This window comes from Balneola sp., from assembly GCA_003712055.1.
Taxonomy (GTDB): Bacteria; Bacteroidota; Rhodothermia; order Balneolales; family Balneolaceae; genus RHLJ01.
Genome location: RHLJ01000004.1, coordinates 346029 through 403699, shown reverse-complemented (window position 1 = coordinate 403699; position 57671 = coordinate 346029). Strand labels below are relative to the sequence as shown.

Here is a 57671-nt window from a genome sequence, read left to right as displayed (position 1 = left end):
TGGAGTACTCATCGTCGTCTTAAGTTCTCTTCTACAGTTCGAATCTACAGTACCTATAACTCTATTCCATATTATGCTTTTCAGTGTTTTAGGGGGCTTTCTATCTATTTCAACTAACTTGAAGAATATTGAGATTGATATAGAAAGTGCAAATAATTATATCCATTTCATTACCGGAATGACGAGAATTATGATCTCTATTATTTCTGGATTCTTAGCCTCTTATGTCATAGAAAGCGGTTTAGTTTTGAAAAGTATAATTAACCCTGAAAATAAGATTGAGCTCGTACTTGTTTTAATTGCTACATCAGGTTTCAGTGAAAGATTAATTCCAAATATTCTTGAAAAATTTGGAAATTCGGTAAATAATTAATTCATTATCTATGTCCCTACCGCTTCCACATAAAGTATATATAATTATGAAAGACGAAGGAAATATTAAGTAATCACAAACAAATGAAAGACGAAAATTAATACCAGCCCGACCAAAAGTCGGGCTGTTTTTATTTAGTGAACCTGAAGCACCCCATCCATTACTTCACGGTAGAAACTCTCATACATTCCAACCACTAAGTCCTGGTTAAATAGCTCAGCTCTCTTTCGGGCATTTGTTGATAGAGTATCATGTAATTCCGGGTTCGTAAGAATATTTACAGCATAATCTGCCATACATTGAGTATCATCAAGATCACATAAATAGCCAGTTTCGCCATCCACATTTACTTCCGGAAGACCACCAATATTGGAGCTAATGACGGGTACTGAACAACTCATTGCTTCCAGAGCAGCTAATCCAAAGGTTTCAGAACCAGAGGGGATTAAAAACAGGTCAGCTATAGATAATACTTCTTCTACTTCGTCCAGTTTTCCTAAAAAACGGGTATGCTCACAAATTCCGAGTTCACGGCACTGCTGCTCAGCTTTCTGTCTATCTGGTCCATCACCAACGAGTAATAGCTTTGCTCCAATACCATGTTCGAGAATTTTAGAGAACACAGTAATTACTTCCGGAACTCTTTTTACCCTTCGGAAATTGGACACATGAACTACTACTTTCTCTCCATCAGGGCAGATAGCTTTTTTAAAATGGCTTTTGTTAGACTTCTTGAATCTGCTTAGATCTATAAAGTTTGGAATTACTCTAATGTCCTGATCAATTTCAAAATTCTTGCACGTCTCTTCTCTCAGATAATCTGAAACTGCCGTTACCCCGTCACTTTTGTCAATAGAAAACTCGACCACATGCTTATAGCTTGGGTCTTTTCCAACCAGGGTAATGTCTGTGCCATGAAGTGTTGTAACAATAGGCACAGTTTTGCCCTTTTCCATCATAATCTGCTTTGCCAGGTAAGCACTTGTTGCATGCGGAAGAGCATAATGGACGTGAAGCAAATCGAGGTTTTCATACTCGATCAAGTTTACCATTTGCGATGCCAGCGCTAGTGCATAGGGCGGGTATTCAAACAATGGATAGGAATTTATAGATACTTCATGATAAGTAATGTTTGTATCCAGGGTCTCAAGTCGGGCGGGGCGTGCATAACTGAGCACATGAATTTTATGCCCTTTCATTGCCAGTACCTTTGCCAATTCTGTGGCAACCACACCGCTTCCCCCAAAAGTAGGATAACAAACTATTCCAATATTCATGTATTAATGCTCCACTAAATATGAGCCAAAAAAATAAAGATTCTTAGGTTTATTATTCTCATTCAAAACATCCTTTAACACCTCAATGAACGTACAAATATTTCGAACCGTGCCTGTATTCTTTATATTTGCCTCCCAAACTGAAATTTATAAGTAAATGCATGGCAGGACATTCCAAATGGGCGAACATTCGCCATAAGAAAGCAAAAGAAGACGCCAAGCGTTCAAAAGTATTTACAAAAATAATTAAGGAGCTCACTATCTCTGCGAGGGAAGGTGGTAGCGACCCATCGGGAAATCCTCGCCTATCCCTTGCTATCGAAAATGCCAAGGCAGCGAATTTACCTAAAGACAACATGGAGCGCGCTATCAAGCGTGGAGCCGGTGAACTGGATGACGGTTCCTCTTATGAAGAGGTAACATTTGAAGGCTATGGCCCGGGAGGAATTGCTTATTATATAGAAGCAGCAACTGATAACAACAACCGAACCGTTGGAGAAATTCGGCACATTTTCACTAAACATGGTGGTAATATGGGTACGAACGGGTCTGTTGGTTTCTTATTTGAGCAAAAAGGAATGATACAAATCCCATCAGAGGGAGTGGATGAAGATGAATTAATGATGGAAGCACTTGAAGTGGGTGCTGAAGATGTAAAAGCTGAAGATGACTATTTCATTGTTTATTCAGAACGAAATGAGCTTTTTAACGTTCGAAACACTCTCGAGCAAAAGGGGTTCAACATTGAATCTGCAGAACTTATTAGAGAAGCAACCACAGAAACAAAAGTAGACACCGAAACTGCTTTATCAAATTTTAAAATGATGGAAAAATTTGAAGAGAATGATGACGTTTCAAATGTGTTTACTAATATGTTAATGGATGACGAAACATTGGCGGTTGCCGAGGAATTATAATAGAACATGAACATCTCTTTTGCTTATATATTAATAGTTCTTCTTTTAGCCGACCCTGGTAACAGTGATGCTAAAAAAGGAAATGATGCATATGAAAAAGGTGATTACGCAAAAGCTGAAGAATTGTACAGGGCATCTATTGAAACAGACCCGGAAAACGCGGAAGTCTATTTTAATCTTGCTAATGCGCTAGCTAAACAAGGGAAAACAGAGGAAGCTATTCAAACTTACATGGAATATCGCTCTATGGCCGATTCTCCTGAAAAGAAAGCGTTGGCAGAATATAACATCGGTTCAGTACTAGCTCAGGGTCAACAATGGAAACCTGCTTCACAACACTTTCGAAATTCACTTAAGCTTAATCCGACCGATCAGGAAGCCAAGCACAATTTTGAAAGAGCTATGATCGAATCGAGTAAGCAGAATGAGCAACAGCAGCAAGAGCAACAACAAAATCAGGATCAGGAACCACCCAGTGAATATGCGAAGGCAATGAAAAAAAGAGCCGAACAATTAGTCGGTGAGCGAAAGTACCAGGAAGCTCTTAAGATCATGCAAGAAGCACTAAATGCTGATCCTACTGTTCAAAACTTTAACGATTTCATCAAGCGTATTAGTGATGTAAGTCAAATTGACTCCTAACGACTATGAAGTATTTACTACTACTTTTTTCCTTTCTAATGATCTCTGTCACTGCCCAGTCGCAAACAGCAGATGATTATTTTCACGGTAGTGCACAATCATTTATTAATTATGACCTCCCGGGAGCAATTGCTCAAGCTCAACAAGGTTTGGCACGATACCCTAATGACCCTAAACTCAATGCCTTGCTAGAAAAACTGGAAGAAGAACAAGAGAAACAACAACAGCAACAGCAAAACCAGGATCAGCAGCAAAACGATCAACAAGAGCAAAATCAGGACCAGCAAGAACAGCAAAACGAAGACCAACAACAGAATGATCAGCAACAAGAAAATGAGCAAGAGGAGCAACCTCAGGAAGAACAGCAACAGCAGCCTCAGGAGCCAAAGGAAATAACGAAAGAAGAGGCTCAAAAAATCTTGCAAGCCTTAGCTCAAAAAGAGAAAGAGTTACTGAAGGAATTCAAAAAGAAAAAGAAGCAGGGAACGGCTACCCATGATAAGGACTGGTAAAAGCACCTTTTTCATATCGTTTTATATTTTTCTCTTCCTGTTGTCAGCCAGAGTTATTGCTCAGGATATAACGATTGATGCATCGCTTACACAAACCAAGATTTTTTCTGGGGAAAATGTTCGGTTAGATATCAAGGTATCCGGACAATCCATCAATTCCATTAACCGACCTACCATCCCCAATATAGATGGCTTGCGTTGGCTAAGTGGAAGCACCAGTACCTCTCAAAATTTTTCTTATGTAAATGGGCGACCTTCTGTGGCTTATACCTATGGCTATCAGTTTATTGCCCAAGCTCCTGGAAATTATACGCTGCCAGCTTTAGAGTTTACTGTGAATGGAGAGAATTATCAAACCAATGAGATTTCATTTGAAGTTCTGGACCCTAAAACGATTGATACCGGCGAAGCAGAACGATCTCCCGAAATTTATCTAAGGCTTGAGCCAAATACTCAGAACCCTGTTGTTGGTGAACAGGTAATCGCTGATATCGTTCTTTATTTTAAATCGGAAGTAGAAGTGTCTTCCTACCAGGCTTCCCCTGGCTGGAAAGCAGAAGGTTTCTGGAAGGAAGAACTCGAAAACAGGCAACAGGCACGTACTACCACTACTATTATTAATGGCGTTCGGTATCAGAGAGCGGTATTACTTCAGTATGCAATCTTTCCAACTAAATCCGGTGAATTAACCCTTAGCCCTTTTGAAGTGGTAGTTCAGGTGCGTCAACGCAACCGGCGTCGGGATATCTTTAGTTTTGGACTTGGCCAGGAGCGTAAAGAACTCCAAACCCTTCCTGTTGATATTGTAGTTCAACAACTTCCCCAACTTAATGATGCTGATTTTTTGGGAGGTGTTGGAAGTTTTTCTATCACAAGAAGTATAAATCCTGGAAAAGCATATGTGGGAGAAAGTGTAGAAGTAGTCACAACTATTACAGGACAAGGTAATATTCCGCTTATCGTAAAACCTGAGTATTCATACCCTGAAACCCTGGAGCTCTACAATCCACAGGAAAATTCTACCATTACACGATCAGGTCAACAAATTGGTGGAACAAAAATATTTACTGATATACTTATTGCGAGAAATGAGGGTTCGTTCAAAATACCTGAAGTAAGGATGGCTTACTTTAATCCTGAGACAAACAGATATAATACGATTAGTTTACCGGAGCTGACTCTTGAAGCAGAACGAGACCCGCGGGCAACAGCTATTTCTACCAATGAACTTCGTTTTAATGTAAATCCAATTACCGGTTTAGCAAACTGGACAAGCATGGAGCAAGCAAGATTGCATACCAAATCCTGGATATGGTTACTTCTTTTTTCTCCTTTTTTATTATTAGGTGGTGCATTTCTGCTTAAGACTTATTCTGAGAAGATGAGCACTGATACTGCTTTTTCCCGATCTCAAAAAGCACGCAAAAAGGCTGTTGAAGAGCTCGATCTGGCGAAAAATAATAGCGATATCAAACAAGGGTACAACCATATACAAAAGGCCCTCAATCAGTTCATAGCTGATAAACTCAACCTTCCTCTCGCCGGACTGTCGATACAAGAATTATGCGATCATATTTCTAAACGGGGAGACTCTGATTCGGCAAACGAAATAAGAAGACTCCTGGAAAAATGTGATACCATAGCTTATGCGCCTAACACCTCACAGGATGATCTTGAATTAGACATTCAAAAAGCAGAAGAACTTATCAAAAAATTAGGCGGGCTATAATGAAGAAGCTGAGTATTCTTCTTTTGAGTTTAATGATAACGGTATTAGGAAAGGCACAGGAAAGTGCCCAATTGCTCTTTGATCAGGCAAATACTCTGCTCGAAGAAAGCGAGTACTACGATGCACTTAATCAATACCGGAATATTGAATCCATGAATATGGTATCCGGTGCATTATTCCTAAATATGGGAATTGCAGCCACGCAAATAGATTCAATTGGTCTTGCTAAATATTACTTCCTAAAAGCTAGCTCTTTTCCAACCACAAAATCTTCTGCCCTTGAAGCATTACAATATGTTGAATCACAATTCAGCAGACAATCTGCAATGCTCCCAAAACTACCATGGGACCGTGCTGTTGACTGGCTAAAGGAAGAACCCACTTCTACAGGTGTTTTTCTAATTGGCTTTATTCTTCTGTTTTGCACACTAATCTTAATCCTTCTTCGGTGGTTTACCACACTAAATCCTAAGAGGTATAGAGCCATTTTGTTATCGATGCTAATACCCGGAGTGTTGCTAGTATTACTCGCATTTTATGTGGACTACGTTGATTACAGATATAGTCAGGCTGTTATTATAGAGAATGAGATCCAGGTTCGGCAGCGGCCTGATGATGCTTCTGAATTAGTAAGCCTGGCTTACGAAGGTTATGAAATAACTGTTGATGAATCATTGAGTTCTGAGCATGATAATTGGCTTTATATTAGATTGGGCAACGGCCAATTTGGATGGATACATACACAAGGAGTCAAAATTTTATAAAGAACAAACTATGAGTACACCTCAAGCATATATCGAAACTAACCAAGATAGATTTTTAGAAGAACTACTAGACCTACTCAGGATTCCCAGTATAAGTACTGATTCAACAAAGAAAGAAGCGATTCAAAAAGCAGCTAATTTCCTTATTGAACAACTCCACTCACTCGAATTGAGTCGGGTCGAACTTTTCGAAACTCCCGGAAACCCTATTGTTTATGGTGAACACTGTCCTTACCCTGACCGACCAACAGTTTTAGTATATGGTCATTACGATGTTCAACCATCTGATCCTGATGAACTTTGGGATACACCAGCATTTGAACCAACCATAAAAAATGGGAATATCTATGCACGTGGTGCAAGTGATGACAAGGGCCAGGCGTTTACTCATGTAAAGGCAATAGAATCCTTTGTAAAATCAGGAAATCCGATACCAGTAAACGTAAAGTTTATCCTGGAAGGAGAAGAAGAAATCGGTTCTCCAAACCTCGTTCCATTTCTCGAAACCCATAAAGAGTTGCTTGCTTGTGATATGGTGCTAATCTCAGATACAGCCATGTTTGGCAAAGATCAGCCATCTATTACTTATGGGCTTCGAGGGCTGGCTTATATGGAGGTAGAAGTGATTGGCCCCAATCGTGATTTGCATTCTGGAGTTTATGGTGGAGCTGTAGAAAATCCTTTGAATGTATTATGTGAGATGGTGTCCAAATTGAAGGACGAAAACGGAGTTATTCAAATTCCTGGTTTCTATGACTCTGTAGTCCCACTAACTCAAGCCGACCGTGATGCTTCTGCCTCTCTTCCCTTTGATGAAGAAGCATATAAAAAATCACTCGATATTGAAGCTGTTCATGGTGAAAGTGGATATACTACCCTGGAAAGAGCTTCAGCACGTCCTACTCTCGATGTAAATGGAATATGGGGAGGATACCAAGGAGAAGGAGCAAAAACAGTACTCCCATCAAAAGCCGGAGCAAAAATCAGCATGCGACTGGTACCTGATCAACATCCAAAAGAGATTGCCCGATTGTTTAAAGAATACTTTGAAAGCATCGCACCTGAAACTGTGAAAGTTACCGTAACAGAGCACCATGGAGGCTTTGCTTCTATAACGAATCTGGATTTTTACGGATTAAAAGCCGGTGCAAAAGCATTCGAAGAGGTATATGAAAAAGAGGTACTATTCTCCAGAGAAGGCGGATCAATCCCTATTGTTGCTGACTTTAAACGAGTATTAGGAGTAGAGTCAATCCTGATGGGTTTTGGGCTTACCAGCAATGCTATACATTCACCTAACGAACATTTCTCAATAGAAGATTTTTACAGAGGGATTAAAACCTCTGCTCGCTTTTTTGAGTTGCTCCCAGAGTTTAGCTCTTAAAAATTCGTCATATATAAGATTGGTAGATCACTTTCGAAATCATACAGCGTAAGTCTTCGAAGGTTGTAGTATCCTTCCCAATAGCTTCTCAGAGATTGAACATAGCTTCTTCTAGAGCTGTCTTTCTGGTTCTGAGCAATAAACAGATCTGTTACATCAATTCTACCGATCAGGTATCGGTTTTTGGCTACATCATATCTCCTAGCTGCGATATCATCAGAGATCCTTGCCAATTCTACCTGATCTCTAAGCTGAGGGAATTCGCGAACCGTACTTTGTACACTTAGCTCAAACCTTAGCTTATCATAAGCAATAGTGTTAGCGGTTTCTTGCTGTAGGTTTCTTGCTGATCGAATCTCGGCCAGGTTCTTTCCCCAATTAAACAAGGGTATCTGAAAGCTAAGCGTAAAAAATTGTCGGTTTTGAGGGTCTTCGTATAATTCTGAAAATTCAGTGGAAGTTTGGTTTAACCCAAAATCAGCTCTCAATGTAGCTGAGAACCCAGTATTTCTTTTGGCTTGCTCATATGCCTGATCAGCGAGCAATTCATTTAACTCAAACTGCAGGGACGCACTATTATTCTCAAGAGCCAGGTTTAATGCTTTATCAACATCTACGTTAACTATTGGTGCAACGGATGGCACAACAATTTCAAGTTCTACATTATCATCAATCCCAAGTAGTGCTTTAAAATTCTCCTCTGCTCTTAGATAACTTAACTGAGCGGTAGTTAATGAAGCAGTTGCATTCCGATACTCAAGCTCACTTTGAAGTAATTCATTTTCTGCAATGTTACCTACCTGAAAGCGCCCTTGTGAAATATTATATATAGAGTCGTTTACTGTAACGTTAAACTCCGAAACTTCTACGTTTATCTTAGCTAGCAACAAATCGAAAAAACTCTGGGTCACTGTAAAAGCGATAGTTTCCATATCCTCGATATACTGCTTTTGAGCTATCTGATATCGAAGTGGCTCGGTTCTGTTATTCCATTTTAATGAGTTAAATTGAAATATAGGTTGACGAAAACTGGCGATAAGCGGTGTACTTTGCCACAAATAAGTATTCTCATCTTGGAAAATTCCAAGACGTGTTATTCCAGATGAAAGAGAGAGATTTCCCCCGGTTGGAAGGATACTTTGATTTATAGATAAGGCCGCTGAAGCTTCGGATTGAGTTCTTGAAGAAAAGGTAATTGTACCATCATCGAGAGTATTAGAAAAGATAGACTTATTATAATTTGGCGCATCTCCGGCTAATGTGAAGCTTGGTAATAAATCAGCCCTGAATGATTTATATCTCCACTTGGCTGACAAAATTGAAAATCGAGCTGCTCGTGAAAGCGGACTATTCTGCTTTGCATACTCAATACTCTGTTCCAGAGTAAGTACCTGCTGCTGAGCGTCAACACTTCTGGTTGGCACTACCAATAAAAGTAAGATTGTGACTAGTAATACAGATTTATTCATGGCGTAATGCGTGTACTGGGTCTTGTTGTGCTGCTCTTTTTGCTGGGAAATAACCAAAAACTACTCCAATGATGAGGGCTACCCCAAAGGAAATTACAATAGACATAGGCGTTACTATTGTTGCTATCTCGGCTGAGAGCTGAATTGCAAAGCTAAAGCCCATACCAAGAATAATACCGAGCACCCCTCCGGTTATACTTATTGCTAGCGCCTCTGTTAAAAACTGAAGTTCGATATCCTTCTTTTGTGCCCCTACTGCCATCCTTACACCAATCTCACGATAACGTTCAACTACCGAGGCAAGCATGATATTCATGATTCCAATCCCGCCTACAATCAGAGATATTGACGCAATGGATGATAACACTATATTGAAAATTCGCTTTGTTCTCTGCTCCTGCTGTAGTAGTTGCTCAGGAACAATGATCTCGAAATCAACCACCTCATTATGACGCCTCTTTAACATTCTGGAGAGTACATCGGCGATAGAAACACTAAATTTTGAATCAGTAACTCGAACAATGAGCTTGTCCAATTGATTATAGTTCACATCTCCTTCTTCCTCTTCCTCATCGGCCCCCCCAAAAATAATTACACGTCCTCCAAAACCGCCCGCACTAGCATCTATATCATCTTTAGTAACCAATGCTCTGTTCTTGAAGCGAAGCAAGAGTGTTGTAGCAGGCATAAATATATCCAGGTTGTAATTCCTGATACCAAGGCTTTCGATGTTTTCAGTTGAAAGCTCTTTTTTTTCGAGAACTCCAATAACAGTAAGCCAGAGGTTTCCAACTTTAATTTTCTTCCCGATGGGCTCTTCTCCTGCAAAAAATTTGGTTCGAACATCACTGCCTATAATAGCAACAGGCTCTGCGTTCTGAATCTGTAAGTCCGAAAAATTGCTGCCGTTCTGAATATCGAAATTGCTGATGAAGAAGTACTCGTCATTTACCCCAACTACTTTACCACTCCTCATTCTGGCATTCCGAATAAAATTTGTCTCAAATATGATTTCAGGACTTACATATTCTACTTCTGGTACATATTCTTTTATACTGTTCAAGTCATGAAGTGAAAGCCCGGGAGAATACCTTTTGATATCGCTCTCTCCCTCATTTGCGTCTGTTAAGGATCCTTCAAATTGCTCCAGCACGGGCTGTACAATAACATTGTTGGTTCCAAGCAACTGCATTTGCGCCAGCACCTCTTGTTGAGCTCCCGTACCTATTGCAAGCATCGCGATTACTGAGGCAACACCAAAAATAATTCCCAATGAAGTGAGAAAAGCGCGCAGTTTATTCCTCTGTATTGCCTCAATGGCGATATCAAAATTGTAGAGTAGTTTTTGTAACACTGAGCGCTAGTTTTGGGTGATTTGTTCGCTCAGCATAAGTCTTTTGATCCCTGAGGTATCACTTGGGACCGTCAAAAATAACTGGTCTTCGGTTGAAACACCCCGATGTATAATCACCGAGTTGTCATTTATAAGCCCAAGCTCCACTTGTTGCATTACTGGAGAAATACCATCTCTTATAAAAACAAAACTTAGTGAATCTACAGCATGTACAGCTTCCAGTGGGACATGTAAGACTTCTTCAATTTGATCGATTAAAATCTTGTTGCTCGTCGTCATGGCGGGGCGAAGCAAGCTGTCGCTTTCGTTAACCTCAATAGTTACTTCGAATACTTTGGAATCATAGTTCTTTCTTTGCTCTCCAATATTGGCAACATCGGTCACAATTCCTGTTAATCGTTTATCAGGAACTGCATCCAGCCCAATTTGCACTATCTGACCAACTTCTACTTTTTGGATATCTACCTCATTTACATAGGTAACTGATTCCATAATAGTGAAGTCAGGAAGTTCAGCTACTACCGGACTCCATGCACTGATTTGTTCTCCCTCTGTGATTTTGGCTCCATTCCAGTTTCTTCTGTAAATCACCATCCCTTTATCCGGAGCAAATACTGTGAATTCACCCATCAACTCACGAATTTTATTAATCTCGTTCTGCTTTTTGGTTAATTCTGTTTCTACTTCTCTAAGTTTGGCCTCGGCCTGCTTAACCTTTGTATCATAGTTTTTAAGTTCCTGAGCCAATTGCCGAGTGGCTTTATCCAAATCAATTTCTGCCTGCCTTTGTACAGCAGGAGATTCATACTTGGACTGATCTACGGCAATTTGCCGCTCTTCCAATGCAAATTCGAGATTTATAAGATTATCTCGTGCTTGAGAAAGTTCCAGGGTACTATCCAATTGAGCCTGTGTAACCTGAGATTGAGCTGATTGAAGATCTAATTGAGCATCCTGTAGCTTTCCCATAATCTCCGAGCGATCGAGTTCGGCAACAAAATCACCTTTTTCAACAATAGTGCCCTCAGGAATGAGGCGCTGTATCCTCATGTTGTTTACTCTGAAATCTCGAACACCCTGGGGCCCTTTAATTTCTGTAGAGTTCTTTGCCCTAAGCTCTCCGGTTGTAGTTACATCTACAACAAATTCACCTACTGTAGGTGTAGCGAACAGCTCTGTATTTTCTGAGTTATCTCTCGATGTCAGAAACCAGGCTGTGGTAACGACTAAAACGATTATAACTGGAATTATAATTTTCTTTTGCATGGATAGAGTAATGAGTTATTAACAGCTTAAGATATGCCGATTTGTAAGAAGACGGCCGACAACCAAAAAAAGTTTTACAACTTTTGGTAACAAAAAGTAAAAACTAAAAATCCAGCAATCCCGTTTCCAGATCATATTTCGTTGCGGGTTGAGAATAATCAAGAATTGATTTAGGGTCATTATTCTCGTCGACAATCACAACTCTTGGCTTGTGCTCCCTTGCTTCTTCCGGAGACATCTCCGCATAACTTATTACAATAATGCGATCATCCACCTGAGTAAGTCTTGCTGCCGCACCATTTAGGCAACATACTCGACTTCCTCTCTCTCCCGGTATCGTATACGTTTCCAGACGGTTACCGTTGGTAATATTTAGTACCTGTACTTTTTCATAAGGAAGAAGATTGGCTGCATCCAACAAGTCCTGGTCGATAGTGATACTACCTTCATACATAAGGTTAGCTTCAGTAACCTTTAATTGGTGCAATTTAGATTTGAACATTGTTAGCTTCATTGCCTAACACTCGAATATTATATTATCAATCAACCTTGTTTTACCCAGATAAACTGCACCAGCAATTAGGTACGTCTCTCCTTTTTTGAGTTGTGAAACAGGAGTAAGTTTATCCATAGAATAAACGCAAAGATAATCATTTTTAAAGCCTAATGCTTCTAGCTCGTTTTGCTGTTGCTCTAACATTAATTTAGGCTCCAACAATCCAGCCTTAATTTCCCTGACTGCTATTTTCATTAATTCGTACATCTTTGGAGCCCTCTCTCTCTCTTGATCCGATAAATAAGCGTTCCTACTACTTAAAGCCAATCCATCCTCAGCTCGCTCGATAGGAGCCATAACAAGCTTTAAATTGTGATTAAACTCTTCAACCATTTGGTTTATAATCAAAAACTGTTGGTAATCTTTTTGGCCAAATACTGAATAATCCGGCTGTACAATATTGAATAACTTATTTACCACCAGCACAATACCTTCAAAATATCCCGGTCTGCTCCCCCCATCCAGGTGATCGTTGAGTCCATCTATTTCGATACTCAGATATTTTTTATCGGCACCATACATGATCTCATCGGAAGGAGTAAATACAATCGACACCCCTTCCTCTTCACAAAAAGTGAGGTCTCGGTCTAACGTTCGGGGATAGCTTCCAAAATCTTCATTAGGTCCAAATTGCTCCGGATTCACATAAATAGAAACGACTACTTCATCTGCATAATCTTTTGCCAACCGAAATAGAGATAAATGACCTTGATGCAAAGCCCCCATAGTAGGAACGAATGCCATTGTCTTGCCTGCCATTTGATACGCTTTTACCAGGCTTCTTACTTCAGATATTTCTTTTACTATATGCATGTTATCAAAAAAAGAGACGTCAGGACGACGTCTCATAATCAATGCTTAGGTTCAGTAATGCTTATACAGAACGTTCCAGGTCAAAGTTTTCAAGTATTTCTTTTACCCGATTTACAAATGCCCCCCCATGGGCGCCGTCAATTATCCTGTGATCGTAACTCATTGACAGAAACATCATCTGACGAATTCCGATTACATCACCTTCACTCGTTTCGATAACTACCGGACGCTTTACAATTGCTCCTGTACCAATGATAGCTACCTGCGGCTGATTTATGATAGGAGTACCCATCAGGTTGCCAACACTTCCATAATTTGTGAGGGTGATGGTACCACCAACCAGATCATCAGGGCTTAATTTTTTACTTCTGGCTTTAGCAGCTACTTCGTTTACTGATTCAGCCAGCCCGACAAGATTTTTCTGCTGTGATTTTTTAATTACCGGAACTATGAGCCCGCCTTCTCCTCCGGTACCTAATGCTACTGCAAGACCAAAGTTAATGTCCTTTTTTAGAAGAATATTGTCACCATCTACTGAGCTGTTCATCATCGGAAATTCCAGCATAGCTTTGATGATGGCTTCTACAAATAGTGGAGTAAACGTAAGTTTGATCCCTGTTTTCTCCAGAAATTTATTTTTGTTGGCGTTTCTCCATTTCACCATGTTGGTAACATCAACTTCGGCAAAAGTAGTAACGTGTGCTGAGGTCTGCTTAGATCGTACCATATGCTCTGCGATCATCTTTCGCATACGATCCATTTTGATTACTTCTACATCACCAGTTGGAGAATGACTTACATTTAGTTCTCCTGCATGGATAGAACCATCAGATGATTTAGTAGCCGTTTTTGGCTGACTTGCTGCTGCTGGCTTAGGCTGGCTGATAGCGCTCCCTCTCGAACTTACATAGGCCAAAATATCTTTTTTCGATACTCTACCTCCCTGCCCTGTTCCTTCAATAGATTCCAATTCCTGAACAGAAATACCTTCTTCTTTTGCAATAGATCTTACAAGAGGTGAGAAAAATTTACCACTACTACTTTCTCTTGGGATATCACCTGCAGGAGTAGCGCCGCCTCCGTTTTCAATTAGGTCTTCCGGTCTCATTTGCGCTACATCTTCTTTAGTTATTGCAGCTTTTGCAGGTTTATTTTCTTGTTTTGGAGCAGGAGCTTTTACTGTGGTAGCTTCTCCTGTAGCAATTACCGCTATTACCTGACCCACTTCAATTGTTTCATCAGCTTCTGCTCTAATCTCTACGAGGGTACCTGCAGCAGGTGAAGGCACCTCACTATCCACTTTATCGGTCGAGATTTCCAGTAAGGTTTCATCTTCTTCGACCAAATCACCAATATTTTTCGACCACTCGATCACTGTAGCCTCTACTACCGATTCTCCCATTTGAGGCATTACTACTTCAATCCGTTCACCACCCGAAATTTCAACAACAGTTTCAGTTTGAACCTCTTCTACTTTCGTCTCTTCCTGAACAGCCACAGCAGCTGGTGCTGCTTCAGGAGCAACGACTTCTTCTTTTACTTCGGGTGCCGGAGTAGCAACAGGCTCGGCAGCACTAGCATCTGTTTCAATAATAGCAATTGGCTTACCAACTTCGATTGTATCTCCTTCTTCTACTAAAATCTCAACTAACACACCTGCTTCGGGAGAAGGCACTTCACTATCCACTTTATCGGTAGCGATTTCCAGCAAGGTCTCATCTACTTCTATTGTATCCCCTACACTTTTTGACCATTCAATAACGGTACCTTCCATTACTGATTCACCCATCTGGGGCATTACTACTTCGACCTTAGCCATAGTTAAATTCTTTTATGCCGGAGCGGCTTTTATTATTGAAAAACAGGAGTGTAAAGTTCTGGATAAAATCGAACAGATCAAAACATTGAAACACCTTCTATCATATCTAAAAAGCGCTTTTAAAAACTTACTAACTAGTCAGTTCAGCGCGAAAATCAGAAAAACTTACTATATAGTAAGTTACCGATTTAACGCCTGATCTAAATCCCCGATTAGATCATCAATATGCTCAAGCCCTACACTAAATCTTATCAAATTTTCCGGAGTAGTTGATGTCTCACTTTCACTTGACCTTCTATGCTCCCAAAGACTTTCTATGCCTCCTAAACTGGTGGCTCTTCTGATTATCTTAGAACTGGCTACCACTTTTAGTGTTTCTTCAAAACTTCCTTTATAGAGGAAAGAAATCATGCCACTAAAGCCTTTCATTTGAGCTTTAGCTATTTCATGATTTGGATGATTCGTTAACCCAGGGTAATTCACTTTCTCGATGCTCCTCTGCGTGACGAGAAACTCAGCCACTTTTAAGGCATTTTCATTATGCACTCTCATCCTAACTGGAAAGCTCTTAATGCTTCGACTTAATAACCAGCAATCTCTTGGTGAAGGTACTGCGCCCTGGCTTTTTTGAATAGCTCTTATTCCGTCAAAGAAGTCATCTGGCTTCCTGGTGACGATAGCTCCGCCCAAAATATCGGAATGACCACCCAGGTATTTACTAGTAGAATGCATAACCAGGTCGGCGCCATATTCGATAGGATTTGTATTGTAAGGAGTGGCAAAGGTATTGTCTGCACAAACTAGTGCTCCTTTACTATGTGCTACTCTGATTGCTTTTTCCAAATCAGTAACTAAGAGTAATGGATTTGAAGGGGTTTCAAGAATAACAAGTTGAGTATTTTCCTTAAATGCAGATGCATAGGCTTCCAAATCGGTAGTATCTACAGCTGAATATGTAACCTCCCAACGCTCGCTATACAATTCGAGAAGGTTCCTTGAACCATGATAAAGGTCCTCTGGAATAAGTACATGCCCTCCTTTATCAACACTCATTAAAACTGCATTCATTGCAGCAATACCAGAAGAGAATACAGCACAATCTTCCCCTTTCTCCAGAGCCGCTAATAGCTGCTCCAGTTGATTTCTATTTGGATTACTATGCCTTGAATATGAAAAATCTCCTTCTTGATAGCCTTTTACATCATGCTCAAAGGTAGTGGAAGACTCTAAGGGTGGTGCTATCGCCCGAGATGCAGATCCATGCTTGGTTCCAACATGAATTGCGAGTGTTTCTATCTTCTTTTTAGTTCCCATGTAAACGCCTTATCGCTTCTATTCTTAATAAAATCGGTGGGTGAGAGTAATTCAAAAAAACATAAAAAGGATGGGGAGTCAAATTAGATAAATTGTCTTTTGATAATTTCTTTAATGCCGAAATCATACTGTCTGTTCTTCCTGTGGTAGTTACCGCATATTCATCTGCTTCGTATTCATGTTTTCTGGAAGACATTTGCATAAAAATGGATAAGATCATTTCTACCGGAGCATAAAGCATTCCAAAGAAAATAAGTCCGGCATACACCGACATATTCTGCATGAAGAATGCCTCAAAAAGGCCCTCCGAATTTAGAAAAATGGATAGCAAGAAGAAAAGCACTCCGGTATGGACTACCCCTATAATCATCGATTTTAAAATGTGTTTCTTTTTGTAATGACCTACTTCATGAGCTAGTACTGATACAAGTTCATCGGTAGTATGATTTTCAATAAGAGTATCATATAAAGCAATTCGTTTATTTTTACCAAAACCTGTAAAAAAAGCGTTTGACTTGCTTGAGCGCTTAGAACCATCGATTACAAAAGTACCTTTCATTGGAAAGTCAACCTCAGTGGCATAATCATCAATTGCTGTTTTCAGATCGCCTTCATCCAGAGGTGTAAACTTATTGAAAAGCGGCATAATCCAGGTTGGAGCCACATATTGGAGGATCAAAGTAAATAGTGTCACTGCAATCCAGGCATATAACCAGGCCCATTCTCCGGAGTACATAAAAAAAGCAAGGATACCTGCTAACAAAGGGATACCTAACAAGGCACTAAGAAGTAAAGATTTTAATAGATCAAGAAGGAACGTCTTTGGGGTTGTTTTGTTGAACCCAAATCTCTCTTCAATAACAAAAGTAGAATAGGCACTAAAAGGAATGGATAGCATTGATTTTGCAACTACAATAAGTCCTATATAACAAAGGCCTGTAACCAGTTCTGAAAATCCCCACTCTCTTACAACTTCATCTAACCAGTTAAACCCTCCTGAAAACCAAAAAGCAAGTAAGAGCAGCAAATCGAATAAAGTAACCTTCAGTCCAAAACTTGTTGTGACCCTGGTATAGTCCTGAGAGTTTTTATACGTTTCTGAATCATAGACTCCTTCAAACTCATTTGGAAGTTGTTCAGAAAGCGCCTTCAGGTTCAAGATTTTTGCTACAAGATCAAGCAAATAATCTACCAGCAGTGCTGCCAGTATAATTATCGTGAAAACATTCATATGCAGTTATTTTAAATCACGGGTGTGATAAAATAACAACATTTTCAATCTTTATGCTCAGTATGAAATGCCTGTTGATATAACTTTTTAAAATTGGAATATAAATCAAACCCACGTTGCTCTTTATCAGCCACTCTTGTGAGCTTCATTTTATAATGACGGTAACAGGTCAAGCATAAATCCATCTTAGACCCTTTGTATTCAAGTTGATGTAGCTCAACTATGTACTTACCTATGGGTCTTAATTGACCCTCTTCCACTCCGCAGCTTTCGCACTTGCACATTTTTTGTCCCCAATACCCGATTGTTAATATTATAAAAGCGCTACCAATAACAATAAAAAAAAAGCCAAATTCATCTCTTTTTCGGAAATAAGTTAATTCTAATCGTTCGAACCAATTCGGGTGATAGATTATTTCAAATAGTTTAATGTTAAACTATTTATTATTCTTTGGCCGCAAAAAAAGGAGATTATTATGAAACACAATAAAGGATTACATCACATTACCGTACTTGCGGGAGATCCCCAATCAAATTTTGATTTCTATACTAAGGGATTGGGGATGAGAATGGTTAAGAAATCAGTAAACCAGGATGACCCAAGTACCTATCATTTATTTTATGGAAATGAAGCTGCGTCACCGGGATCCAGTTTAACATTCTTCCCTTGGCCCAGAGCTCATAAAGGAACTACGGGAGTTGGTGAATCGGTAAATGTCGCGTTTAGGGTTCCGAAAGACTCCGTTGGTTTCTGGATTGAGCACTTAAATTATCTTGATATTAAGCATTCAGATTTCTTTGAATTATTTGGAAAGAAGACTATTCGTTTTGAGGATCCGGACGGGTTAGAATTGAATATGGTTTTTGACGGCGGGGCAAAAGAACAGGTAAGCTCCTATGACAGCCCGGTACCAAATGAGTATGCTATCCAGGGTTTTGATTCTACACGTTTGAAAGTTGCCAACCCCGAAGGCACCGTTGATGTATTAACTAATGTACTGGGTTTTGGAGAGGAATCATCAAGCGGAGAACTTACTCTCTTCCAAACTGATGCAAATATCGGTAGCTCGGTTATTATAGAAGAGGAAAATGGCACTCAGGGTCATGGAGGACGAGGTATCGTGCATCATGTAGCCTTTCGCGCGAAAGATCTTGATGATCTTAAGGATCTTCGTGAGAAGGTACTTAGCAAAGGACTTCATCCTACTGAAGTAATCGATCGGCATTGGTTTAGATCTATTTATTTCAGAGAACCAGGTGGGGTTTTATTCGAAATAGCAACGGATGATCCGGGATACGATGTAGATGAGGATTTCGAACATTTAGGAGAAAAGCTAATCTTAACTCCCTGGCTAGAACCTCGCAGAGAATTAATAGAAAGTATTTTACCAAACCTGGAGGGTTAAAATGGTAATGAATAGCCCACACAAAGGAATGCCGGTTATAAAGGCTGGTGCTGAATTAGAAGAAGCTAAAGCAGTCATGATTATGATTCATGGCCGTGGAGCTTCCGCTCAAAGTGTTTTACCGCTGGCCAATGAAATAGATCAACGCCATGAAATTACTTTTTTGGCCCCACAAGCATCAAATCACACCTGGTACCCCTATTCGTTTCTTGTTCCAAGAGAGCAGAATCAACCAGGTATTGATTCTGGAATGGAAGTTATCTCGGCACTTGTTTCTGACCTTAATGCACAGGGAATCCCCGATCATAAGATTTTCTTTCTTGGATTCTCACAAGGTGCGTGCCTGGCCAGTGATTTTGTGGCTAGAAACCCAAAAAAATACGCCGGATTATTTGCCTTAAGCGGAGGATTGATCGGGCCATCTATCGATTTTAACGACTATAGTGGCGACTTAAAAAATACTCCCATCTTTTTGGGGTGTAGCGATGTAGACTTTCATATCCCGAAAGAACGAGTTAATGAAAGTGCTGAGGTTTTTGAACATCTCGGAGCTTCTGTAATTAAGAAATTATATCCGGGAATGGGACACCTTATAAACGAGGATGAGATAAGTTCGATAAATGAAATAATTGAAAAGAGTATCTAGTATTTCGGATGTAAATTTTATTGAGCTTATGAGCTCCTTAAACATAAGAAAAATAAAAGCCCTTCATAGTACTATGAAGGGCTTAGTTTTAGGTACGTGACTAGCCTCTCTTGATGCATTCTATGTATTAAGTCTCTTCTTCTTTGTTTTTATCACGTAGCTTTTTGAGGGCATAAGCCCCGCCTGCTGCAGCTAAAATCCCAAGTCCTCCATCAATGGGAGCCGCAGCAGGATCATCGGGAAAACCTGGAAGACCGGGTAAACCTTGAGCCAGAATGATATCGGAGGTTAATACAATGACGACTAGTGTGACAAAGAGTAAAAGTGTTTGGTTCATAATGGATCGTGAATTAAGAATTCAAAATTCGAGATTAAATGCTGTAAGCGATTATTTAATAAGGGTCATTTTTTTAGTGAGCACTTTATCACCAATTACGAGACGATAGATGTACATCCCTGAGGACAAATCACGAGCGTTAAATTGAATATTATATCTACCCGGCTGTTTGGTTTCGCCATTAACCAGAGTGGCTACCCTTCTCCCGAGCACATCGAATACTTCTAGTTTAACTTCGCTGGTTGTGGGTACTCCAAAACGGATCACAGAACTAGGGTTGAATGGGTTTGGGTAGTTCTGTTCTAACTCTACCACTAATGGTATTCCAAACCCGTTTTCTGTACCGACAAGATTTGCTGGGACTATTCTTAGCATGAATACCGGAGTATTTGCTACTTCCTGTTTTGACTGGGTGTTATCTAATACCATTGGATTGAGTGAACTATCATACTTAGATTTATGAGTAGCTTCGAAACTATAACCTGACTCTTCAATAAGATCTATCACCCTTCCGGTAGCTAATTCTTCTAAACTGAATTTCCAATCTTCAGGAAATCTTCCAGCATCCCAGTTTAGTGTAAACGGCCCGGATAATGTAGCGTCGATATATAGAGGGAACTCGGAGTGCTCATCTAAGCCAATTGGAAGATTATTTATACTTAGAGCCTGATCCCCAATTTTGGTATATAGGTTGGCATATTGAGATGCATATGAGCCAAGATAATATCCGTCAAATGGATCTATATCGATACTTGAATTAGCATCATCATCAAACCTTAAGTAAAAACTCGAAGTAGTTTCGTGCTCTTCAGAACCAAGGTTAAAAGATACTATCACCGGTTTCTTCTCAGAAATTGCTTTTTCTGCACCTCCGCCTTCTTCTCCTTCTTCATCAGCTTCATCTATCACTTCCACATGATCACTATAATCCAAGGTTAGAGTAGCAATAGTTCCTGAAGTAATGGTTCTTATGAAAAATGACTCATAAGGAGCTATTGATCCTGAAGTTGTTAAATAGAACAACTTCGAAACTGCATCCCAGCGATAGATATAGCTGTTTGCGAATGGATCTTCCCGTTTTAGCGTAGCTATAACCGAATCTGCGGAAATGTGCCACCCATATGGGTTCCCCATAAGTGCAAAACCTTCACTTCCCGAAGTTCCGGCAAATCCGTCGTGATCTACATTCTTGATCTCTACACTGACTTGCTCTCCGAATGGATCTCCGTAATTGGATAGTGTTTTGGGCCAGCCTCCGTCAATATCACCTTCACCATCTCCCAGATCGTCATCCTCAAATAGATATACAAGCAACCCCTGACCTGCAGCCAACTTGGTGGTATCCAGATCGGTAGTAACTGCTTCATATATGGAACTATCCTGATTGAAGATATATAGGGTTGATGCCCCATCAGGAGCATCCGAATTGATGGCTCCTTGTGTCCATACGTTCTCCAGTAATTCACCTATGGTGGTTGTAAATGGATTAGATAATAGATACCAACCACTCTCATTACTATTACCTTCTATTTGTGGATTACCCTTTACAGCTCTGATGTCTATTTCGAGGCTATCGGTATACTGAGCAGTAGAGAATATTAATGAGGCAGATTCAATGCGAGGGTCATATGAAAAATACCGGAGTGTATCTCCACTGGAAGGTGAAAATGTAATATTCGAAACGTTCTGAACTATAACATCGGATGAACCATCAAAAGCTCGGTTGTTGTTCACATCTTTGAAAAATATTCCTGACAGTGATCCTGACTGGCTAACCTCAAATGTACTATCAGAGTAGCCGCTTATTAACTGTAGTGCGTTAATATCGAATGTGTAGATAAGGTCATCATAAGCCATTATCTCCATGCTGTTGGCTTGAATGAAATCCCAGCCATAGTACAAAATGTAGGTAAAATCACTTGCCAGCTGGGAAGCATCGATGGCCTGAACACCGATAATAAGTGGAAATTCCCAGTCGTTGGAACGGTTTATTGTGAAAGTATTGGCTATTCCGGCATTTCCTAATTGATTGAGCCTGTAAAATCCATTCGACGTATCGCTTGCAGCCGAAACGATTGCATTGATGGAATCTACTTCTGTAATAAATACATTGTAACTAACCGGGGAGCCCTCCGGATCGGTGGAAGCATCCCAGTTAATAATTACATCCTGGCTATTGGCCGAGGCACTAAGGTTTGCTGGAATTGAGGGCGCTGTATTGCTTTCCGATAACACATTTTCCAAAAATTTATTTTCGGAATAACCCAGAAGAAACGCGTCCAAATCTCCGTCATTGTCAAAATCAGCAACTTCTAAATCCTGTAGTACCAGATTATCTATATTGGTAACTAAGTTTGGTTCGTCTGAGAAGTTTCCATTTCCGTCGTTCAGATAGGTTTTTGTGGCTCTTGTGTTACTATTATTAAGACCCGATAACAAGACATCCAAATCTCCATCGTTATCAAAATCTACCCACTTACCCATGTTAACCCCCTCTAAACTAACTCCAGAGTCACTAAAACTACCGGTTCCATCGTTTACGTAGATGCTGGCTTCATGTCGGTTTGATATATTATTTTCACCTGCAATTAATACATCTATATCTCCATCCTGATCATAATCCGCAATATCCAAAGTACATTCGTCCAAACTTGGGAAACTTTTTCCCGATTCGTTAAAACTTCCGAATCCATCGTTTTCATAAATTTTCCCTCCTTCATCACTAGATAGAATGATATCCAGATCATGATCGGAATCTACATCCAACCAACGAGCACACCCATTAGTAACCTCTTGAAGATTAATAGATTCGACCTGAAAGGTTCCATCTCCATTATTAGAATAAATACTAGTAGACATGGTAGCCATGCTAATATCACCGCTATCATCCAATCCCTCTCCGTATAGCAACAAATCTATATACCCATCATTGTTGTAATCAGCCCACTCGACAGTGTTATTGGTGAGTTTTTCAATGGATGTATTAATTTCGGTAAATGTATCTCCGCCATCATTTCTATATAATAAGGCGGTGGTGGCAGTTCCGTCTCCATTTAAAAATAGATCGAGGTCTCCATCATTATCGACATCCACCCAACTGATCTCCCCACTAGTTACGCCGGTCAGGTTTATTCCTGAATCTGAGAAAACGCCATTTCCCTGATTTTTGTAAATCTTAGCGATACTAATATTACTCAAATGACCTGTGATTGCAAGATCCAAATCCCCATCGTTGTCATAGTCTCCCCATGCTGATTTTGCGCTATATATAAATGCAGGTATTCCCGCGTTTCCTAAATCAGCGAATATTTGCAGAATGGTTTCGACTGACAATTCTGAGGAAACTGAACTTAGCTGACCGGCTTTATCTTCTGCCTGAATGTAGTAATAAAACGTAGTACCATCAGCGAGACTGGAATCTGCCCAGGTTGTATCGGTGGTTGTGGCGATCAAATTGGATGGTGAACCTGTACTGGCTGTTTCGCGATATACGTTATAGAATGCATCACTTTCATTAATGTCATTCCAACTCAAATCCACGGTGGTATATCCAATATTTGAAGCCGTAAGCCCGGATGGAGTTGCCGGAGCCGGATTGGTGACTGTGAAACTAGTTCCTTTTGTAAAAGCACTTCCTAAATAGGAACCATCCAGTGCCTGTACTCCCCAGGAATAAGTGCCGGAAGGCAATAGATTTTCATCAATGATGTAGGAGGTATTTAACCCTGTATTTCCGGGTTCTCCCCTCATTCGATACCCCGTAGTGGTATCACTATTTGCTGGTGTTTGCATTACAGAACTGCTAGTCTCTTGTATAAATACATTATAGCTGCTAATAGCCCCTTCTGCATCCGTACTTTCATTCCAGCTTAAGGTGCGTTCTGTGCCATTCAATGATGTAGTTAAATTTGATGGAGCGCTTGGGTTCGTATTGGTGAGATCATTAGAAACATTGTTTATATACTTTTTGGCTGTGTATGTAAACGCGAATGTCGAATAATTGAAAAATACACCAGTTAGGCCAAAATCCAGGTCTCCGTCATTATCGAAGTCACCCTTTAGAAGAATGGTTGCTCCAAAGTTAATTACTGGTGCGGTTAACTCGGATTCTGCAAATGTTCCATCCCCATTATTCTCGAAATAATAACTTTCATATACCGCGCTCGTTCCACTTCCTACTAATCCAAATACGAACGCGTCAGCATCACCATCGTGATCGAAATCTTCGAAACTTATTTCCGCATTATTTAAGGTTGCCGATGTTGTCAGCTGAGATCCGGTAAAATTGCCTGATCCGTCATTTTCATAAATAAAAATTCCACTACTTATGGTAGAAATCGCGAAGTCCAGATACCCGTCGTTATTAATATCTCTCCAGGTAGCCCTGAATCCGGAGCTAACAATAGATTCACCCGAGTTGCTTAAATTCCCGTTACCGTCGTTAACATATAAGAGCGTGCTTAAAGACGTACCTCCTACTAAAAGTAAATCCTGGTAACCGTCGTTATTATAGTCCGCCCAATGTGCTTTAGTATCGGAAGCAGAATTAAAACTTTGACCTGAATCTATAAACGTTCCGTTACTATTGATATATAGTTTGGATTCTGTAGCTGGTATAAACAAATCCAAATCTCCATCATTGTCTACATCACCCCAGGAAGGATCTCCAGTATTAAATTCGGTAAACCCTATTCCTGAATAACTAAAGCTTCCTGAACCATTATTATTTAATATGAATACACTTTTCGACCCATCACCAGAATTTCGATATGTACTGGCAAGATCAATATCACCGTCGCCATCATAATCGGCTGGATCAAATCTTGAGTTATCATCCCAATAAAAAGTTGGTAAGGCAATGGGGGTAGCAAATGCTCCTGTTCCATCGTTCAAATATACTCCACCAACTGTGCCATTATTATACCCCGCGAGCACAATATCTAAGTCTCCGTCACCATCGAAATCTGCGGTTTCGGCATCTGAGCCATAGGCTGCGGTTAACCCGCTTATGCTGCCATCTGCAATAATAAATGAGGGAGTGGTTACATTAACGGTATTGCTACTCGCACTTTCCTGATTGAACTCATCTTTAGCCTTTACAGAATACTCATAGGCAGTATTTGAAGCTACCGTGCCATCTGCAAAACTGGTGTTTGACGTAGTTCCAATAAGCCCTGCATCCGTTCTATATACATCGTATTCGATATTAGCTTCACTTGTTGAGGCATCCCAACTTAGTGTGACATTATTGTAAAGGTTTTTAGATGCTACAAGATTGGTTGGTGCTGTAGGTGCGGCAGGCAAGGATAGCGTAACCACCAATGTATCACTGAAACCAGACGTATCAGGAGTAACTGGCTCTAGCGCCCTAACATAGTAATAGTAGGTCGCACCCGCTGTCACAGAATTATCGGTATAAGAAGGACTTGTGGGGTTGGCTAGTAACATTGTTCCCGTGCCAATAGCTCCGCTATCCCGGTATACTTCAAACTTGTCTAAGTCGAAGGAGTAGTTTTCCCCTGTGGCTGGCTCGTTTCCTGTCTGGCTCCATTCCAGCACAACCTGACTGATGCTTGTACTGGTTGTATCTAATGCACTCGGGGTGGTAGCATCCGGATAAGCTGCAACGATGGCACTGTCTGAAGTAACACTTTCAATCCCAACAGCTACTACTGCTTTTAAAAAGTAAGTGTAATTATTGGGAGCGGGAGGATAATCACTCAATGACGTACTGCTGGTGGTACTGATTTTCGTTGTAGTCGCATTTGTCTCATCGATACGGTATACCTCATACTGAACTCCCGGTTCTGTATTGGCATCCCAGCTTAGGTCTACCTTGTTTAACGAAGAAGTAAATAAAGCTGAAAGATTAGCCGGTTTGGCTACTGTAATAGAATAATCGCTTCCTGTTGTAAAACTGCTGCCTTGCCAGGTGGCATCTACAGATTGTACCCCCCATTCATATATTGCTGTTTGAAGACTGTCTTTACTGATTGTGAAACTGGTATTCAGTCCCATATTCCCGTGCTCGAATAGCCGTCTTGCCCCAGTGGTATTATTGGAATGAGACGGAACCCCTTCTCTGTTGGCGAGATTTTCTTCCGTTAGATACAGATTATAGCTAACAGGCCCTCCATCAGGATCGGCTACTGCATCCCAACTAAAGGTGACAGAATCCGCCGTCTCTGTCCAACTAAGATTGGTAGGTGCAGCAGTAGTTGAAGTCTTATTTAAATGATTCTCAAATAGGTGGATTTCAAAGGGATTTACCCCATCAGAAATCGCGAAAACCGCATCTAAATCCGTATCGCCATCTAAATCAATCCAGGCACTAGAATAGGCCTCAACTCCCGGCAGCGTAGTACTCTCAGAGAAGGTATAACCTCCGCTGCTTCCTGAGTTTTCAAATAATTTGGCGGAATAGGTTGTTGCAATCTGATCGTAGCCGCTTATCAGCAGATCCAAATCCCCATCGGTATCATAATCTCCCCAACTTATGGTAGTCTGATTTACGATTCCGGAAACAGCATCGGCAAAAAGGCTAAAGGTTCCATCTCCATTATTTTTATACAGCTGGTTTACCCGAGACGGTGAGTTTCCATCATGAAAACCGGAGATAAACACATCGTAAAAACCATCATTGTTGAAATCTGCCCAACTTATGGCGGATAACCGCAATTCCTTTAATGGGCTGTTTACCGTTTCTTCCGTAAAGGTTCCATCTCCATTGTTGATGTAAAAGAAGCTTCCAGCGCTACCGGTGGTTATATCGTTTCCGAAATAGGTCAAGTCCAGATCACCATCATTATCATAATCTACCCATTCAACGGCACCGGTTTCTACACCTGTAAATGATTGTGAGCCCACACTAAAATTCCCGTCTCCGTCATTATCATATAAGGTAGCTTGCAAAACCCCTGAACCTGTTTGTCCGGTTACGAATAGGTCTAAATCTCCGTCGTTATCGTAATCCCCGAAATCCATAGCAGGGTACCAGGCCGGTATGAGAGCCAAATTAGTTTTTGCAGAGAAGGTTCCATCGCCATTGTTCGTATAGGAGTGTATTTGGCGAGTTCCCGTAGCAACACTATTGTTGTCTCCGGCTAAAATTATGTCAAGATCTCCATCGTTGTCGTAATCCCCCCACACAAAATATTGGCTAACGTAGCTGTGTATAGCGGGCAACCCGTGATTGGTATTCTCAGTAAAAGTCCCACTCCCGTCATTATCATAAAGCTTGGACGCGATAGTTCCTGATGAGGGAATCCCGGTATAAAAAAGATCCAGATCGCCATCATTGTCGTAATCGATTGGAGTGAGAGGACTCCACAGCCCCGCAAAACTGCTGCTTGAGTTGGTTATATAATTCAGTCCATATAAAGAAGTCGTGGATGCCTCATTAGAAATATCGCCCTCAACACCATCATTATTTACTACCGTTACATAGTAAAAGTAGGTCGTTCCGTCGGCTACAGAATTATCTATATAGCTGGTAGTTGTATTAAGGTTAATAGTAGTAAGCACATTACCTGGAGATGATGTGGAACTAGTTTCCCGGTATACATTATAGAACATAAAATCACTTTCCGAGTTCTGATCCCATATGACGGTTATTTGCCCATAGGTTGAACTGTCTACCTGTACATTCGATACTACGGATGGCTTGGGAAGTGTAGTAACCTGAATAGTGGTAGAAGTTTGCGAGGTAGAATCTCCCCCAAATGAGTCGAGTAGTGTTACCACCCCGTAGTAATCATATGTAGTACCTGGATCTAATGACGTATCTTCAAAATCTATAGAAGTCGCGAATGAACCAGGATCACTGTATATGATTGACCCGTCCCTATATATATCGAAGTTGTATCCATAATCGGAGTTATCTCCAATAGTTAGAGTAAGTGATACACTACTTTCTGTTGGAGGTTCATTACTAATACTTGGATCTACTTGACTAAAACCCTGTTTTGGTAATATGGAGAAGATTAAAATACATACCCCTATAAAGCCTGGACTTTTCATTTTCTACCCGATATAGTTTTGAAGAGTTTAAAGGTGATTGCCTTCAAACTATAAAAGGAAGGGCGGGTTGGAACCTACGAGAGTTCGTAGTTTTTATAGAAAAATGGCTAGATAAGCTGTTCTTTCAGTGCTTTTGCAACGGCATCCGTTCTCGAGTGAACCTGAAGTTTCTTGTAAATATTCCGGATGTGATAATCCACTGTATGGTAGCTGATGAATAGCACTTCACCAATGGCTTCATAGGTTTTCCCGTTAACAACTAAGCCTAGTATCTCCTTCTCTCTTTTGCTCAGATTGTAGTCCTGCTTCTTTGGAGTATATTTATTGAACATCTTCAGGATTTTATGAGCAATCTTCGGATTGATGGGAGAGCCACCATTCACGGCTTCAAATACGGCATCCTGAATCTCTTTATTAGAAGCTGTTTTCAATAAATATCCAATCGCGCCGGCGCAAATAGCATCAAAAATTTGTTGATCTCCATCAAAGTTTGTGATCATAACAACAGGTACTTCCGGAATAAGTTCTCCAAACTTCTGAACTCCTTCGATACCGCTCATTCCAGGCAAACCGATATCGCAAAAGATTAGATTTGGTGGTTCAGAAGCATCTAGTTCGTAAATAGCTTCTTCTACCGTCGTAAACCTTCTTGAACATTGAACCTGATCCAATTCATTTACGAGATCAGAAATAGATTCACGATAGACTTCATTGTCCTCTATTAGCCAAATATCAATAATCGTTTTTTCTGGCATTGGATAGGTATTTAAAATCTGTGTGACATTATTCAAAATCATGACTAAGGATAAACTTCCTTTATAGTCATAACACCTACGTACCCCCGTAGTTTTTAAATGACAACGATATCGCCGTTCCGGATTCAGAATCTGAATCTATGCTTAGCGAGCCTCTGATTTCTCTGGCTCTGTTTTTCATTCCTTCCAGACCGTAATGCTTATTCCCTTCCAAAGCATTGACAGCAAAGCCTTTACCATCATCCAAAACCCTGAGGGTAAATTCATTCTCTGCTTTTTTAAATGAAATATCTACTTCTGAAGCCTCAGAGTGCTTTATGATATTATGGATACACTCTTTGAGAATCAGCACCGTATTTCGTCGTATTTCGGGATTCATCCCCTCCTCGCTGAATTCCACATTCGATTCAAAGGTATAATTAATGTTTTCAAGCATGGCTCCTGATATTTCCTTGAGTTGGAGCACCAAATCTTCCACCACATCATGCTTGGGATTAATCATCCAAACGATATCGCGCATTGCCTGGGAAGTGTTCTTACTGATGGATCGAATTTCCTCTAACCCGATTGTTACTGCCTCATCCGATGAGTCCAGTTTCTTTTCAAGAAGTTGACTCTTGAGAATTACACTTCCCAAATTGCTTCCTATCTCATCATGGAGATCACCCGCTATTTGTAACCGAACACGCTCCATTCTTTTCACATTTGCCATTCGGTATTGGTAAAAACCAACACTAATACTCACCAAAACAACGACTATTAAAATCCGGAACCACCAGGTCTCGTAATAGGCATACTCGAAGTTTAAAGATAGAGTCGCTGCTTCTGAACTGATAATCCCGTCTTTGGTTATAGACCGAACATGAAAACTATAATTTCCTGGTGAAATATTGGTATAAAACGCCGCCCGTCTTGTACCAACTTCTTCCCATTCTGTTTGAAAGGGCTCCAGTTTATATTGAAAGGTTATCTCTTCAGAATCGATAAAACTCGGTGAAGTATAATAGATGGCTATCGACTTATTATCATGAGGTATATCAATAATGGATAAAATGGGTGCCTCTTCGTTGTCTACCTGAATCTCTTCTATGAGAATAGGTGGAGGACTACTATTGGTAAGGATTCTATCCGGGTTTACTTTCCCTATTCCTGCTCCGGTAGAAAACCAAATTTCATTGGTACTAGTTACTAATCCATCTATGATAGTATTAGAAGGAAGACCATCATCTGTTGTAAACTTTCGGTAAGACACCTGTTTAGTAGTATCCGAGATATGTTCAAGAAGCTGCTGTTTTTCTACATAGTAAATTCCATTGCTGGTAGAAATCCATAAGAAACCATTATGATCCTCAATGATATCTCCTATAGTTTCAGCAGGAAGCTGGTTGGTTTTAATAGGTATGAATTTCTCCTCAATTTTCACATTTAAGCCACCACCGGATGTACCTATCCAAAGCCGATCTTCTTCGTCATTATAAAGAGCACTAATAATGGGATTAGACAGACCTGAACCTTCGATATATTGAGATTGAACAGTATCGGCAACCAGCTTATTGAGGCCATAATTAGTCCCGACCCACAAAGCCTCAGATTTATCATTGGTAATTGAAAGCACCCCTCCTTTCGACATTTCTGCGTCATCATAATGCAAAGAATTTCTTCCCGTCCACTTTACAATTCCTGCCTGAAGGCCTACCCATAGCTGACCATTTACATCTTCATAAAAAGTGTTTACCTCCGAATCAAAGGTAGAATTGAACTCGGATAGTGGCCTTATACTTCTTCCATCGATTACATCGATTCCTACTTCTTCTGCACTGTTAGACACAAAAATCCGCCCTTGCGAATCTGCTATCATAGCTTCAGCTAAGTCCGTCATTAATCCGTCTTTTGCACCGAATACAGTCGTATCATTACCCTCAATTTTTGTCAACCTGCTATCTAAGACTACCCAAAAAGTTCCGGGGGTAGATTCTACCATTGCTCCTGCGGTTGCATTTCCAAAAGAACTAAAGGTTGTTTCTTTTATTCTGTAGGCTCCTTCTAAATAGCTAAATATCCAGATATGACCCTCTTTATCTTTTAGTGCTGCTAACGAGCCTTTGCTTTCCAATCCAAGATTTTTGTCCAGTTCTCCTGTTATCAAATCTAATCGGTGAACACCTTCTGAGGTCGAAACCCATAATGCGCTTCCATCTTTTGCAAGATCTAACACAAAGCTGGTATTCGCTCCCTGATCGGTAAGCGGATAATGCTTGTACTCACCTTCGTACATTACAAATACCCCTGACCGGCTACCAATAAACAAAGAATCTGATTCATTGATAATGCTGTATATAACCGGAGTTTCAAGTTCTTTTGGAAGCGGAAAGTCAATAAATCGATCGTCTTTAAAATAGCGCAACCCATAATCGATAAAACCTACTACAAGAGTGTCTCCTTTGTATGGAGATAAAGAAAAAATGTGGTTTTGAGATAGCTCTGAATTTTCAGCAGTAAACTGCCGAATTGAATCTCCTACTATTTTATATAATCCTCTTCCGTCAGTACCAACCCAAAATGCTCCATCCGATGTTTCAGCAAACGAAACAATGTACTGATCGATGCCTCCTAATTTTCCAAAAGGACGTGAAAACTCTCTGTCTTTGTAGGTAGTCACCCCTCCACCTGATGTTCCAATCCAAAGAGTTCCGTCATCCCCCAAATAAAGCTTTCGAATAACACTGGAATTGAGTGCTTCGGTATTATCCTTATTGTAAACGGTTACATCGACCCCATCGAAACGAGCTAATCCATTTGTGGTAGCAAACCATAGGTATCCATCCTCTGTTTGAAGGATATCATATGCTGCCAGACCAGGCAACCCATCCTCATCGGTAAAGATTTTTTTATTGTATTGAGCATTAGCTGAGTATGAAATACTCAGGCAAAAAAACAATAGTAAGATCCCTAATTTTTTCTGTACCAAGATACTTGTATAAGCCTTATTTGTGATCAAAGATAACTTTGTTTGTGAATTTTACAACGGCAGTAAAAAATGAATGCTACGCGAACTACTGGCACAATTAAGGGTAACTACAAACGAGCTCGCTTCAGATCTATATAGGCTATAGAAAAAGGCTATCTGCTTTGCTTGTCAACGAGGATGAGATTCAGCATATTCAGCAAATAATTAATGCCTTTTTTGAGTCTCACTAAGACTCACATCAACACTAAAAGCTAACTAAATGGAAATTCTTTGGCTGGGTTTGGCTTACGTGCTTGGAATGATTTTCCAGGCAATGAGACTCCCCCCTTTGGTAGGCTATCTTGTAGCAGGAATCTTACTCTCAATATCAGGAATACATCTCGAAACAGACGTCATTCATGAGGTTGGGCACCTCGGTGTACTATTACTCTTGTTTACGGTAGGTCTTCATCTTCGACTAAAAAACATTATCCAACCTGAAGTATTTGGAGCCGGGGGAATTCATCTTGTGGTTTCGGCTGGAATCTTCACCTTCATCGCAACTCTGTTTGGGTTTGACCTAACTGCCTCTATAGTAATTGGGGTTCTTCTGGGCTTCTCAAGTACCGTATTAGCGGCTAAAGCCTTGGAAGCCAGAGGAGAATTGGGTGCGTACCATGCAAGGGTATCTATTGGTATTCTGATTCTGCAGGATCTTGCTGCAATCACAGTTCTTGCTCTAACCGGCGGTGGATTACCCTCTCCTTGGAGTCTTGCACTATTAATCCTTCCTTTTCTACGCCCTGCTTTGATAAAATTACTGACATACAGTGGTCATGAGGAACTACAGCTTCTCTTTGGGCTTATCCTTGCGGTTGGACTGGGAACACTTTTTGAAGTACTCGGCCTTTCCTCAGAGTTAGGAGCCCTCGCTGCAGGCGCATTACTTTCTGGCCATGAACTTGCGGATGAACTAGCTGAGAAACTTTGGGGTATAAAGGAGGCTTTTTTGGTTGGTTTCTTCCTGGAAGTAGGATTGGCCGGACTGCCAAATATGGATGCTCTCCTTTTCGCAGGAGTACTTTTACTCCTACTACCGCTGAAATCCATCATGTTTTTCTTCCTTCTTATCGCATTTAAGCTGCGGTCCAGAAATTCATTTATGGTAACAACTACGCTAACCTCTTATAGTGAATTTACTTTGATCGCAGGAACAGCTGCGGCCAGTGCAGGATTTATACCTGAATCAACAATCATTGTTTTCGCGTTACTCACAGCCGTTTCTTATGCACTTAATGCTCCTTTAACAGCGAATGCGAATCGATTATGGAATAGATTTGAACATAAGCTTGTACCATTTGAGCGGGACGTGAAGCACCCAGGACAACAAGTAGTCAATCTTGGAGGTGCTCACTATTTGATTGTGGGAATGGGTCAGGCTGGAGAAGCTGCCTATGACTATTTGAAAGAAAGAAATCTTCGTGTAACCGGAATGGATATTGACCCTGCTCGTATCGAAAAAAACCTGAAAGATAGAAGAAGAGTAGTGTATGGCGATGCTACTGATCCGGAATTATGGCAGTATATCGACCTGTCGGAAGTAGAGGCAGTGATGCTTGCTGTTCCAAATCCTGACAGTAAGGTCGAGGCCACTAAAATGATGCGTAAGAATAACTTTGAAAATGACATCTATGCATTAACCATGCGGGATGAGGAGCATACAGCACTTAGAGAAGCAGGAGCTAACGCCGTATGTCTGCCAATGAAACAAGCTGGCAGGAAACTTGCAGAGCTAAGCATCAGTGAGGAAATTGAAGGATCAATGTCATTGGAATTAATGTAATGAGCTGTGAACATGAACAAATGATCGAAATCGTAGAACCCAATAAGAATGTTGAGTGCGAAGACTGCATAAAGCAAGGCGATACCTGGGTTCATTTACGAATGTGTATGACTTGCGGATATATCGGCTGTTGCGACAGCTCCAAAAACAAGCATGCTCGTAAACATTATTTCCGCGCTGAACATCCCATAATCCGGTCCGTTGAACCTGGTGAAAGTTGGCGATACTGTTACATTCATAACGATATGCTGGAGGCCTAATGGAAGATTATATTGTCTCATCACTGCAACAAAACCCTGCCTTTGAAAATGTACCCGAAGACCAACTAAGATGGTTTGCTTCTGTCTCTGAGCTTTGTGTGTACCAGCCTGATGAAGTAATTGTAAAACCTGGAGATGAAATTGATGGCTTATTCATCATTTTTGAAGGTACGCTCCGGGCTCAAATCAAAAGAGGGAATCAATTCAGTCCCCTAGCTCACTTTGAAAAAGGTGACATTTCTGGAAAACTACCTTTTTCAAGAATGCAATCTTCTGCTGCATTTATGACTGTTTTGGAAGAATGCACATTACTACGAACCCATGAAAGTACTTTTAAGGAAATCACAAAACGCTATGAACTGGTATCAGTATTTGTGCATTCACTTTCTGATCGAATACGAAGCTTCACAACACAGCAGCAGCAAAATGAAAAGCTGGTGGCGCTAGGAAAACTTTCGGCAGGACTTGCTCATGAGTTGAATAATCCGGCTTCTGCTATGGTACGAAGTGCCACCGAACTCAAAAAAGGCCTGAAGTCCAGTCCGGATAAGTTCAAGGCGGTAATGCACATCAAAATGAGTGATGAGCAGGTTGATGCGGTAAATGATCTTGTCTTTCGAAAAGCGGAAAAAGGTTCCTCAAATGAGCAAAGCTTAATGGAGCGAACTGCTCTTGAAGATGATTTAACTGACTGGATGGAAGATCGTGGTGTTGACGATGGATTCGAATATGCAGAAACCTTTGCTGAATATTGCTTCAATACTGATGATCTCGAATTTGTACTGGAGCATGTAACAGAAGAATACCTCCCCCCTGTTCTTGGATGGATTGCCAATGTATTGACTACTGAAAAAATGGTGGAGGAAATTGAAGACGCAGCTACCCGAATATCTGATCTAATCTCCTCGGTAAAAACATATTCTCATATGGATCGGGGCTCTGATAAAGAAGCTGTCGATCTTAAGAAAATGTTTAAAAGCACCATCACGATGCTTAATCATAAAGCTAAACAGAAGAATATCGTTTACGATATCAATGTGCCTGAAGACTTGCCCGAATTTTGTGGCTATGTAAGCGAGCTAAACCAAGTATGGACCAATTTATTGGATAACGCAATTGATGCACTGGATAATGGTGGTAAAATCGGTATCTCTGCATTTACTAAAAACGGGGATCTCATCTTACACTTCAACGATAATGGATCGGGAATCCCGGAAGATGTGCAAAACAAAATCTTCGATCCTTTCTTTACCACTAAAGATGTTGGCAAAGGAACCGGACTAGGACTAGATGTAGTTCATAAAATTATTGATAAACATAGCGGAAGTATAAAAGTGACTTCTAAACCAGGCGATACCACCTTCGAACTCTGTTTCCCACTTTCATGAAAAAACCGATAATATTTGCCATTGATGACGATCCTCAGGTATTAAGGGCAGTCCAGCGAGATTTAAGAAGTAATTACCGTAGTGACTTCAGGATTCTTAGTACGAATTCTCCTAAAGAAGCCCTCGAAACTTTACCCGAGCTTAAGAAACAGGGTGAAACCGTTGCATTGTTCCTGTCGGATCAGCGTATGCCTGAAATGATTGGAGTGGACTTTTTGGAACAGGCCAAGAAGACCTTCCCAAATGCTAAAAGAGTCCTCCTTACAGCTTATTCTGATACCAATGCTGCTATTAAAGCCATCAACGATGTACAATTAGATTATTACTTATTGAAACCATGGGATCCTCCTGAGGAAAAATTATTCCCGGTCTTGGATGATCTTTTGGATGAGTGGCAAGCTAATTACAAACCAGAGTTTCAAGGTATTAAACTTGTTGGTTACCAGTATTCGCCAAAATCTCATACCGTTAAGGATTATCTCTCTGGCAACCTAATTCCATACCGCTGGCTTGATATAGAATCAAGTGATAGCGATAAAGCTAGTGAGCTATTGAAAGAATCAGGAATAGATGCAAAAGATTTACCTGCCATTTTCTTCGAAGATGGTACACATCTAACCGAGCCTACCCCTTTACAAATTGCCAATAAGCTGGGCAGAAATCCTTCCGCTTCTGAAACCATATATGATGTGGCTATTATTGGAGCCGGACCTGCTGGATTAGCAGCTGCTGTATATGGAGGATCGGAAGGGCTTAAAACGTTACTTATTGAAAAAAGAGCTCCCGGTGGCCAGGCTGGTACAAGTTCCCGAATCGAAAACTATCTGGGTTTTCCAAACGGATTAAGTGGTTCTGATTTGGCTAGACGTGCCATAACCCAGGCAACCCGCTTTGGCATTGAATTTCTTTCTCCCCAAGAGGTTGTAGATATCAAGATTAATGATCAGTACAAAACTTTGACCCTTTCGGATCAAAACACGGTTAATGCTAAAGCAGTTGTGGTAACTACTGGTGTGAATTATCGGAAATTGGAATGTAAAGGTGTTTCTGATTTTACCGGAGCTGGTATTTATTATGGCGCAGCTATGACTGAAGCCCATGCCTTTAAAGACAAGCAGGTATATGTTGTTGGAGGAGGTAACTCAGCCGGCCAGGCTGCCATGTACCTTTCTACATTCGCAAAAAATGTATATATCCTCATTCGTAAGGACTCTCTTACTAGTAGCATGTCTTCATACTTAATTGACCAGATTGACAAAACTGAAAACATTGAGTTAAAACCCTTTACCGAAGTTCAGGAGGCTTGTGGAGAAGGCAAACTTCAAAAACTAGTGTTGTCAGATTCTAATTCCGGTGATCTTGAAGAAGTGGAAGCCGATGGGTTGTTTATATTTATTGGTGCTCGCCCTTATACCGATTGGATTAAATCAGACATCATTAAAAATGAAAAAGGGTTTTTGGAAACCGGGAAAGAATTAAACAGATATGATGAGTTTTCTAAGGTATGGCAACTTGATCGACAGCCGTTTCTCCTGGAAACCTGTAATCCAGGAATTTTTGCGGCTGGAGACGTTCGGGCTGGAGCTATGAACCGGGTTGCATCTGCAGTGGGTGAGGGTGCTATGAGTATTAAATATGTGCATGAATACTTAGCCGACTCAAACCTTTAAATAGCAGCATGTCCTTCTATAGAAAAGTCGCTGAGTTTAGCAAAAAATTCCTAAAACCCCACCTCTTATATAGGTACGGATTCAATTTGTCACCTATGTACCGAAGAAGTACTGGTAGAATCATATATGTTTCGGAAGACCTATTGGAAATCAAGATAAAGATCCCAATCAGTTACAAGAATAGGAATTATATGAATTCCATGTTTGGAGGAAGCATGTTTTCAGCCGTAGACCCAATTCCAATAGTTCAGCTTATTAACTTATTAGATCATCGATTTATAATGTGGGATAAATCGGCTGAGATTAGTTTCTTAAGACCAGTTGAAGAAGACTTATATGCTTCCTTTTCTTATTCGATGGAAGAGCTTGATGAAATAAAACAACGGGTTTCTTCTGAGAAGGAAATCGAAATTATAAAAAGCACCAAGCTAACCGACAAAAAAGGAAAGCATGTTTTCTGCGAAGTAAAAAAGAAAATCTACATTGCTGATAAAGCCCATTACAGAGAGAAACGGAAAAAGAGGTTATCTCAATAACGCTTCTAGATTTTCTGCTTCTATATCTTTACCAAGTATAACCCCTGAGCTATCGATTAAAAATGTAGTTGGAGTACTATAAACTCCATATTGAGTAGCTACAGGAGAATCGACACCCATAAGGTCGGAAACCTGAAGCCAGGTTATACCATCTTTTTCAATTGCTTTCTCCCAGTTTGTTTTGCTTCGATCCAAAGAAACTCCAAGAATCTCAAACTCTTGCCCGCTGTATTCCTCATAAAATGCTGCCAAAGCTTTGTTTTCTTTACGACAAGTAGGACATCATGAAGCCCAAAAAGTGAGAAATACTTTTTTCCCTTCGAGGCTTGATAAGCTTACTTCTTCTCCATTTAGGGTGTTTAAGATGAAATCAGGAGCCTCGCTCCCAATAGTTACCGACTCAAAGTTTTGAACTAGTTGATCTTTATTCCCATTGATAGCCTGATGCTCTAAGGTGCCGTTAAATCTGGAGTAGACTTCAAAAAAAAGCGGGTATTCAGGGTTTCTGAAGAAAAAGGGAAAAGCGATGAGGTAAATCAATACTAGCAGAAGTGGATATACCCACCATTTCGAAAATAGTTTTTTCATAAAAGAGGCTATAATGACTTTGATAAACCATCTATTTGAGGGCTGTATTTCTCATCGTTTTATTCTATTCGAATCATCGTCTTTTGGCTAAGCAACAATTTGGATCAATTCCTATTTTGTTTCAAACCCAACTAACTCTATGGCAGACGCACTCGGACTATTCTTAACCATTAGCGGTCTATTATATTTACTTGTTCTGGTATTCGTTGCTTCTTTAGGTCAAATTATTCTTCACTTAAGAGACAGAAAACGTACCGAACCTGAAGTATGGCCAACGGTATCCGTATTGGTGTCCGGGAAAAATGAGGAGGCCGTTTTTGCTACCTGTATTAACTCATTGATTAATCTGGATTATCCCAAGGAAAAGCTCCAGATCATTATTGTTGACGACCAGTCAACAGATAATACCGCTAAAGTAATAGAAACAGCGATTGAGGGTCATGATCATGTGCAGACGCTAAATACAAAAGATTATGATACCCATTTGAAAGCCAAGGCTAGAGGGATTTCTTTTGCCGCAAAACATGCTACAGGTGAATGGTTATTTATTACAGATGCAGATGCTGAAGTACATCCTCTTTGGCTAAAAAAAATGCTCACTGGGACAAGTAAAAAAACCGGGACTATTGCCGGTATGATGACCATTAAAGAGAATAACCTGGTATCTACCCTCGAAAAAATGTCTTGGGGTTACACCATTCCCTTTGCCTTTGGAGCAGCAGGGTATGGGATGGATTTCATCTGCGTTGGGCCCAATATGGCCATTAGACGATCTATTTATGAAGAAAGCGGAGGGCTTGAAAAGGCAGAGTTTAATGTAGCCGAAGACCTTGCTATTTTTATGATGTCTGCTAATGCCGGCTACAAAGCTCTGGCTCATAACAACCCGGAAACAACGGTTCGGATGTTTCCGCTAGAAACTTTCCAACAATTATTGAGTCAGCAGCGCAGATGGATTCGGGGAGGCTATGAACAAAGTTGGGAATATTCGATTGGGCTAAGTGTAGTATTTGGATTTGGCTTTCTTTTTGTGATTGCTATTATTCTGGGATTATTCATTAACCCTGTAGCTGCAACTGGAGCTTTACTATTAAAATTGGTAGCAGAATCTTCTGTCTTTATTACTGAGAAAATAGTGTTTCGAGAAAAACGGTTTCTTCGATATCTCCCCGTTATCTATTTCTACCTGTTTTTTATCTTTCTTTTCCTACCCATTTCATTTGTAATAAATCGTTCAGTAAGTTGGCAGGGTGAAGGTTATAAAATCGACTACAAATAGTATATGAGTGTTTCTGTTAAGGCGGTTTCTACATCCTCAGAGTTAAAAAAGTTCATTCACTTCCCCTTCGAACTTTACAAAGACAGTCCGTATTGGGTACCCCCCATTTTAATGGATGAAAAAGAAACACTCTCCAAAAAGAAGAATCCAGCATTCAAGCACGCCTCGGCTACTTACTGGCTGGCTTATAAGGGAGAGAAGATTGTTGGACGGATTGCCGGTATTTTGATTAACGCTGAAGTTGAGGATAAAAAACTAGCACGATTTGGCTGGATTGATTTCATAGATGATGAAGAGGTAAGTAGAGCCCTAATTAACACCGTTGAAAACTGGGCACAAGAACAAGGCATTATTGGAGTACATGGACCGCTAGGGTTAAGTGATATGGATCCCCAGGGAATGTTAGTCGAAGGTTTTGACTCTATGGCTACAATGGCTACTACTTATAATTACGAGTACTACCCAAAGCACCTTAAAAAACTTGGATATACTTCCGTTGCGGAATGGGTAGAACTAACCGGAGATTTATCCTTCGAGTTTGATGAAAAAGTCTATCAACGAACCAACTTTATCAAAGAACGTTTTGGACTAGAAATTGCCAACACAAATAGCCAAAAAGAATTAGCCGTTCATGGGTTCGATATTTTTAACTTAATTAATAAGACTTACCAAGACCTTTATGGTTTTCACCCTCTAAGCAATGAACAAATCTCTTATTATGTTGGCAAGTATTTAAAGTTTGTCCGAAAGGAATACACAAAATACGTGTTAAAGGATGGGAAATTTGTAGGTTTTGGCATAGCAATGCCCTCTTTTTCAAAAGCTCTTCAAAAAAATAGAGGAAGACTATTTCCATTTGGATGGATACAGCTCCTAAAAGCCTTTATGAGTGATGAGGAACTAGATCTATATCTTATAAGTGTTGAACCAGAATATGCTAAACTCGGTGTTACACGACTTCTCTTTTTTGAGATATATAATAACTTCAAAAAGAATGGTGGTAAGGTTTTTTATACCAATCCCATTCTTAAAAGTAATACACCATCCAAGAATATGTTTTATTCTCCCAAAGTAGACGACAAAGAGATCGAGATACGAAAAAGACGACAGTGCTTTATAAAAGAGTTTTCGAATGAGTGATTTTAAAGGCGATAATAAATGGGGAATAATCCTTGGGGGTTCTAGTGGAATGGGTCTTGCTAGTGCAAAAAAACTAGCCCAACACGGACTAAACCTTATCATTATTCACAAAGATCGTAAAACTCAGACAGAGGCTGCTGAAAAGATGTTTGAAGAACTACGTTCTTTGGGCGTACAACTTTTATCGTTCAATAAAGATGGGGTAGATGCATCTTCAATTAAGGAATTGGTTGAGGGAATCGATGCTCACTTGAAGCAAAAAGAAGGACAGGTACATCTGGTACTTCATTCTATAGCCCGGGGTAATCTTAAGCCTCTGTTTAAGAATATTGAAGATATTGAGTCTACTATTGAACATGATGAAATCTCAAAATTCTTTGAGCTCAAAAACTCTGGGGCACCTACCGGAGCATTATCACTTACGGATTTTGATCTTACCCTTCATTCTATGGCTTTGAGTTTGCATACCTGGGTAAAAGAATTATTAGACCGTGATCTTTTTTCCACTAATAGCCGGATAATCGGACTTACCAGCGAAGGAGATAAGAAAGTTTGGGGAAGCTATGCTGCCGTTGGTGCTGCTAAAACAGTGTTAGAGAGCCTGGTTAAGTACATGGCTATTGAGCTTGCACCAAAAAAGATTACCGCAAACCTTATTCAAGCTGGAGTAACCGAAACACAAAGCTTTAGGATGATACCCGGTAGTGACTTCCTGGCTACATTCAGCAAAGAGCGAAACCCAAATAAGCGATTAACTACCCCAGAAGATGTGGCCAATGTCGTATATCTGTTAAGCAAGGAAGAGGCGAACTGGATTAATGGAACAACCATTATTGCGGACGGTGGAGAAAATCTGGTATAGATTATGAGTTTAGAAGACCGAATACTTTCTCTACTCCCTCAAAAACATCCTTTCCGTTTCGTAGATAAGATTCTGGAAGTGAATGATGATACCATTACAGGTGAATACACATTCAAGAAAGATGAGTATTTTTATGCTGGGCACTTTGAGGGTAATCCAGTAACGCCTGGGGTTATTTTAACAGAGTGTTGTGCTCAGGTTGCCCTGGTTTGTCATTCCATCTTCTTTTTACTGAAAGAAGACCCGGAGGCAAAGAATAAATACATTCAATGGTTCTCCAATTCCGAGGCTACCTTCCTAAAACCGGTTTATCCTGGAGAAACAGTTACAGTTTCAGGTAAAAAAAGCTATTTTCGTCATGGAAAATTTAAAAGTGAAGTGAAAATGGTGAACAAGGCAGGCGAAGTAGTCTGCAGAGCAACCCTTTCGGGCATGGGCTTCATCGAAAAAGAGAATATAGATTGAATCGAGTTGTAATTACAGGTTTAGGAGTTGTTTCCCCAAATGGCATTGGAATCCCAAACTTTCTTCATGCTATAAAGAACGGTATTTCAGGTATCCGGAAGGACCCTTTTCTTGAGAAGCTAAACTTCCAGACAACCATAAGCGGGATTCCTGAGCTTGACACTATTGATATCGACGAGTATATCGATAAAATTTCTCAACGTTTCTTGTTTAGCGAAGCCATTAAGTATGGGATAATTGCTGCCAAAGACGCCTGGCTGGATGCAGGATTACCCTTACCAGACAAAGAAGATATTGATTGGGATTCCGGGGCTATTATTGGCGCCGGCTCTATCGCTATGGATAATGAGCTTATCAGCCAGCTCTATAAGATTTACGATGATAAAATGGTTCGGAAGCTGGGTTCCAAAATTACAGAACAGCGCATGAATAATGGGCCAACGGTTTATGTATCTGGCATGTTGGGACTTGGTAACTGGGTAGCTTCCAATTCTTCGGCATGTAGCACTGGTACCGAATCGGTCATCATGGGTTATAATTGGATCAAAGATGGAAAAGCAAAGCGTATGGTTTGCGGCAGTACTGAAGGCCAGGGACCAAGTTCGTGGGCAGGCTTTGAGTCTATGCGAATCCTTGTACGCAACTCGAATGATGAACCTGCAAAAGCTTCGCGTCCACTTAGTGCTAATGCCAGTGGTTTTGTCCCAAGCACCGGAGGTGCAGTATTGATCCTTGAGGATTATGAGGAAGCCAAAAGGCGGGGTGCTCATATATATGCAGAAATAATCGGTGGTTTCGCAAATTCAGGAGCTCAACGAATGGGGGGAAGTATGGTTGCTCCTAATTCTACAGGAGTACAACGGTGTATTAACACTACAATTGAAATGAGTGGTATTCAGCCAACGGAAATTGATTTAATTTCCGGGCACTTAACAGGGACTATGGCTGATCCACTTGAGGTTGCAAACTGGAAGGAAGTGCTAAATCTAAAAGATTCAGAATTTCCTTACATTAACTCCTTAAAATCGATGATAGGACATTCATTGGGAGCCGCAGGTTCTATTGAATTAGTAGCATGCTGTTTGCAGATGGAGCACAATTTTGTGCACCCATCTATTAACTCTGACCCTGTTCATCCAAGAATAAAAGAACTTATTCCTGAGGAAAAAATTCCAAGTAATGGAGCTATTGAAACAGAAATTAATGTGATTGCCAAAACAAGCTTCGCTTTTGGTGATACGAATAGCTGCATAATCTTGAAAAAAGTTACTTAGACATGATTTCAAAAGAAGAACTTTCAGAAAAACTAAAAACGATTATCGAAAGCTATATTCCTGAAGAGGAAATGCCAGAAAAGTTTTCGTTGGACATGAACCTTACTGAAGAACTCGGTATCAATTCAATGCACGTAATCGATATCATCATTGATATTGAAAACGAATTCGATATCATGATTTCGGATGAAGAGTTACAAAATATGACTACAGGGGCAAATGTAATTGAGACTATTCTGAACAAGCTTAAAGAAAAGGAAGAAGGCTAAAACCCAATCCTGCTTCTTACAGCATCGGTTGCTCTCTTCTTGATTTCGTCTTCAATTTCTTTCTTTCGCTTTTCAAGTTCTTGCTTCTTTTTCTCTACGATTTGAAGCTGTTCATTTAGCTTATTTTCTAATTGGTCATATTGTGATCTAAGCTCTGCCTCCTTCTCATCCTTAAAAGTAAGTAGCTCCTCTTTCTTATTTCCAATCCTGGATTCTACTTCCGACTCAATCTTATTCCGGGCGTCCTCTACCTGGTTACTTATACTCCCTTTTAATGCATCTACAAAGAGGTTATCAATATTGGATCTGATCTTTACATCCAACGGTCCTTCTATATTATCCACTAAGGCGGTAATGTCAATTTCGCTGGTATTGGCTACTGCATCTTGAATGAGCTGCTTTACTCTGTTCTCTGGTCGCTCTGCCCCAAAATCAAACACCAGATTCTTATTCAGGTACTGGATTTCACTGTCAATGCGCTTATCAATGATACTTAGAGATGCATTAACCTCACCCACACCTTGCTGTAGCGGATAGGGTAATAATTCGGAAGGTGACAATGCGGTACCACTTAAATCGAATCCTGAATATTGAAAGGCTATTTCTTCTTTGGGAAGGTCTTCAAGGTAATTGAACTCTCCGCCAAGTTTCATACTTCTGGAGTTTGCATCTGAACCACTTAAATCGAACAGCATGGGGTTTCCCGATTTACTTTGATCAGTACTAATATCCGTTATTTTACCCGCAAGCTGTAATGCTGACTTTGTTTCTCCGGATAAGTCGATATTCTGAATCCAAAGCCTGGGCCATTCATATTTGTCGCTGAACTTATAATCCACACCCTCATACCGTTCAATTTCTTCCTCTTCATCTCCCCCACCTATGAACCTGCTCCCATATTCTCTGGCGATGGAAACATACTTTAGATATCCGGCATACTCTGAGAATAGCTCCTCACCAAAAAGAGACTGTGCTATGTTTTGGGCATCAATAGTTGGGAGCTTGGCCATTTTTGCTGCCCGATCAAAATCATCTTTGATCCACTCGTCAATTTGCGAAGTGCTAAACCGTGCGCTTCCGAAATCTTGTTGAAAGTCCGTTCTGATATTCTGAGCCATTGTTTTTAGTGAATCAACTTGTTTGGTGAGTAATTCAACTTTTTTGATGGCTGCTAATGCCTCTTCCGGGTTTTTCAGATTTTTGGTGTCTATACCATTCAGGGTTTCTTGAATTTGAGCAGTTTCACTATCAATATTGATATTTGAAAACGTACTATCCCATTTTTCATAGTTCTGAGAAAGCCCGTTTCTGAGAGAATCGATTTTGTCAGGAGCTTTCAAATCAACCGCTGCCAGTAAACTGTCGGTATTGATATCATCTTTGATATCAAAAAACTCAGCCTGAGCATTTTCCTTCGCCTCAGAAGAAATCTCACCAAAAGTTTCTGCTATAAAACCAGGTTCTTCAGGTTCCCCACTTTCTTCCGATACAGGCATTTCAAAATATCCATCCGTTTCTCTTTCAGTTTCGAATTTAAAATCTTTCAATACCACATCTTCGATAATCACCCTTTCCCATAAAGTTGGCCAGAAAAGAAAATCCAGTTCAGCTTCACCGGTTTCAAATGAGTTCTCCCAGGTATTCTCAGGATTCGTTACCTGAAGCCGATCCCAACGAATTTTCAACTCAGACAGGCTTACTTCTAACCCATCAATCTCAACAAGTGCGCCATTCACCAAACTAGCCTGGTATTCAACTTGCGATTCCACATAAGAATCAAGGCTGATAAAACTTGCTCCAAAAAAAAGCACTGCTATAACTAAAACAAATATAACTCCCTTTATCCTCATCTTAACCTCTCACTCTACTTACAGTTTGATAGATCGAATACAGCTTTGTCCCTTTAAGCATCTTCATCAGTTTAGTCCTCATCACTCGTTCATGAATGTGAATGCGATACTGAACCACACCTACTTTAGCAATTGGGAACATCGGGATACAAAGTATCAATGCGATTAAGAAACTTCCTATTACCACCGTATTATAGAATTTTGTTATCGCCCAAAATTCGTTGTCGTACATCATTGTCCAGGTTTGGCGCATGCTTTCTAATTCCAATAACCAGGTGCCAAATGCATGAAATAATGGATCGGCCAGATAGGCAAAGCCGCTAAATACAATGAAGCTTAGAATAGCCATTCCAATATTTACTTTTAAAATGATAATGAGAACCAGGATGAGCAGGTTGTGAGCAGACATAACCGGGGTAAGCCCGATAATCATCCCCAGAATTAACCCACCGGCTATTTGTCCCGGAGAAGCTTCAGAAGCAAGTGCTTTTAGCAACTTTGCAATGTATTTGAGAAAGAGTAACATAATTATTGACCAATCATCTTTGGTGTGTAATGTATTTACATAGATTCAAAATTCACACCCTAATAACAGTGCTTATTGAAGTTTAATATTCTATTAATTCGGGCAATTAAAATATTCAAAGCTATTTTTCGTAGTTTAATTTATTATCACGATTAAGTTTATGCGCTTTTCTTCTTATATCCCCCCTTTCTTTTTAATAATGATCCTGGTTTTCGTGTCAGGATGTAAATCGGATGAAGGAATTGACGCCTCTTCTCCTTGTGAAGACGGGACCGCATCCGGTACATATTCCTGTGAAAATTTTGATTTGTATGCGCATTTATCTGCTGAAGATTTAGGTGGTACCCGGTTGAATGATATTTGGGGATGGACTGATCCTCAGACAAATAAAGACTATGCTCTCGTAGGATTAACAGATGGGGTAAGCTTTGTTGATATTTCTGATCCAAATAGTCCGGTCGTAATTGGTAAGCTCGAGGAATCGAATATTAATGCAAAGTTCAAGGTCGTTGATCCAAGTGAAGCATACCCTGCATGTTATTTAGGAATAGGCACAACCGAGGCTTCGAAAAATATTGCTGAGGGGTCTACCTGGAGGGATTTGAAAGTTTTTGATGACCATGTATTTGTAGTAAGTGATGGCCAGGCACATGGAATGCAGGTTTTTGACCTTACAAAATTGAGAGATTACGACGGTGAATTCTTAACCTTCACTCACGATACTCTTTACGATCGTTTTGCGAATGCTCACAATATTGCCATTAATGAGCAAACAGGTTTTGCCTATGTGGTAGGTATAACTTCATCCGAAATATGTGGTTCAAGGCAGGAAACAGGATTACATATCATTGACATAAACTCCCCGCTTAATCCATCATTTGCCGGGTGCTATTTTGACCCTGAAACAGAACTTCCAAGTGCTGTAAATGTAGGTATTGGATATAAGCATGATGCACAATGTGTCAATTATGATGGGCCAGATTCAGAATACTCAGGAAAAGAATTATGTTTTGGTTCAGCTGAAGGAGCAGTAGTGATAAGTGATGTAACTGATAAAAATAATCCTACAACTATAGGATTTAGTGGCGCTAGTGAAATGCAATACTCTCATCAAGGCTGGCTGACCGAGGATCATACTTATTTCTTAATGAATGACGAAATTGATGAGGGTAATCTTGGAAGAAATACCAAGACGTATATTTGGGATGTTCGGAATCTGGAAACACCAACCTTTGTTGGGCATTATACCCACGATACTCCGTCAATCGACCATAACTTATATATCAAAGATAATATCGTATATCAGACGAATTACACATCAGGGCTAAGAGCCTTTAGAATAGGCAATCTTGCCAATGCCGAATTAATACCTTTAGGCTATTTTGATACTCATCCTGAAAATGACAATGTTGGGTACTCAGGAACCTGGAGTAATTACCCTTTCTTCAAAAATGATGTTGTTATTGTAAGCGATATTGAAGACGGGCTTTTCATACTTAAGCCCACTTTTTAAGGCTAAAAAGTTTGAAGAAACTGATTGGAAAGCATCTTTTTAGTTAATTTGATATTTGCGTATTTTTACAGCTTTCAAAAACTATACTCTCACTAACTAATTTATAATCTCTTAGCAATCTAGTTTCTGCATGGATTTATTTGATAAGCTTGAAGAACGGCCCAGCCCCTTAGGGCCATTCACATCTGAAGGATACGGGTACTACACATTTCCAAGACTAGAGGGTTCATTAGGCCCAGAAATGAAGTTCAACGGCAAGGATATGGTCGTTTGGAGCATCAACGATTACCTTGGAATTGGTAGTAACGAAGAAATTAAAAAGGTAGACACTGAGGCTACGGCAAAGTATAGCCTTAGCGCCCCTATGGGAGCTCGTTTGATGACGGGTAACTCTACCGAACATGAAGCGTTGGAAGAAGAACTGGCTGAATTCATTCATAAGCCTGAGGCTATGCTTCTAAACTATGGCTATCAGGGTATTATGAGTGTGATTCATTCACTCGTAGACCGCAACGACTTTCTTATTTATGACGAGCTTAGTCATGCGTGTATCGTAGATGGTAAACAGCTATCTATGGCAGACAAGTCTGTTTTTAAGCACAATGACATTGAAAGCTTCAAAAAGCAGTTATACAGAGCCGCTTCCAAGAAAAAAGATAATTCCTCTATCCTTGTTGTGACTGAAGGTGTATTTGGAATGACTGGTGACTTGGGAATTCTTCCTGAGATCATTGAGCTCAAAAAAGAAGTTCCTTTCCGACTTTTAGTTGATGATGCACATGGTTTCGGAACACTTGGTGAAGATGGCTCCGGTACTGGTACACATCTGGGCTGTCAGGATGGAATCGATATCTATTTTGGCACGTTTGCAAAAGCTGCTGCATTAATTGGTGCTTTTGTTGCTTCTGAGCCAAGAGTAATTGAGTTCCTTAGAGCAAACGCCCGTAGCCAGATTTTTGCCAAATCTTTACCGCTACCTATTGTGGTTACAGCAAGAAAGCGCCTTGAACTAATTAAGAATAATCCGGAGTGGAGAGATACCCTTTGGAAAAACACCTTAAAGCTACGTGAAGGCCTTCAAAAGATAGGGTATAATGTACTCCCTTCTGAGAGCCCCGTAACTCCGGTTCTTACTCAGGGAAGCACAGACCTTTGTACCGCGATTATGAGAAAACTTCGTGAAGAACATGGGGTTTTTGTTAGTGGTGTTGCTTATCCGGTGGTACCTAAAGGAATTGTACTCATCCGACTAATTCCTACTGCTGCTCATACCGATGCTCACATCGAAAAAACATTGGTAGCTTTTGAAGCTATCAAGGATTTTGTGATGGCATCAGCAAGCAAACTAACCGCCTGATTTGAATCTTAAAAAAAATTAAATGCCCTCACACGTTATTGTGAGGGCATTTTTGTTTCTTTGCACCTCTTTTTTGTACTTGAGCCCACCAAAAAAGGGTGGACTATTAACCTAATCCGAATCAACTCGAACCAGAGTTAAATTTTCAGGTACTGAATATCCAGCTGGATACCTTGCTTCGCCGTTGATTATCCATCTTGTAGTCTTTACAATATGCCAATAAAGTATATTTTCATCAGATTCATCAACATAAAGGCGTAACCGTGAAGGTCTACCTGTTTCTGTATCCTTATATGAAAAGTTAATTGAGGGACGTGAATCACGACCAACAAGTAATCCATTATTTAAAGTAAATTCCCCTTCCTCAACAGCTACCATAGCTAACTGCTTACTGCTTGATAGGGAATAGGTATAGGTTCCAAAGAGCACAGGAATATCTTTATTAAAACGTTTCTGATAAAATGTTCCTAGCTCTAAGTTAACGATTAGGGTGTCGTCTCCTTCAATGGAAATCCATGTTCCAGCATATTTTGATACCTTTGCATATCCACGAATCGCTTCATCTATATCTATCTCTGGGGTTTGGCCGAAGGAAAGCATGGATATGGCCAACATGCTAAGTGTAAGTATTGTAAATCGTTTCATAGTCTTTTAGTTACAGTTATCATTAACGATTGTGGTTCCGTTGGAGTGTAGTCTTTTTGCTGTCCATGAGGTAAAATTTGGATTCGCCTCAAAGAACTTAAATCCTGAACCCTCTATCATTTCGAGAAAAGCAAGTTGCTCACCTACTACTTTACCATATATATCTGCATAATTATCTAGTAGAAAGGTATACAAACCACTAAAGGAATCGACTTGCGCCTGGGTGCTAAATTTAGTGGTTAGAAAATTAATTACTGCTTGTTCATCATCCACCGCAAGCATATACCGGGTTCCAAAAAAAGTCACCAGACCATAGGTAAAGGTTCCCAGGTTATTGATACCTCCTGCATTATACATTCCATATAAAGCCTCTAAATCAGTCGTACTAAACACAGAGAGTGCACCAGGGAAATTATAATGCTGATGCATAGCTCCATCAACGCTATGAGGAGAATTAAAATACATATCTTCTCCACCAACAGGGCCTTGATGGTACTGATAATGTGGGTTTCCATTACCATCTTTATAAAAAGTCCAGCCTGTTTCTCTGTTTTTGGTATTTGCTTCATTTACTAAACTGAGCATATAACTTTTAAAAAAGCCATCCTCTTCAAGTAACTCCGCTAGTTGGCAAGGATTTGTTATCACGCTAATATTAAAATCGATGGCACAACTTTGGGGAACACCTCCGCTTTCCTGGTTGGTGCAAATGCCTGCTCCATCCGGATTACATGCCGCACAAGGGTCTCCGTCTCCGGAACCGGCACCTATTCCACCTCCGCCTCCACCGCCATCATCTACATATACCCAGGAATAGGTGGTACAGGTAGAATGGGAATAAGTACAGCCTGAGTCATTATATGGATCTGGTACATTGGGACGATCACACCAGAAGTGATCAATCACTGCCGTGCACATGTATACCCAATCGCCCATGAACTGCTTTTCGTTGGTATCCTTGTCTTTTACTTCAGCATACATCCACGAATCTTGATCAAATTCTCCAAGCTTCTTTTCTACAGCAACAATAATAGCTGGGCTATCAGGAAGCTTACAACGAGCAAATCGTACAATCCCTCCTCCTTCATGATCATCAGCTGATTCTCGTAAGTGAGCATTTTGAGCTGCAATTCGAAATACAATATCCCGGGTTTCCAAATTGGGGTCGTCTAAATATTCGTCCGGAATCTCCAGAGAATATTTTTCTGTGTTATATGCCCACTCCTCTCCTTCATTAGCCAAGGTATTTACCAGGCACAAAAAAGGTGAAGAAACATCTTTGGCATGTTCATCCGCAGGGTTAATGATTTCACCGGTGGGCCTCACGTAAGTGATTGGTGATTTCTCAAAGTTAATATCGGGTAGTTCCACTTCTTCATGTCCGGGACTTGTTTGGGAACATGAAATCAAGAAGGCCAACGAACATACTCCAAAAAACCGATATAGTTTTTTTATGTATGTGTTCTCTTTAGTTTATTTCTGACCAGACAGTACTAAGAGCAACCGCTTCTGTAAACGTTACACTTATTTCTAACTATTATCTAGATTTGGATAACCAAGTGTAAAACCCGATGACAAAACGCCCCTCTTCTTAATATCGATTAACCATTTAACAAGGAAACTATCTCACTCCCTTTTGAGCGGGAAATAGGAATTTCCTTTTCTAAGAGCTTATGCTTTAGGCGGTATCCTCTGGCATTGCCCAAAACTTCGAAGTCTTTGTTAAGATTGACAATGAAAGATCGGTGACATCGAATTAAGAACGGGTTAATGAGCTGACTTTCGAGTTTCTTGATTACAATACGTAACAGTTTACTCCTTGCCTTTCCATTCTCTTCCCAAACTATCTTCGAATAGTTACCCTCCGCTTCAATGTAGATAATACTTCCTTTTTTCAGCTTCAAAGACTCATTGATTTCCGACTTTAATACAACCGTATCTTCTTCCTCAAGTGTTGCTGTACCGGATTCACTGAAATAGTATTCCGGCTCCCTTCGGATTTGATCCATTAGCTTTTTAAATCGGGGATGATCTCTAATAGGATCAAAAATTGGATGAAGTGAAATAGTAAATACCCCAGAACGTATTTCGAAAGAACTTTCTAATGCATCCAATGCTTTTTCGTACTCTCCCATTGCTGTGTAGATGAATGCATAATCGTTAGAGAAGCTTATTCCGGGTTCATTCTTCTCGCGCTCCTCCACCTTTTTGATAATCTCCAGTGCTTTTTCTTTATCACCGATCTCACCATAATAAATTCCGAATCCAGATATTCCATGATTAGGCTCAAGACTTAGTGATTTTATCTTCTTCCATACTTCATAAGCTCCCTCTAAGTCGCCGTTGGTACTTAGTATCCGGGCTTTAAATTCGAGCGCTCTTTTATGATTTGGATATCGCTCAAGAACTCTATTGTATTGCTCAAGAGCAGCTTCATAGTTTTCGGCATAGAAATAAGCCTCAGCCAGATAAGTGGCTATTGAAGGAGAAAGTGGATCAAGATGAAGAGCAATATTTATTTCATTAATCGCTTCATTGTGCCTTCGCATTGCCGATAAATACCAGCTATAAGTATGATGTGCCTGCGCTGATCCCGGATTTAACTCCAATGCTCTTTCAAATGAAATTCCGGCCTTTACCCAATCCAGCTCATAAAAAAACTCAACGAAAGCTAGTGCAATTTGAGATTCTGCAAGGCGGTGATCCAGGTCTAAAGCTTTTAATGCGGCTTTTTTTGCTTCAGGATAGACTTCATTGGGTGGCATTTGTCCATATGCACCCAGGTAAGCGTTTGCGGTAGCTAATCCGGACCATGCCTGGCTAAAATTGGGCTCCAATTCGAGACACTCTCTAAATAAGCTAATAGCTCTTTTTAATTCCGGAACTGAACCATTATTCCAATAATACCTGGCCTCGAGATAAAGATTATACGCCTCTATATTTTGCGTGGGTGCTGCTTTTAAGTGTTTTTTACGGGCAGTAAAATTGGCCTTTAACTGCCTGCTTATCTTTTCTGCAATTTGATCCTGCAATTCAAATACATCTGTCATCATCCCATTGAATGAATCTGACCAAACCTGGTAACCGTCTGAGGTATTATACAGCCTCGCCGAAACTTTAATTCTATCCCCAGCTCTTTGTACTGTGCCCTCAAGGATTGAGCCAACGCCTAATTCTTTGCCAATCACTCTTACATCATTGAATTTACCTTTGAAGGCAAAACTGGAGGTTCTCGAGGTAACTTTCAGGCCTTCGATTTTAGATAAGGAATTAATGATCTCATCAGTGATACCGTCACTTAGAAAACTATCCTCTGAAGCCTCGTTGATGTCAAGAAAAGGAAGAACAGCAATACTATTTATAAAATTACTTCTTTGAGCTCTTATTTGATCGTATCTCGGGAGGATAAGCCCTTCATTGCCTAAGGCAAAAACTTTTATAGGCTCAGACACATTTTTGAGTTCGAACTCTCCCAGAAAAACGGGAGTAAAACCTCCCTGGTTTTTTATGTCATCGTAAACTTTTTCGGAGAAAATTATACTGCCTCCCACTCCCAGAGCTCCAAGTCGAGCAGATACATTTACACTATCTCCCAATACGCCTCCTTCATCATAGAGAATATCACCAATATGCATCCCTACTTTTATATTTTGGCTGAGTTTCTTCTCCAACAAACTAAGTTGCTGAAGTTCTTTAGCGGCACCCATTGCATGGATGGAACTTTGAAAAGTTAACAAAACACCTTCTCCATAATTCTGGATAAGCTCTCCCCCAAACTTTTGAACCACTTCTTTAATCAGATGAATAAACGAAGACTGAACCCTTTTTAATTGATGTTCATCCTGGTTTACAATGGCAAAATAGTTCGCAATTTCTGCAAACATTACAGCCACAAGTCCCCGTTTTTCAGATTCTATTATTCCTGGTTTACTCAAGTATAGGTAGTCTATTGTGGGAGGAACATATCAATTTTGGGATTGAATTGAATTCCTTTTTATACCAAAGAAGAAGTATCACGAGGATTACGATCCCAACCGTCACAAAAAAATCCTTCCTATCTCATCAGCATTTTTTGTGCTATACAGACATAGTAGATTTACTCCCGAATAGTAACAAATACCTAGAATTATGCATGAATTAACAGTTAGCAAAACTATTGACGCTCCCAAAACCCAGGTTTGGGATATTATTAAGGACTTCGGTTCTATTTACAAGATTCATCCACTTATTGAGTCTTCTCCCATTACTAATGGAACCCCTTATGGTGACGGAGCAGAAAGAACCTGTGTGATGTACAATGGTGGAGAAATACGAGAACGTGTATTCGACTATATAGAAGGAGAAAAATATACCGTTGAAGTTTATGATCCGGGACCATTCCCAATCGAGAAAAGCCTGGTAACCATTTCGGTAAGTGAAGCAAAAGACCAAAAAAGCACCCTCATCTTCGACATGAAGTTTAAACCGAAATTTGGTGTGGTAGGTAAGGTGATGGCATCTGTTGTCATGAAAAAACAGTTCGAAAACATCCTCACGCAAGTAGCTGACGGACTTAATACTCATTTAAAAACCGGAAAGCTCATTGGGAAAAAAGGAGTGCTGGTAGCTGCTTAATCACTTTCAAGTTAGAAAAGTAAATCCATGCTTCGGAATGTGATGATTCCGAAGCTTTTCATTCTATTGATCCATTATGGTAAAGAGAAACATGAACCAGCTTCATTATCATGAGCTTGAGAAACCTTCCAGAAAAATCCGAATTTCTTATGAGGGTCATATTCTGGCAGAAACTTATGAAGCCATTATTTTAAAGGAAGTGGGTCATAAAATATATGATCCTACCTACTATATACCGAAAGACGATCTGGATATGAGCCATTATCGTAAGAATGATCTTGAATACGAATGCCCTATTAAGGGAAAGGCCAGTTACTGGGATTACTATTCCGGCTCTAATTTATGGGTCAAAAACATTGCCTGGAGTTATGAAAACCCTATTGAATACTCCCGCCCCATCGAAGGGTGCCTGGCTTTTGATACCAGAAAAGTTTCTTTCGAGCTGTTTCCCTATGAATGATCTAAATGAATTAGTTCGTATTGAATTTTATATATACCGGAAGATGATCGGACGGTGTTCGCTGATCTCTAGTCTCTGATATAACAGCGTATTTCTGCACATTGATTTTCCCATTCACAAATATATAATCAATTCTATTGTCCAGCGGATGATGTACATCAAAGCCGTTGTACGTTCCAATAGGCCCAATAGGAGAGGTTTGCGAAACTTCTTTTGAGTCATATAATTCAGAACTAAAAACCTGAATCGGTTCTGCTTCAGGGATAGCATTAAAATCACCCATCACGATAACAGGGTCATTAGTAGTATTCCAAGACTCCAGCTTCTCTAACATCAGTTTGGCTCCATTCAGCCTGGCCAGCGGAGTCTCATGATCGAAATGGGCGTTTAGTACCCATATTATATCTCCTGAATCTTTATCCTGGAATTCAGCCCAGGTAGTAATTCTCCTGAAGTTTGCTCCCCAACCATACGAAGGTTCATTGGGTGTCTCTGATAGCCAAAAAGTTCCTGAATCTAGTACCGCTAGTTTCTCCTCTTTAAAATAAATGGCTGCATATTCCCCTTCTTTTAGTCCATCATCTCTTCCTACCCCTACATAAGAGTATTCAATCAGAGCACTATCTAAATACATTACCTGCCCATGCAAACCTTCTTGTATACCAAGTACATCCGGTTCATAAAAGTTGATTACATCAGCTACCCATTCTTTTCTATTCTCCCACCAATCCACTCCATCTCCCTGAGTGTTGTATCGAATATTATAAGTCATAGCAGAATAGTCTTGCGCTAAAACCATGAGAGAAATGCAGGTCGTTATTAGAAAAGTTAGGATAGTTTTTTTCATTCTATTGACATTATGACTTTATAAGATAATTTCACCTTTTCCTTCGCGAATTAAAACGGGTGTAGATGTGGTAAGATCGACTACTGTTGATCCTTCATTCCCTCCATAACCTCCATCAATTACTATATCGACCTGGCCTTGCCACTTTTCAAATATCAGCTCCGGGTCGGTGGTATATTCGATCACTTCATCTTCATCTTTTATTGAGGTAGAAACTATCGGGTTACCCAATGATTTGGCCAGAGCCAAGGCAATTGGACTATCAGGAATTCTAATCCCCACTGTTTTTTTTCTCTTGAATGCCGGAGGTAAGTTACTTCCTCCAGGAAGGATAAAAGTATAAGGTCCTGGGAGAGACCTCTTCAAAATTTTGAAGGTTTTGGTTTCAATCTGACTAGTATAATCCGAAAGATTTTTCAGATCGGAGCATATAAAAGACAACTCTGCCTTTTCAAGTTTAACCCCTTTTATTCTGGCTACTTTCTCCAGTGCCTTCTTATTATAGATATCGCACCCAAGCCCATAAACGGTATCAGTTGGATAAATAACAAGGCCTCCACGCTTTAGAACAGCCACAACCTTATCAATCGCTTTTTGATCAATTGGGTTGCTAAAGATCTTTATAAACTCTGCCATACTCTCTTCCTCCTGATTGTGAATATAAGCAGAACACTATTTCTACAAATAAAAAAAGGCATCCAATATGGATGCCTTTGGGAGTTGTTTAGTTAAACAACTTTTTTACCCAACCAAACACTCCTTTAGAGTTGGAATCTCCATCTCTTCCTCCAGACAAACCTTCATAAGTTGGTCTGGGTAATTCATTTGGCTTCACCTTTTTTCTGGGTGCTTTCTTTGCTTTATTCTTTTGTGCAGCGGGTTTCTTTCCCGTTGCTCTTTTCTTAGGACCCGACTTGTTCCCCTTCTTTTTTTCCTTAACCTGAAGCGGTAATGGAATTTCAAAAGGAGCATATCCCAATTCATCGGAAATTCGGGCTATATCATCCTTATCCATTTTGGATACCAATGAAATAATTCTGGCTGTTTTGCCAGACTTAACCAGTTCAATTCGACGACTGTATTCGTCTACGCTTTCTGGCACATCGTAATTAATAATCTCCTCAGCCTGATGTATCTCGATATCTTCTACCGACATTCCTCCGGTTACACAAACACGCATGTCTCCGGAAACAAACTTTTCATAGCGCTCGGTATAAATCTCTTTTTCAAGGTCACCACTTACACTAACTACTCCCCAATTCTTTTTCTTGAGGATATGGAATAGTCTGTCTGCAGTTCTCTTTGATGCTGAAAAAACTATGACTTTTTGGGCTGTAGATTCCTCCAGATGCGCCATAAGTGTAGAGATTTTCATGCGCGGAGGTACGTTTATAAAACCATGCTCTTTGGCACTTAACTTTTGCTTTCCAGCCTTTCCTTTTTTTGCTGAAGCAGGTTTTTCAGCCGGTTGTTCTTGTGCAGGTTCCTCTTCTTTTTGGTCAGCTTTCAGAACCACTTTTACAGAGACTTCATCTAGCTTTTTCTTAGCCCCTTCAAGATCGATTTCTGAGGAATCATTTTCGGGAGCTTCCTCCTTCTTTTGTGGAGCCGCCCCATTCGCTTTTCCTTTTTTCTCAGAAGGCTCCTGGATATCAAAACCGATGAGCTCTGGGTTTTGAAGAGTTACTTTTACAAGCTCTTCAGTAGCATTATTTCTTTGCTCCGAAAGCACCAACGTTTGTGGTTTCCCGTCAACAAAGCGTAAGATATCCTTCACCCTGTTTACCAGGTTAAAGTTTTCCATATCATGAGCTTCATCAATTACGATGAGTTGTAGCTCTTTTAAATGGAAATTATTTTTATCCAGTATTTCAATTAAACGCCCGGGATTAGCTACAATCACTGGCGCCCCATCAAGTACGGCTTGCTCTTGTTCTTCTTTGTTACCTTTAATGGCAAGCAACGCACTGCTTATTTGAGCATGATATCCTGTAGCCCATATTAGTTCATCAATGGCAATAGCACGCTCTATAGATGGTGTTAAGATTAAAACTTTGGTGCCTTCTTTTTCTCCGTTCTCTACAAGTGTTTTTAACGTTGGAATTAAAAATGAAACTATGTCTCCGGCTTCTGACTTTACGAGTAGATTTTTTCCATCTAAGGCAGCCGGTAACACTTGTTGCTGAAAAGGTGAAGGCGCATCAATTTGTACATCGGTCAGCCCGCTCAATAATTCGGGGCTCAGACCATATTCTTCAAAAGACAATGGTTACACCTCTTTCAAGTTTTGCTTAATCGTTAATATTTCAAAGATCTGGTTCCTTCAGGAACGCACAAATATACAAAACTTGCTTTCTAAGCTCACCCTTTTTATTGCTGCTGCTGATTTTCCAAAAACCGCTGTTTAAACATCACATTAAGCTCTATTTCTTTATTTGACCTCTTGATATGTGCATACACAATAAGTGATACAATCATTATCCCTAACAGCCCAATTATCCCTCCTTCCGGACCAAACTTTCCTCCGGTCCAAATCGGATTTCCATGATGCTGAAGTGTTAGCAATGAATAGAAATTTTCTGTTCCACTCACTTTGAATCCAAATACACCTCCCTGCACATAGTTCCAGGCAAAATGTATACCTACTGAATAAGCTAGCCGTCCGGTTAGCAGGTATGGAAAGGCCAGCATTATCCCGGCTAGTAGAATATTGACCGTAGAAAAAAAGGTAGCATTTGGATTGAAAATATGAGCT

49 protein-coding genes (2 of these 49 cut by a window edge) are annotated in these 57671 nt (G+C 40.2%); 24 read left to right on the top strand and 25 right to left on the bottom strand.

What is annotated here, in order from left to right:
* Positions 1-373, top strand: the final stretch of a protein-coding gene (locus ED557_11565; protein ID RNC83329.1) for a hypothetical protein. 389 nt of this gene lie to the left of the window's left edge; 373 of the gene's 762 nt are visible here — the last part of the coding sequence; the start codon falls outside the window, past its left edge; its stop codon occupies positions 371-373.
* 134 nt (positions 374-507) lie between these two features.
* Here the strand turns inward: ED557_11565 and bshA are convergent, their stop codons facing one another.
* Complete coding sequence (gene bshA, locus ED557_11560; protein ID RNC83328.1) at positions 508-1650, bottom strand: N-acetyl-alpha-D-glucosaminyl L-malate synthase BshA; 1143 nt, start codon at positions 1648-1650, stop codon at positions 508-510.
* A 161-nt stretch (positions 1651-1811) separates the two neighbouring features.
* Here bshA and ED557_11555 point away from each other — a divergent pair, with 161 nt between their 5' ends.
* From ED557_11555 to ED557_11530, 6 genes are read left to right on the top strand one after another with little or no spacing between them, the layout of a single operon-like run.
* Positions 1812-2567: a YebC/PmpR family DNA-binding transcriptional regulator gene (locus ED557_11555; protein RNC83327.1), complete on the top strand. Its 756-nt coding sequence runs from the start codon at positions 1812-1814 to the stop codon at positions 2565-2567.
* Between the two features lie 6 nt (positions 2568-2573).
* Positions 2574-3209, top strand: coding sequence for a tetratricopeptide repeat protein (locus tag ED557_11550; protein RNC83326.1), 636 nt, complete (start codon positions 2574-2576; stop codon positions 3207-3209).
* Between the two features lie 5 nt (positions 3210-3214).
* Positions 3215-3721, top strand: a complete 507-nt coding sequence (locus ED557_11545) for a hypothetical protein (GenBank protein RNC83325.1) — start codon at positions 3215-3217, stop codon at positions 3719-3721.
* Positions 3705-5450, top strand: a complete 1746-nt coding sequence (locus ED557_11540; protein RNC83324.1) for a protein BatD — start codon at positions 3705-3707, stop codon at positions 5448-5450. Before ED557_11545 ends, ED557_11540 begins: the two co-directional genes overlap by 17 nt.
* The gene (locus ED557_11535) at positions 5450-6214 is read left to right on the top strand and encodes an SH3 domain-containing protein (GenBank protein ID RNC83323.1); all 765 of its coding nucleotides are present in this window, start codon (positions 5450-5452) and stop codon (positions 6212-6214) included. Before ED557_11540 ends, ED557_11535 begins: the two co-directional genes overlap by 1 nt.
* A gap of 10 nt (positions 6215-6224) precedes the next feature.
* Complete coding sequence (locus ED557_11530) at positions 6225-7598, top strand: dipeptidase (GenBank protein RNC83322.1); 1374 nt, start codon at positions 6225-6227, stop codon at positions 7596-7598.
* Here ED557_11530 and ED557_11525 read toward each other — a convergent pair.
* The 9 genes from ED557_11525 to ED557_11485 all read right to left on the bottom strand — a co-directional run bounded on the left by ED557_11525 (position 7595) and on the right by ED557_11485 (position 17704).
* Positions 7595-9067 carry a TolC family protein gene (locus tag ED557_11525; protein RNC83321.1) on the bottom strand — a complete coding sequence of 491 codons (1473 nt, stop codon included), beginning with the start codon at positions 9065-9067 and terminating at the stop codon, positions 7595-7597. The genes ED557_11530 and ED557_11525 overlap by 4 nt on opposite strands.
* Positions 9060-10421: an FtsX-like permease family protein gene (locus ED557_11520; protein ID RNC83320.1), complete on the bottom strand. Its 1362-nt coding sequence runs from the start codon at positions 10419-10421 to the stop codon at positions 9060-9062. The genes ED557_11525 and ED557_11520 overlap by 8 nt, the downstream gene beginning before the upstream one ends.
* A gap of 6 nt (positions 10422-10427) precedes the next feature.
* Positions 10428-11687, bottom strand: a complete 1260-nt coding sequence (locus ED557_11515; protein ID RNC83319.1) for an HlyD family efflux transporter periplasmic adaptor subunit — start codon at positions 11685-11687, stop codon at positions 10428-10430.
* A gap of 103 nt (positions 11688-11790) precedes the next feature.
* A complete protein-coding gene (locus tag ED557_11510) occupies positions 11791-12201 on the bottom strand; it encodes an aspartate 1-decarboxylase (GenBank protein RNC83318.1) in 411 nt (136 codons plus the stop codon).
* Between the two features lie 3 nt (positions 12202-12204).
* Positions 12205-13056 carry a pantoate--beta-alanine ligase gene (locus ED557_11505; GenBank protein RNC83317.1) on the bottom strand — a complete coding sequence of 284 codons (852 nt, stop codon included), beginning with the start codon at positions 13054-13056 and terminating at the stop codon, positions 12205-12207.
* A 61-nt stretch (positions 13057-13117) separates the two neighbouring features.
* Positions 13118-14875 carry a 2-oxoglutarate dehydrogenase, E2 component, dihydrolipoamide succinyltransferase gene (sucB, locus tag ED557_11500; protein RNC83316.1) on the bottom strand — a complete coding sequence of 586 codons (1758 nt, stop codon included), beginning with the start codon at positions 14873-14875 and terminating at the stop codon, positions 13118-13120.
* 180 nt (positions 14876-15055) lie between these two features.
* Complete coding sequence (locus ED557_11495) at positions 15056-16189, bottom strand: aminotransferase class I/II-fold pyridoxal phosphate-dependent enzyme (protein ID RNC83315.1); 1134 nt, start codon at positions 16187-16189, stop codon at positions 15056-15058.
* Entirely contained in the window at positions 16179-17420 is a 1242-nt protein-coding gene (locus ED557_11490) for a M48 family peptidase (GenBank protein RNC83314.1), read from the bottom strand. Before ED557_11490 ends, ED557_11495 begins: the two co-directional genes overlap by 11 nt.
* A 44-nt stretch (positions 17421-17464) precedes the next feature.
* Positions 17465-17704 carry a hypothetical protein gene (locus ED557_11485; protein RNC83313.1) on the bottom strand — a complete coding sequence of 80 codons (240 nt, stop codon included), beginning with the start codon at positions 17702-17704 and terminating at the stop codon, positions 17465-17467.
* Between the two features lie 192 nt (positions 17705-17896).
* On the opposite strand from ED557_11485, the gene ED557_11480 reads away from it, so the two are divergent.
* On the top strand, positions 17897-18826 hold the full coding sequence (locus ED557_11480) for a ring-cleaving dioxygenase (GenBank protein RNC83312.1): 930 nt from the start codon (positions 17897-17899) through the stop codon (positions 18824-18826).
* Between the two features lie 7 nt (positions 18827-18833).
* The gene (locus ED557_11475; GenBank protein ID RNC83426.1) at positions 18834-19472 is read left to right on the top strand and encodes a phospholipase; all 639 of its coding nucleotides are present in this window, start codon (positions 18834-18836) and stop codon (positions 19470-19472) included.
* 127 nt (positions 19473-19599) lie between these two features.
* Here ED557_11475 and ED557_11470 read toward each other — a convergent pair whose 3' ends face one another.
* From ED557_11470 to ED557_11455, 4 genes are all read right to left on the bottom strand, one after another.
* Positions 19600-19809 (bottom strand): hypothetical protein, encoded by a 210-nt coding sequence (locus ED557_11470; protein RNC83311.1) that lies wholly within the window; start codon positions 19807-19809, stop codon positions 19600-19602.
* Between the two features lie 51 nt (positions 19810-19860).
* Positions 19861-27828 (bottom strand): T9SS C-terminal target domain-containing protein, encoded by a 7968-nt coding sequence (locus ED557_11465; protein ID RNC83310.1) that lies wholly within the window; start codon positions 27826-27828, stop codon positions 19861-19863.
* 107 nt (positions 27829-27935) lie between these two features.
* Positions 27936-28625, bottom strand: a complete 690-nt coding sequence (locus tag ED557_11460) for a DNA-binding response regulator (GenBank protein ID RNC83309.1) — start codon at positions 28623-28625, stop codon at positions 27936-27938.
* A 34-nt stretch (positions 28626-28659) separates the two neighbouring features.
* Positions 28660-31581: a hypothetical protein gene (locus ED557_11455; protein RNC83308.1), complete on the bottom strand. Its 2922-nt coding sequence runs from the start codon at positions 31579-31581 to the stop codon at positions 28660-28662.
* A gap of 229 nt (positions 31582-31810) precedes the next feature.
* On the opposite strand from ED557_11455, the gene ED557_11450 reads away from it, so the two are divergent.
* Genes ED557_11450 through ED557_11430 form a run of 5 tightly spaced genes read left to right on the top strand, consistent with a single transcriptional unit; the run spans position 31811 to position 37227 of the window.
* Positions 31811-33373, top strand: coding sequence for a hypothetical protein (locus tag ED557_11450; protein RNC83307.1), 1563 nt, complete (start codon positions 31811-31813; stop codon positions 33371-33373).
* Entirely contained in the window at positions 33373-33633 is a 261-nt protein-coding gene (locus ED557_11445; protein ID RNC83306.1) for a hypothetical protein, read from the top strand. The genes ED557_11450 and ED557_11445 overlap by 1 nt, the downstream gene beginning before the upstream one ends.
* Positions 33633-35021, top strand: a complete 1389-nt coding sequence (locus ED557_11440) for a GHKL domain-containing protein (protein ID RNC83305.1) — start codon at positions 33633-33635, stop codon at positions 35019-35021. Before ED557_11445 ends, ED557_11440 begins: the two co-directional genes overlap by 1 nt.
* Positions 35018-36691: a response regulator gene (locus tag ED557_11435; GenBank protein RNC83304.1), complete on the top strand. Its 1674-nt coding sequence runs from the start codon at positions 35018-35020 to the stop codon at positions 36689-36691. Before ED557_11440 ends, ED557_11435 begins: the two co-directional genes overlap by 4 nt.
* Before the next feature lie 8 nt (positions 36692-36699).
* Complete coding sequence (locus tag ED557_11430; protein ID RNC83303.1) at positions 36700-37227, top strand: DUF4442 domain-containing protein; 528 nt, start codon at positions 36700-36702, stop codon at positions 37225-37227.
* On the opposite strand, the gene ED557_11425 is transcribed toward ED557_11430, so the two are convergent.
* Both ED557_11425 and ED557_11420 read right to left on the bottom strand, forming a co-directional pair.
* Entirely contained in the window at positions 37216-37479 is a 264-nt protein-coding gene (locus ED557_11425; GenBank protein ID RNC83302.1) for a TlpA family protein disulfide reductase, read from the bottom strand. The two genes, ED557_11430 and ED557_11425, sit on opposite strands and share 12 nt — an antisense overlap.
* Positions 37480-37509: 30 nt before the next feature.
* Positions 37510-37815 carry a hypothetical protein gene (locus ED557_11420; protein ID RNC83301.1) on the bottom strand — a complete coding sequence of 102 codons (306 nt, stop codon included), beginning with the start codon at positions 37813-37815 and terminating at the stop codon, positions 37510-37512.
* Positions 37816-37954: 139 nt separating this feature from the next.
* On the opposite strand from ED557_11420, the gene ED557_11415 reads away from it, so the two are divergent.
* Genes ED557_11415 through ED557_11390 form a run of 6 tightly spaced genes read left to right on the top strand, consistent with a single transcriptional unit; the run spans position 37955 to position 43104 of the window.
* A complete protein-coding gene (locus ED557_11415) occupies positions 37955-39094 on the top strand; it encodes a glycosyltransferase (protein ID RNC83300.1) in 1140 nt (379 codons plus the stop codon).
* A 3-nt stretch (positions 39095-39097) separates the two neighbouring features.
* Entirely contained in the window at positions 39098-40234 is a 1137-nt protein-coding gene (locus ED557_11410; GenBank protein ID RNC83299.1) for a hypothetical protein, read from the top strand.
* Positions 40227-41096 (top strand): SDR family oxidoreductase, encoded by an 870-nt coding sequence (locus ED557_11405; protein RNC83298.1) that lies wholly within the window; start codon positions 40227-40229, stop codon positions 41094-41096. The genes ED557_11410 and ED557_11405 overlap by 8 nt, the downstream gene beginning before the upstream one ends.
* A gap of 3 nt (positions 41097-41099) precedes the next feature.
* Positions 41100-41561 (top strand): hydroxymyristoyl-ACP dehydratase, encoded by a 462-nt coding sequence (locus ED557_11400; GenBank protein RNC83297.1) that lies wholly within the window; start codon positions 41100-41102, stop codon positions 41559-41561.
* Entirely contained in the window at positions 41558-42835 is a 1278-nt protein-coding gene (locus ED557_11395; protein RNC83296.1) for a beta-ketoacyl-[acyl-carrier-protein] synthase family protein, read from the top strand. Before ED557_11400 ends, ED557_11395 begins: the two co-directional genes overlap by 4 nt.
* Positions 42836-42837: 2 nt before the next feature.
* Positions 42838-43104: an acyl carrier protein gene (locus ED557_11390; protein ID RNC83295.1), complete on the top strand. Its 267-nt coding sequence runs from the start codon at positions 42838-42840 to the stop codon at positions 43102-43104.
* Here the strand turns inward: ED557_11390 and ED557_11385 are convergent.
* Both ED557_11385 and ED557_11380 read right to left on the bottom strand, forming a co-directional pair.
* Complete coding sequence (locus ED557_11385) at positions 43101-44954, bottom strand: TIGR03545 family protein (GenBank protein RNC83294.1); 1854 nt, start codon at positions 44952-44954, stop codon at positions 43101-43103. The genes ED557_11390 and ED557_11385 overlap by 4 nt on opposite strands.
* Before the next feature lies 1 nt (position 44955).
* A complete protein-coding gene (locus ED557_11380; GenBank protein RNC83293.1) occupies positions 44956-45480 on the bottom strand; it encodes a TIGR03546 family protein in 525 nt (174 codons plus the stop codon).
* A gap of 160 nt (positions 45481-45640) precedes the next feature.
* Here ED557_11380 and ED557_11375 point away from each other — a divergent pair, with 160 nt between their 5' ends.
* Together ED557_11375 and ED557_11370 are read left to right on the top strand one after the other, a co-directional pair.
* Positions 45641-46993, top strand: coding sequence for a choice-of-anchor B family protein (locus ED557_11375; protein ID RNC83292.1), 1353 nt, complete (start codon positions 45641-45643; stop codon positions 46991-46993).
* 130 nt (positions 46994-47123) lie between these two features.
* Positions 47124-48350: a pyridoxal phosphate-dependent aminotransferase family protein gene (locus tag ED557_11370; protein RNC83291.1), complete on the top strand. Its 1227-nt coding sequence runs from the start codon at positions 47124-47126 to the stop codon at positions 48348-48350.
* A 111-nt stretch (positions 48351-48461) separates the two neighbouring features.
* On the opposite strand, the gene ED557_11365 is transcribed toward ED557_11370, so the two are convergent.
* The 3 genes from ED557_11365 to ED557_11355 all read right to left on the bottom strand — a co-directional run bounded on the left by ED557_11365 (position 48462) and on the right by ED557_11355 (position 52930).
* On the bottom strand, positions 48462-48995 hold the full coding sequence (locus ED557_11365) for a hypothetical protein (protein ID RNC83290.1): 534 nt from the start codon (positions 48993-48995) through the stop codon (positions 48462-48464).
* A 6-nt stretch (positions 48996-49001) separates the two neighbouring features.
* A complete protein-coding gene (locus ED557_11360; GenBank protein RNC83289.1) occupies positions 49002-50414 on the bottom strand; it encodes a hypothetical protein in 1413 nt (470 codons plus the stop codon).
* 182 nt (positions 50415-50596) lie between these two features.
* The gene (locus ED557_11355; GenBank protein RNC83288.1) at positions 50597-52930 is read right to left on the bottom strand and encodes a tetratricopeptide repeat protein; all 2334 of its coding nucleotides are present in this window, start codon (positions 52928-52930) and stop codon (positions 50597-50599) included.
* A gap of 193 nt (positions 52931-53123) precedes the next feature.
* Here ED557_11355 and ED557_11350 point away from each other — a divergent pair, with 193 nt between their 5' ends.
* Together ED557_11350 and ED557_11345 are read left to right on the top strand one after the other, a co-directional pair.
* A complete protein-coding gene (locus ED557_11350; GenBank protein RNC83287.1) occupies positions 53124-53609 on the top strand; it encodes an SRPBCC family protein in 486 nt (161 codons plus the stop codon).
* A 76-nt stretch (positions 53610-53685) separates the two neighbouring features.
* On the top strand, positions 53686-54069 hold the full coding sequence (locus tag ED557_11345) for a DUF427 domain-containing protein (GenBank protein ID RNC83286.1): 384 nt from the start codon (positions 53686-53688) through the stop codon (positions 54067-54069).
* A 10-nt stretch (positions 54070-54079) separates the two neighbouring features.
* Here the strand turns inward: ED557_11345 and ED557_11340 are convergent, their stop codons facing one another.
* The 4 genes from ED557_11340 to ED557_11325 all read right to left on the bottom strand — a co-directional run.
* Positions 54080-54916, bottom strand: a complete 837-nt coding sequence (locus ED557_11340) for an endonuclease/exonuclease/phosphatase family protein (GenBank protein RNC83285.1) — start codon at positions 54914-54916, stop codon at positions 54080-54082.
* A gap of 18 nt (positions 54917-54934) precedes the next feature.
* On the bottom strand, positions 54935-55552 hold the full coding sequence (locus tag ED557_11335; protein ID RNC83284.1) for a threonylcarbamoyl-AMP synthase: 618 nt from the start codon (positions 55550-55552) through the stop codon (positions 54935-54937).
* A gap of 88 nt (positions 55553-55640) precedes the next feature.
* Positions 55641-57182 carry a DEAD/DEAH box helicase gene (locus ED557_11330; protein ID RNC83283.1) on the bottom strand — a complete coding sequence of 514 codons (1542 nt, stop codon included), beginning with the start codon at positions 57180-57182 and terminating at the stop codon, positions 55641-55643.
* A gap of 104 nt (positions 57183-57286) precedes the next feature.
* Positions 57287-57671, bottom strand: the 3' portion of a protein-coding gene (locus tag ED557_11325; protein RNC83282.1) for a CPBP family intramembrane metalloprotease. It continues 533 nt past the right edge of the window; the window shows 385 of its 918 coding nt (coding positions 534-918); its start codon lies beyond the right edge, outside the window; its stop codon occupies positions 57287-57289.

Bases quoted from the DNA above. Each gene is read 5' to 3' on its own strand.
- bshA (RNC83328.1), bottom strand. From the start codon at position 1,650: ATGAATATTGGAATAGTTTGTTATCCTACTTTTGGGGGAAGCGGTGTG.
- ED557_11555 (RNC83327.1), top strand. From the start codon at position 1,812: ATGGCAGGACATTCCAAATGGGCGAACATTCGCCATAAGAAAGCAAAA.
- ED557_11550 (RNC83326.1), top strand. From the start codon at position 2,574: ATGAACATCTCTTTTGCTTATATATTAATAGTTCTTCTTTTAGCCGAC.
- ED557_11545 (RNC83325.1), top strand. From the start codon at position 3,215: ATGAAGTATTTACTACTACTTTTTTCCTTTCTAATGATCTCTGTCACT.
- ED557_11540 (RNC83324.1), top strand. From the start codon at position 3,705: ATGATAAGGACTGGTAAAAGCACCTTTTTCATATCGTTTTATATTTTT.
- ED557_11535 (RNC83323.1), top strand. From the start codon at position 5,450: ATGAAGAAGCTGAGTATTCTTCTTTTGAGTTTAATGATAACGGTATTA.
- ED557_11530 (RNC83322.1), top strand. From the start codon at position 6,225: ATGAGTACACCTCAAGCATATATCGAAACTAACCAAGATAGATTTTTA.
- ED557_11525 (RNC83321.1), bottom strand. From the start codon at position 9,067: ATGAATAAATCTGTATTACTAGTCACAATCTTACTTTTATTGGTAGTG.
- ED557_11515 (RNC83319.1), bottom strand. From the start codon at position 11,687: ATGCAAAAGAAAATTATAATTCCAGTTATAATCGTTTTAGTCGTTACC.
- ED557_11510 (RNC83318.1), bottom strand. From the start codon at position 12,201: ATGAAGCTAACAATGTTCAAATCTAAATTGCACCAATTAAAGGTTACT.
- ED557_11505 (RNC83317.1), bottom strand. From the start codon at position 13,056: ATGCATATAGTAAAAGAAATATCTGAAGTAAGAAGCCTGGTAAAAGCG.
- sucB (RNC83316.1), bottom strand. From the start codon at position 14,875: ATGGCTAAGGTCGAAGTAGTAATGCCCCAGATGGGTGAATCAGTAATG.
- ED557_11495 (RNC83315.1), bottom strand. From the start codon at position 16,189: ATGGGAACTAAAAAGAAGATAGAAACACTCGCAATTCATGTTGGAACC.
- ED557_11490 (RNC83314.1), bottom strand. From the start codon at position 17,420: ATGAATGTTTTCACGATAATTATACTGGCAGCACTGCTGGTAGATTAT.
- ED557_11485 (RNC83313.1), bottom strand. From the start codon at position 17,704: ATGTGCAAGTGCGAAAGCTGCGGAGTGGAAGAGGGTCAATTAAGACCC.
- ED557_11480 (RNC83312.1), top strand. From the start codon at position 17,897: ATGAAACACAATAAAGGATTACATCACATTACCGTACTTGCGGGAGAT.
- ED557_11475 (RNC83426.1), top strand. From the start codon at position 18,834: ATGAATAGCCCACACAAAGGAATGCCGGTTATAAAGGCTGGTGCTGAA.
- ED557_11470 (RNC83311.1), bottom strand. From the start codon at position 19,809: ATGAACCAAACACTTTTACTCTTTGTCACACTAGTCGTCATTGTATTA.
- ED557_11465 (RNC83310.1), bottom strand. From the start codon at position 27,828: ATGAAAAGTCCAGGCTTTATAGGGGTATGTATTTTAATCTTCTCCATA.
- ED557_11460 (RNC83309.1), bottom strand. From the start codon at position 28,625: ATGATTTTGAATAATGTCACACAGATTTTAAATACCTATCCAATGCCA.
- ED557_11450 (RNC83307.1), top strand. From the start codon at position 31,811: ATGGAAATTCTTTGGCTGGGTTTGGCTTACGTGCTTGGAATGATTTTC.
- ED557_11445 (RNC83306.1), top strand. From the start codon at position 33,373: ATGAGCTGTGAACATGAACAAATGATCGAAATCGTAGAACCCAATAAG.
- ED557_11440 (RNC83305.1), top strand. From the start codon at position 33,633: ATGGAAGATTATATTGTCTCATCACTGCAACAAAACCCTGCCTTTGAA.
- ED557_11435 (RNC83304.1), top strand. From the start codon at position 35,018: ATGAAAAAACCGATAATATTTGCCATTGATGACGATCCTCAGGTATTA.
- ED557_11430 (RNC83303.1), top strand. From the start codon at position 36,700: ATGTCCTTCTATAGAAAAGTCGCTGAGTTTAGCAAAAAATTCCTAAAA.
- ED557_11420 (RNC83301.1), bottom strand. From the start codon at position 37,815: ATGAAAAAACTATTTTCGAAATGGTGGGTATATCCACTTCTGCTAGTA.
- ED557_11415 (RNC83300.1), top strand. From the start codon at position 37,955: ATGGCAGACGCACTCGGACTATTCTTAACCATTAGCGGTCTATTATAT.
- ED557_11410 (RNC83299.1), top strand. From the start codon at position 39,098: ATGAGTGTTTCTGTTAAGGCGGTTTCTACATCCTCAGAGTTAAAAAAG.
- ED557_11405 (RNC83298.1), top strand. From the start codon at position 40,227: ATGAGTGATTTTAAAGGCGATAATAAATGGGGAATAATCCTTGGGGGT.
- ED557_11400 (RNC83297.1), top strand. From the start codon at position 41,100: ATGAGTTTAGAAGACCGAATACTTTCTCTACTCCCTCAAAAACATCCT.
- ED557_11390 (RNC83295.1), top strand. From the start codon at position 42,838: ATGATTTCAAAAGAAGAACTTTCAGAAAAACTAAAAACGATTATCGAA.
- ED557_11385 (RNC83294.1), bottom strand. From the start codon at position 44,954: ATGAGGATAAAGGGAGTTATATTTGTTTTAGTTATAGCAGTGCTTTTT.
- ED557_11380 (RNC83293.1), bottom strand. From the start codon at position 45,480: ATGTTACTCTTTCTCAAATACATTGCAAAGTTGCTAAAAGCACTTGCT.
- ED557_11375 (RNC83292.1), top strand. From the start codon at position 45,641: ATGCGCTTTTCTTCTTATATCCCCCCTTTCTTTTTAATAATGATCCTG.
- ED557_11370 (RNC83291.1), top strand. From the start codon at position 47,124: ATGGATTTATTTGATAAGCTTGAAGAACGGCCCAGCCCCTTAGGGCCA.
- ED557_11365 (RNC83290.1), bottom strand. From the start codon at position 48,995: ATGAAACGATTTACAATACTTACACTTAGCATGTTGGCCATATCCATG.
- ED557_11350 (RNC83287.1), top strand. From the start codon at position 53,124: ATGCATGAATTAACAGTTAGCAAAACTATTGACGCTCCCAAAACCCAG.
- ED557_11345 (RNC83286.1), top strand. From the start codon at position 53,686: ATGGTAAAGAGAAACATGAACCAGCTTCATTATCATGAGCTTGAGAAA.
- ED557_11340 (RNC83285.1), bottom strand. From the start codon at position 54,916: ATGAAAAAAACTATCCTAACTTTTCTAATAACGACCTGCATTTCTCTC.
- ED557_11335 (RNC83284.1), bottom strand. From the start codon at position 55,552: ATGGCAGAGTTTATAAAGATCTTTAGCAACCCAATTGATCAAAAAGCG.